Source organism: Clostridium sp. SHJSY1 (assembly GCF_031626875.1).
Classification (GTDB): Bacteria; Bacillota; Clostridia; order Clostridiales; family Clostridiaceae; genus Clostridium.
Genome location: NZ_JANDMF010000001.1, coordinates 173,015 through 230,685 on the forward strand (window position 1 = coordinate 173,015; position 57,671 = coordinate 230,685).

Consider the following 57,671-nt stretch of genomic DNA (forward strand, 5'->3'; position numbering starts at 1 on the left):
TTAAACAATAAAAATAATCAAAATGTTTATAATTATAAGTAATAATTTCATAATTATATGAAGACTTTTTAGTTATTATATATCCATCACCTTTATCAATTAGCTTACTTCCAAGTTTAGCTAGCATTTCATAAGCATAAAATCCTGGCTTATTTATTCCATTTGCACTTATAAGCCCCATGTCTCCATATAATAAATTTTTTGAATCTTTCAGCTCCCCAGAAATATCTGAGCAAAGCCAATAACCAAAGCTATCTGTTTCATCTAAATTATCTACAATATTTTTAGTAATATATGCAGCTTTGAAAGTTGTATCATTAGCTGGATGCCTATGAGATATACTAGAATTATATTCTGTAACATGGAACTCTTGAATATAAATTTCTGAATCCTTAATTATTTTACGTATTTTTTCTAACTTTACTTTTGCATAACTTCTATCCTTAGAGGGTAATAAATGTGTTAAATATTCCCCATCTTCATCTTTGTATTGTTTATTAACTAAATTACTTTTCTTATTTATATTCTCTAGTTTACTATCTTCAATTAATTCATAAGGATATATAGATATAGATATAAAATCCATCTTAATATCTGATTTTTTCATCTGGTTTAAAAACTCGTTAAACCACTTCATATTTACCTCTGGATTGAAACCTGGACCTCCTACCTTTGCATTAGGTACTATACTTTTTATTATTTTATAATAATTTTTAAAGGTATTTATATATTTGTCAAACTTGCCACTCCAAAAAACATAATCATTATCTCCCTCTTTCCAGATTTCAAAATACCATTGTTCTACTTCATTAATTCCATATCTATTAATGCAATGTACCATAAATTTTTCTAATAACTCTAAAGATTCATTAAAACTTTTTTGTCTTTCTGATGAATTTCTAAAATACATAACTTTATCAGAAACAAGATTTAACACTTTGGCTTTATCTCCTAATTCAATAAATGGTTTTAAATTTATACTATATAAAAAATCTATTAATTTATCCACTTTATTGAAATTATAGTTTGATTCTCTATCATTTTCATCTCCATAACTAAGCATTTCATCACTAAAAACACCTTGAAACCTAGCATATTTAAATTTAATTTTCTTTTGAATATCCGTTAAGTGTTGTTGTAAATCTGATCTAAGTCCATCTTGAGCATAGCCTAAATTAATTAAGTTTCTCCATGAATGTCTCATTGTTTTTGATATATCAACATTAACATTTATGGTAATATTCTTTTCATTATCATTTCCTATAAATTTATCACTTATTTCTTTTTCTTGTTCTATATACTTTGTTAGTTTTTCAAAGGCTTGATTATAATCTACCTTTGTTATTTTATACTCCACCTTTTCACTTTTCTTATTTTTAGACTGCTTTTGTCTAATCTGGTTACGATATTCTGCTGGAGTAGTATCATATACTTCTTTAAATATTTTGTTAAAAGCTACCAAGTTAGGAAATCCATTATTCATTGCAATTTTGGTTACTGAATTATTTGTACGAATAAGTTCCTTCACTGCCTGTGATAATCTAAATTCATTTAAATATTTTGAAAATGTCATACCCATATGAATTTTAAAAAACTTAGATAAATATTCTGGAGTTAAATATTGTGAATCTGCTACATCTTTAAGAGAAATCTGTTGATAATAATTTTTCTTAATATACCCTACTATATTATTTATACGTTCTGAATATTTATTATTTTTAACTTCTGTAATCTGCATTTTATGATTATCTGTAATTACAAAATTAGCATTTAATATATAAATTAAATCATATATTAAAGACATAATTTTTAAATTATACCCATCTTCTCTATTCGAATACGCATACATAATTTTAGCTAATATTTTTCTAATATCTTCATAATGTTCATTTTCGTTAATAGTAGAATTACATAAAAATAAACTCTGTTCTCTTTTTACAATATCATTAAAGAAGTCATTATCTATTTGTATTGATAAAATAAGATTTTCTTCTTCTCCATGAATTTCATAAATATCTCCATTATTAATTAGAACTACATCTGATTCTTTTAACTTGTATTTTTGGTTATTTACAGTTATTTTTAATTCACCTTTTAGAATAAATAAAAATTCTACATTCCTTTGTATACTGGTTGAAATTTTGTTTATTTTATTTAAGAAAATTTCTAATGGTATATTTCTATTTTCATTAGTACTTTTTCTTATGTTACCCATATATTGCACACTCCCTAAAAAGATAATATTTATATACCCTGTATGCTCGTATCATCTATCTTTTTTAATTGTTGAACTCACCTTGCTTTATTTATTATGGTTTATTTATGTATCATAAAATGTAAAACAACTTTTTTGTTATCGTTATCAAAACTCATCTTAAAGCCCCTCTCTTTATTTCATATTTTTTTATTACAATCAATAAATTTTAGACTTAACAATATAAAAAATGTTAGTACATGTTCTTTGTTTTAAAAATTAAATATACTCTAATGATATAATATATTTAACTTTTAAAACAACTCAATAATGAAATTTTATTTTCATTATTTCAAACATATAAAAAAACTGCATAAGTTTTAATCTAAAAACTTATGCAGCCTCTTTTAATTCTATTTGTTTTTCTTTAGCTTGGGCACTTTCCATATCTTGAACAGCTTTTCTTAATATTAATATTTCTGATGTAGTTAACCTTGGATTAGAGAACATCATGTAAATCATGCCCTTCTTAAAAGATTCAGAGTAAAAAATGTTTTTCAATAATTTTTTCATAAATTATCCTCCTTAAGTTTTTCATTTTATTTACATTATTATCATAATTTATCCAAAGAAATTTTAAAAGTATTTTTTTACCAGATAACGTTTTGTTTTATGAATAATTAGTATATGTTTTGTGACTATTTTGTTAACTTTCTTAAGAACATCTTGAAATCATTTACGAAAACGTATATATTATTATGTTTAGCTTTACATAAAAAAAAAGATTAAAACATATAAATTATACATTTTAATCTTAATTTACATTTATCAATCCAAGTTAACATCCATACCAATATCCTTAAGTAATTCATCAATAAAGCCAAGTCTTTCATTAAAAAACTTAGCTATAAGTCCTACAATTAGAGCAGCTATAATAGTCCCTTCTCTAACTCCTACAATATTATGAAATATAATTAAGGAAATAATGCATGCACCTATAGTTAATGATGCATCAAAAACTATTTTAGTTGTTCCAAACTCCTTTTTCATTGTATCTGAAATAGCCTTTACAAAAGCCTCTCCTGAAAGCATAACAACATCTGCAATTACTTCCATGCTAATTCCAAATCCAAGAATTAAACATCCAATTAGTAAATAAATTAATTTTAATGCATATATACTAGGATTAAGAAATGAAAGCCCTTCCATAGTTAAATCAATAAAAAATGCAAATAGAAATGATACTGGTATTTGTAAAAGTTGTACCTTCTCAAAATTCTTTTTTAATAAGAAAGCTTGTCCTAAAATTAAAAACATATTCAATATAAAAGTAAACTCTCCCATAGTAAGTGAAAATCCCTTACTTAAAGTAAATGGAATACTTGATATTGGAGATGTTCCAAGACTTGCTTTAGTAATAAAGCTTACTCCTAAAGCATTGATAAATAATCCTACAATAAAAAATACATACCTTTTTAATAATTCCTTTTTCGTCATTTATAATACCTCCTGCTAAATTTATTTTAATATTTTTTATCCCATTCAATTTCTTCTAACTCTTGCAACTAATAAACTAAAAAGGAAATAGTCACATAGAATAAACATTTATTCTATATGACCTTAATTACTTTCTACCAATTATCTTTTTCTTCATTATAAACCTTTGGTAAAATTGCTGCTAAATTAGTAAATTCTTTAATATTATGTTTAAACAATGACCTTGGTACAATTTCTGGTACTGCTTTACCTTCTGGAATAATCTTTATAAATTCTCCATCTTCAAACTTGTATCCAATCCAAAATCTTGATTCAAACATAATTCCACCTTGAACAGTGTAATACTTATGTGTCATAAAAGCAGGAACATTACCAACTCCAATTGCACATACCATCGATTTACATTTATCACTACCTAAAATATTCATATCATATCCAAAATCTTTTGGACATTTAAAAGCTAATATTAAATCTTCTGGTCCAAGACCTATATCTTCTTTTATTTTATGATTCACTCCCCATGTTTTTTGATTTAATGGCACATTAAGATCTAATATATATTCAGGTTTATCTATCCTTGCATAGTAATGATCTTCTGGATCCCAGATTTTATATCTTAAATCACTTCCTATCCCATGCCATGCAAACCACCAATCTACCATTTCAACAGTAACATCCTTCATAAAAGTAGAATTGGCAACATATCCAATTCCATCTTCCATAACAGAAAAACCTGCTTGAATACCTGTATCTTCACCTTTTAAAAATATATTTCTATCTTTTATATTTAGAGTTTCTTTAGGTTTTGCAACTTCTCCATTTGCTATCTTTATTTTTTCTTCTGGAATTTCTGCTAAATCTTCATAATAATATTTAACATATGATAAACTTTTTTCTTTTTCAGTTAACTCAACTTTACTCATTCTTATTCATCCTCTTTCTTATAAAACTTTGAAAGTAACTATTAAAAGCACCAACATACCATACCCCAACAAGCATTGTTATTAGGAGTTTAATAAAAACGATTCCTAAATTATTTTGCCCTGCTTGTCCAAATGTCCCTAGTGCTATAGCCCAACTTCCAAGCCAAGCTGGTAAAAACACTATTTTTTCTAAAATAGTAAAAGATAATATAACACAAAAAAATCCCATTATACATAAAACTAAAAATAGTAATATATTATGATTAATTCCGTTAATCTCTAATAATTTTGTTGCTACATATCCCCATATAACTCCCATTAAGAAACCACAAGATATAGGTAATCCATTTTTCACATTATCTCCAGCTGCTACATAAATCCCTGCACAAGCTAAAGCTATCCAACCAAATTCAATTCCACATAAAGAACTAAGTACAGCCCAAGCAGGTGGTAAAAGTGCAATTCCTATTGCCGTAGGTAATGATATTTTTATTTTTTCTTTCATATACTTCCCTCATATAAATTATTTGTTTATATATTAAAAATGCTATTCAAAAATCTAATTAGTATATACTAATTATCCATAATTACTTATTATAATAATTAATCCCAAGGTTTGCTAATATATTTTTCATAACTTATAATAAGTATATACTTATTATTGGTGGTGATTTAATGAACATAAGACAATTAAAATACTTTCTTGCTGTTGCAGAAAACTTAAATTTTACTAAAGCTGCAGAAAAGTATTATATTTCCCAAACTGCAATTACTCAACAAATACAATCTCTAGAAAAAGAACTTAATGTAAAACTCTTTAATCGTACAAATAGGCATGTAGAACTCACACCTTCTGGAGCTGTTTTTGTAAAAGAAGCTGAGTCTCTTATAAACCATACCAAAGAAGCTATTGAAAGAACACAAATAGCATCTACAGGCTTTACTGGTTCACTAAGCATTGGTTTTGTAAAAGGTTATGAACAAACTTCCTTTTCTAAATTAATTCAATCTTTCTATAACAAATTTCCTAATATATCTCTGTTTTTAGTACGTGATAACATTGAAAATTTATATTTAGATTTAGTTAATAAAAAGAGATACGATATAATTTTTAATGTTAACTATCAGTTAGAAAAATATGATAACATAAATTATAAAGTCATAGAAAATCATCCTCTTATTGTGGTTGTCTACTCTAATCATCATTTTGCTAATAGAAATACATTAAAAAAATCAGATTTGAAAAATGAATTATTTATTGCAAATGAATTATATAAAAATCCTAATAATGAAACATTAAACATTAATAGCACTTATACACACCCAGAGTTAATACCAAGCATAGCCAAACAATCAAGAGATATTGAAACTATTTTACTTATGGTCTCTTCAGGTATGGGGATTGCTGTACTCCCAGATTATACTATTAAATCATATACTAATTTTTCGAATTTAGTATATATTCCCCTTGATGAAGAGGAATATATTGAAACCATTGCTGCTTGGAATAAAGATAATTCCAATCCATCTCTAACTAAATTTCTAGAAAGCCTTTAATAACAATAATTTTTGCTTTGACTTATAAAATAATAAATCAAAGCTTTTTTATTTTATAACTCTGCTGCTACATCAAAACCAGCATGTGATGCTGTATAAACACTACCTATTTTATTGCAATCTCCAATTATATGTGTTTGCATTTGAGGTAACATCTCTCTTAATTCATTAACTTTATCTTTACGTGATCTCATTCCTAATGCTAAAACCACTGTATCAGCTTCATAAGTTTTCCATTGAAGTTTTGTATTTATTGTTTTAACACCTTCATCTGTTATCTCTTCTAATTTTGTATTAGTAACAATCTTTACATTATGCTTTTGTAGTAAAGATTGTAATGAAAATTTAACTATTAATGATGCTCCATTTAAAAGTGCTTCTGCTCCTTGCATTTCTATTAAAGTTACATCTTTTCCTTCTTTAGCTAAAGCATATGCAGATTCAGCACCAGTAAGGCCTCCTCCAACTACAACAACTTTATTTCCAACTTTAACTTTTCTTGCATCCACATCCCCTGACCAATATACATGATTCTTTTCTATTCCTTTAACATTTGGGATAAATGGAGTTGACCCAACTGCTATTATTAATTCATCTGGGTTTTCTGCTTTTATAATCTCTTCTGTTACCTCTATATTAAATACTATTTCAGCTCCAGATTTCATAGTTTGATTTACTATCCAATTTAAATAATTCTTTAAATCTTGCTTAAATTCTAATTCTGATGCAACTATTAATGTTCCTCCTAAATGATCTTCTTTCTCAAACAATTTAACTTCATGACCTCTTTCAATAGCTGTTAATGCTGCTTGCATTCCTGCTGGTCCTCCACCAACAATAACAACTTTTTTCTTTTCATCTGCCTTGTCCACTTTTCCCTTTGGATAATCACTTTCACGACCATTTATAGGGTTTACAGCACAACGAGTTTTCTTGAAAAATGCAGAACGGCCACAACACGTATTGCATCTTAAGCATGGTCTAATATCTTCATTTCTGCCTTGAGCTGCTTTTTTCATAAAGTCTGGATCTGCTACAAAAGGTCTTGCCATTGCAACAAAGTCCACAAGTCCTCTTGATAGAATTTCTTCAGCATTTTCAAGAGTCATAACTGAACCTACTGCCGTAACATATAAATCATCACCAACAGCCTTCTTTATCTCTTCTGCAAAATGAATGTTTAGCATATATGGAATGTATAATGGTTGAATCATATATGGAATTGTAAATGGATTTGGAAGCATTCCTGCTGATACATGAAGTATATCTATTTTATCTTTAATCATTTTTACAAATTCAATTACTTCTTCTACCTTCATTCCACCTTCAACTAATTCATCAGCACTAATTCTATACTCAAGAATAAAGTTTTCTCCAACTTTTCTACGAATAGCATCTAACATTTCTATACAAAAACGTGCTCTATTTTCAAGACTTCCACCATATCTATCTGTTCTTCTATTTACATATGAAGATAGGAATTGGCTAGGTAACATTCCATGTGCTCCATGAATCATTACCATTTTAAATCCACTATCTTTGCATCTTAACACAGCATTAGCATAATCATCTATTGTCTTATTTATTAATTCAATACTCATTTCCTCAACTTCTGCTGGAGCTTTTCCTTGAAGCTTTGAAAAATATTCATCTATTTCTGCTGGTTTTGGTGTTGAACTAACTGGTTTTAATCCTTTATGAGCAAGATTTACTGAATTTGAAAATCTTCCTCCATGATTTAATTCTATAGATAAAACAGCTCCATATTTATGTATTTCATCTGCTAAGTGATCAAGTCCCATTTTTACATTATCGTCACCTAAGTTTATTTGCCCTTCATGGTCCATAGCATGTCCCCAGTTTACTGCTGAATCTCCAACTGTTACTATTCCTGCACCACCTCTAGCAAATGGCTTATAAAAATCAATTAACTCCTTTGTAACCCATCCTTCTGGTGTTGCCATACAAGGAACCATTGGTGCTACCTCAATTCTATTTTTAAATTCTACACCTTTAATTACCATTGGCTTAAAAATATTTTTATATTTGTTCATAAAATTTCCTCCCTTATGTATAAAAGAATCGTTAACTTTTTAACTTAATTATAGTAATAAATAATAATAACTTCTAACATCAATTTCCAATAGAATAAGAAGGAAAACTTCTTATTCCTTTGTTTACTCATTTAGCATAAATATATATAATTAAAATATTAGAAGTTATGGAGGAAATTTTATGGATACACGTCAATTAGAATATTTTGTAGCTGTTGCTGATTGTTTAAATTTTACAAAAGCAGCTCAACAATTTTATATATCTCAAACTGCAATAAGCCAACAAATAAAATCATTAGAAGAAAACCTTAAAGTAAAATTATTCAAAAGAAATAATCGTTCTGTCGAGCTTACTTCAGCTGGGAATATCTTTTATAAAGATGCAAAATTTATTATAGCTAAAACAAATGAAGCTATAAATAAAGTTCAACTTACAACATCTGGTTATAGCGGATTTCTTAACATTGGAATTATCCCTGGACATGAGCAATCTTATCTCCCAAAGCTACTAAGAAATTTTCGAAGACAATATCCTTTAATTGATATATGTATAAAGGAAGATAACATTGAGAACTTAAATAAACAACTTCAAGAAGGTCTTTTAGATGTAACTTTTAATGTAGATTTTTCTTTAGATAAATATAAAAATATAAGATGGAAATCCTTAACGAAACATCCTCTCTATGCTGTATTATATAAGAATCATCCTCTTTCAAAAGAAAAAAAGCTCACCCGTAATTTTCTGAGAAATGAAAATTTTATCTTTATTAAAAGAAGTGCAGCTCCTTATGGATTTGATAGAATGATTAGTAATTGTATTGATTGTGGATTTTCACCTAAAATAGCACATAAAACTGACTCTATAGATACTATGTTTTTAATGATAAAAGCCGAAATGGGAATAACCATCTTCCCAAAATATTTTGAAAATGATGATTTAGTATTTATCAAAATGGACGGTGAAAATGAATATATTGAATCTGTTTTAGCTTGGAATTCTACAAATGCCAATCCAGTTTTATCAACTTTCCTTGATAATGTGTATTAATCCTTAGAAAAAAGTCTTCATAAATTTAAAAACTTATGAAGACTTTTCATCCTATATTTTAACCAATTGTAAATTTTACCCTTATAGTTGTTCCATTATCAAGTTCACTATCTACTGAAATTTTTGCATTATGAATTTTAGCTATCTGTGCACACAATGAAAGACCTAATCCTACGCCTCCATTAGCTCTTTCTCTAGACTTGTCCACCATGAAAAAAGGCTCAAATATTTTATCTATCTCTTCTTTTGGAATTCCAATTCCATTATCTTTTATTTCTAGTATTGCATCACTTTTGCTCTCTTTATATGCTTTTATATAAATTTTACTCCCTAGCTTAGATGCCTTTATTGAATTATCCACTAAATTGTTAATAAGAATTCTAATTAAACTTTCATTTATTGCAACCACTAATTCTTCACATACTATTTCTAATTCTATATTTTTTTCTTCTAATTTATATGATAAGTCATTTTTTATAGCTATCAATAGCAAATCTATTTTTTCAGCTTTTATTTGAAACTTATCCTTTCTAAGTATAATTAAATCCATTAAAGTAAAAGATAACTTCTCTAATCTCTTACCAGCATCATATATAAAAGTAAGACAATCTATAAATATTTCTTCATTGTATTGATTTGTTCTTAAATAATCAGAATACCCTATTATGGATGTTAAAGGAGTTCTAAGCTCATGTGCTAAGTTATCAATAAACCGTTGCTTATCCTCAGATGCCCTTTGAAGTTCATTTATCTTATCTTCCACAACATCTGCCATATCATTAAAATGTTTTGATAAAATTCCAACTTCATCATGGGATGACACTTGAACTCTTTCACTAAATTCTCCTGATGCTATTGTTTTTGTTGACTTAATCAGTTTATTTATTGGATTTACTATAAATTTGCTTAATATAATTGTTACAATAACCAATACTATTGATACCACTAGATTTAATTTCAAAAGAAGATTGAGTAAATATTTTCGATTATTATAAGTGTTTGAAATATCTTTTACATAAGAAACCTCATAATAATTATTATCTAAATTAATTTTTTTTGTTATAAACATATAGGTTTTATCATTAACATCTTGTATTATGTAATTCACTTTGTTTTGAGATGTATTTAATTCTTCAGGAAACTCTGGAATATCTATGTCTAAGTTACTAAAAATAACCTTTTCCTTTTCATCTACTATATTAAAACAAACATTTTGTTTTCCAAAACCATCTAAATATCTATTAATCATTGAATCTATATTTTGCTTATCTACTTGCATTTTATAAGAATCTTGCTGGTTTTTCAGTAAAAATAAATTTGATTCTATTGACGAGCACACTCTATAATGTTCGTTTACTGCAGAATCAATCTCTTCATTAAGATTTAATTTAAAGCTGCTATTAAATAGATATATACATGAAGGTATAAAGAAAATCTCGAAAGTAATTAAAATACATAGAAATATTTTTTCCCAAAACTTCATTTATTCCACCAACCTATATCCTAACTTAAATACTGTTTTTATCTTATCTTTAAGCCCCAACTTTTTTCTTAGTTTTTGTATATGATTATCTATTGTTCTAGTTTCTCCAAGATAATCATATCCCCAAATCATCTCTATTATTTTTTCTCTTGTTAGAACTACATTTTTGTTTTTTACTAAAAACGCCAAAAGCTCAAATTCTTTTGGTGTAAGTTCTATAACTTCACCACTCTTTTTTACTATCATTTCTTCTAAATGTATCTCTAAATCTTCTATATTTATCACATTAATATTTTTTTTATAATGCCTTAAAGTATTTTCTATCCTCGCCAATAATTCAAGGCCTTCAAATGGTTTAGTCATATAGTCATCAGCACCTAACTTTAATCCATGTACTTTGTCTATAACAGATGTTTTAGCAGTTAAAAAAATTACTGGAATAGCTAAAGGTTTAATCTTTTCAAATAAAGTAAATCCATCTATTTTAGGAAGCATAACATCTAAGATTATTATGTCAAACTCTGCTTTATTAAGTTTATTTAAAGCTTCTTCTCCATCAAATACCACTACACATTCATAACCTGCCATATTCAAATTTAACTTAATTAAATTTGAAATTGGCAAATCATCTTCAACTACCAAAACTTTTATCATGCTTATCCCTCCATATAGCTTTAACCCCAATAAATAATAATTAGGTATAAATTTAAGTTTCCACCTGATTATTATAACCTATTCTATTTACATGTCTATCTTTACTTCGCTACAAAGTCATCTGGTCTCATTTCACTTTCTACTGTATATCCAGCTACTGAATAATTTTTCAAATCTATCACAACTGATACGGTCTTCCCATCACTAAGTTTTAAATCTACAAACATCCTTCCAAATTCATAGTCTATGTCTTTTCTTATTGAAATAGAGTTTTCATCTATTTTTTTGCCAATTTTATTAAAAAAGTTAATAGTCGTTTCCCTTACCTTATTCTTATCTGGTCTTCCTTTAAATTCTTCTAATTGATTCATAGCATCAACCTCAAGTATTTCTTTTGTATCTGCATTTATATCAACAGTATTTGTTGTGAATTTATCATTAAGAGTCTTTGGTCTAAAAAGAATTGAAATAATGTTTGGTCTAGTTTTCGAATCGTTTTCTGCAAAACTTTTGGCCATTTCAACATCGTTCCTCTGTAGTGCTTTTTCAATAGATTCAGAATCTCTTTTGTTTACCATATACTTTTTCCCATCAATATTAACCTCTACTGTTCTTGAATTATCAAACCTGTTAATAATCGTGTCAGAAAAAAAACTTGCATCCAATCCCATGTAATTCTTCATTGTTTCAGTAGCTATATTAATGGCTTCTTCATCACTTATATTTTGAACTTTATTTTCACTTTTATTTGCTTCCACTTTTACATCTGTAGTTTCAACTACATTTTTTGTTGAATCTGCAGAATATTGACTCATATAAACAAATGCTGAACTAGCTGCTATTACAGAAACAGCTACTAAATAAACTAATATTCTTCTTTTCTCCATTATTACATACCTCCAAAATTTATCCCATATACAAAATTTCTATTGCAAACTAAATATACAGCATAAATATAGAAACTTTATCCAAAACTTGTCACCAAGTTGTAAAAAATAGCAGCTTCCATTGTATTTAAAATCTATAATGACAAGCTGCATTTCTATTTTTTACCAATTATTTTAATACATATGAAGCTAATACACTTTGTAATTCATATATATCTAAACTTTTATTAAATTGTTTTTGTATTGGAAGTGCCATCCCAGAAATCCATATCTTAAGCTCTGCTTCTAAATCAAAATGTCCAGCTGTCTCAATACAAAATTGTGTAATACTTCTATATGGAATTGAATGATAAGTTGACTTTTTACCAGTTACCCCTTGCTTATCTACTAATATAAGACGTTTATCTGTGAATATAAACATATCTCTTATTAACTTACATGCCTTTTCTACGCGCTCATTAGGGGCTAAAAGTTTTCCATATTCATTTTGAATTTCTTCAATATTAGCCTCTGAAGCATTCCCCATTAATCCACCAAGTATTCCCATTATTAACGCCTCCTAAATAATTTATTTAAATTCATTTCTTAAATTATATAATTCTACTATTAATTTATTTTTCCTTTGTTTTTAGAATCCTATTAATAAATTTAAAATAAGCACCTCAAACTGATTTTTAACTCATTTTAAGATGCTTCATTTTTATTGACAGTTAATTCTTATGTCTATTTATTTTGTACTGTTTGTACATTTGCTTTTATCTGTTTTCTGCTAGCTTTTCACCTTGTTTTATAGCTATATTTATAACATTAACCCAATCAGTAACTTTTGAAATCTCACCTCTATATAATTTACTTCTACTTTTAGTTGTAAGTATTTCAATATATGGTGATGATATATTATCTACTGTAATCCTAAAGCCAAACTTATGTACTTCTTCCTCTTCTTCACAGTCATCATGCCTAACTAGGTCATTGTAATTATCAGCAGTAAATTCATCTTTTATTACTTCACATTTTACAATATCTGAATACTCATATGTAAAATCTCTTACAGGATTTGCATCATCTGGACTAATTCTTAAATCATGAATTCTTTTATTTTTATCATCTATAAAAAATATCCTTTTTCCATCACTAATAGATAAATCTAAACGTTTTGTTATGGTTATCCCTTTTTCATTAATATACTCCTGTACTACATCTTTACCTATTTTTTCAGCATTAAAAGATCTCTTGATTTTCTTTATCAATATCCAAGCACAAAATCCTAAAATGACTAAAGCTATCAAATCTATCATCATAAACCTCCTAACAAAATATATTTTGTTATATTGTACCATAATAAATCATTAAATGTAATTCTTTTAATTTATGTATATATTAATCACAACATAAAAAATAAAGAACTATTTATAAGATTTTCACTCTTGATAATAGTTCTTTAGAGAATTTCAATTCTATATAAATAAATTACATTATTGATAAACAACCTTTGGTTTAACAACTTTTGGATTATATCCATTTTTTATAAGCTCTTTAATAATAGCTTCTTTATGTTCATGTCCAAAGGTCTCCATAGTAATTTCAAGTTCAACTGCACTATTTCTATTAATTGCAACAAATTGATTATGTTCAAGTTTAATAATATTCCCTTGACACTCTGCAATTACCTTTGAAACATTTGTTAATTCTCCAGGTTTATCTGGTAATAAGATAGATAAAGTACAGATACGTTCCCTTTCAATAAGTCCATGCTGAACTAATGAAGCAAAAGTGATTATATCCATATTGCCTCCACTTATTATAGATACAACCTTCTTATCTTTTACATCTAAATGCTTTAATGCAGCAACAGTTAATAATCCAGAGTTTTCAGCTAACATTTTGTGATTTTCAAGCATATCTAAAAAAGCTCCAATTAACTCTGAATCATCTATTGTAATAATATCATCTATATTCTTTTGCACATATGGAAAAATTTTGGCTCCTGGTGTTTTAACAGCAGTACCATCAGCTATAGTATCAACAGTACTTAAGGTGGTAACTTCCCCACTTTTCAAAGAAACTTGCATACAATTAGCACCAGTTGGTTCTACTCCTATAACTTTAATGCTAGGATTAAGAAGTTTAGCTAATGTGGAAACACCAGCTGCAAGACCACCTCCTCCTATAGGCACTAAAATAATATCTACAGTTGGAAGTTCTTTTATAATCTCCATAGCTATAGACCCTTGCCCAGTTGCTACATCAGTATCATCAAACGGATGAATAAAAGTATAACCATTCTTTTCAGCTAGCTCTAAGGCATGATTATAAGCATCATCATAAACATCTCCATGCAAAATAACCTCAGCACCATAGGCTTTAGTACGATTTACTTTTGTAAGAGGTGTAGTAGTTGGCATAACTATTACTGCTTTTGTATTATATTCTTTAACAGAATAAGCCACTCCTTGAGCATGATTACCTGCTGAAGCTGTTATAATCCCCTTTTTTCTTTCTTCTTCTGTAAGAGTGCTAATTTTATAGTATGCACCTCTTATTTTATAAGCTCCTGTCTTTTGCATATTTTCTGGTTTAAAATAAACTTTGTTACCTGTTATATCTGAATAATAATCGCTGTAAACCAATTTGGTCTTTAGTATTACTTTTTGTACTATTTCATATGCTTCTTCAAATTTATCTAATGTCATCATTTTTTTAATATCTCCTTTAGCCCCTATATTGTTTTTTATTATATTATTTGTTGTATATTGACTATTTTATCATAAATTTTTAACTTGTTAAAATCGCTTAATTAATTCTATATAAAATTAATTTATAACATACTTTTCCTTAATAAAAAATTGCTAAGTCATTCTCAAAAACCTCTACTACATAATTAATTTACTATATAACGAAACTGAAAGCCAGATAAAATCTGACTTTCAGTTTAATTTTTTTATACTTTCTATACCTTTAAAAAATAACAATTTTACTAAAAAATATCTACATAAATTTCATTTTTGTTACAATAAAATCAACCGCTATTGTCACAGCTTTATCTAAATTATAATCAAAAGTGTGATTTTCATTTTCAAGTAAATGCAACTCACTATGAGCATATGTTCCATAATATTTTTTTGATGCAGAATAACTAACAACTTTATCAGCTTTTCCATGTATAAGACATACTGGACCATTATATTGACTTGAAACCTCATAAATTGGCAAATGCTGTGCTACACGAAAATATTGATCTCTTAAACGATTATTATAAAATCTAATATCTATATATTTAGGTATATGTTTAGGATCATAGCTCACGTCCATAATTCTACCTTTTAATGCATCATCCCTTAGAGTTGCTGCTGGTGCCATCTGTACTAAACAAGTAATTTCATCAGGATAATATCCTGCTGTCATTCCTGCAACAACTCCTCCTTGAGAATGACCTAATATACTAATACTCTCAACAAAATCAAGTTGTCTAACATAACGTAAAATTTCCCCTGCATCCTCTATTTCATTTGTAACCGTCATATCTTCAAATAGTCCTTCACTATCTCCATGTCCATTAAAGTCAAACCTAACAGAAGCAATACCATTTTCTAATAATTTTTCTGTAATCCTTACAAGCAATTTGTTATTACGGTTTGAAGTAAATCCATGCATAATAATAACAATAGGACATTTTTCATTTTCTCTAAGTTTAGGAACTTCAATAGTTCCTACTAAATCTAATCCTGCTCTTTTAACTTTTACAGTTTTTTTCATATTTAATGCTCCTCTATTTCTTATATATAAATTGCAAATTATTTTCTACATTGCCATATAGTCTATATATTATCTGAAATTGATGTTTAATTTTATGATAATTCAAATGCTCCAGTATATAATTGATAGTACTTTCCTCTTTGTTCAATTAAATCATCATGATTTCCTCTTTCAATGATTCTACCTTGTTCTAGAACCATAATTACATCAGAATTCTTAATTGTTGAAAGTCTATGTGCAATTACAAACACCGTTCTTCCATGCATAAGTTTATCCATACCATCTTGAACAATTTTCTCTGTTCTTGTATCAATACTAGATGTAGCTTCATCAAGTATTAAAACAGGAGGATCTGCTATAGCTGCTCTAGCTATTGTTAATAGTTGTCTTTGTCCTTGTGATAGATTTCCTCCATCACCTGTAAGTATGGTGTCATATCCCTTTGGTAAGTGTTTTATAAATTGATGAGCATTTGCAAGTTTTGCTGCTTCAACTACTTCTTCATCTGTTGCATCTAATTTACCATACCTGATATTATCAGCAACTGTCCCTGTAAATAGATGAGCATCTTGAAGTACTATTCCTAGAGAACTTCTTAAATCATCTTTTTTAATCTTATTAATATTTATTCCATCATATCTTATCTTACCATCTTGAATATCATAGAAACGATTGATTAAGTTAGTAATGGTTGTCTTTCCTGCACCTGTAGATCCAACAAAAGCTATCTTTTGGCCTGGTTTTGCATAAAGTTTTATATTGTGAAGTATGATTTTTTCATCATTATATCCAAAATCAACATCATCAAATACTACTTCACCAAGTAATTTAGTAAAGTCAATAGTACCATCTTCATGTGGATGCTTCCATGCCCAAGTCCCTGTACGTTTTTTAGATTCTAACAATTCACCTGACTCATTTTCTTTTACATTAACTAAAGTTACATAACCTTCATCCATTTCTTTTTCTTCATCAAGAAGCTTAAATATACGTTCTGCTCCTGCTAAAGCCATAATAACAAAGTTAAATTGTTGTGACATTTGATTTATAGTTTGGCTAAAAGTTCTTGTTAATTGTAAAAATGATGCTAATGCTCCAAGAGTTAATGTTCCAACTCCACTTATGGCTATCATTGCTCCAACTATTGCAACAAGCACATAGTTTATATATCCTATATTTCCCATAATAGGCATCAATATATTAGCATACTTATTAGCATTATTTGCACTATTCATAAGCATATTATTCAGCTTATCAAAATTATCTTTTGCTTCTTCTTCATGACAAAATACTTTTACAATCTTTTGTCCTTCCATCATTTCTTCTATATAACCATTTACTGCACCTAAATCTTTTTGTTGAAGACCAAAATATTTACCACTTTTTGCCCCAATTGATTTGGTTACAAAAAACATTAAGATTAGAATTATTATTTCTATCCCTACTAATGGTAAACTTAAAAATATCATAGAAACAAATATACTAATAACAGTTACAGCAGCTGATAATAATTGTGGTATTCCTTGACTTATCATTTGTCTTAATGCATCTGTATCGTTTGTATAAAGACTCATTATATCCCCATGAGCATGTGTATCAAAATACTTTATTGGTAGTGTTTCCATATGAGAAAACATATTATCTCTTATTCTCTTAAGAGACCCTTGGGATATAATAATCATAATTCGGCTATAAGCATAAGTTGATAACACTCCAACATAATAAACACAAGCCATGGTAGCTATCATTTTTAATAAAGGTCCAAAATCAGGTGATGCTTGACCTAAAAGTGGTGTTATATAATCATCTATTAAATTTCTCAAAAACAATGTACCTATAACATTTGCAAGAGAACTTATAATTATCATTATAAACACAATAAAAAATAATGCTTTATATTCTTTAAGAACATAAACTAATAATCTTTTCAATACCTTTAAAGAATTTTTACTAGCTTTTACATGTTTACGAGGGCCACCACGTCCATTAATTTCTCTAGGTTTTGCTGTATTATTTTGACTCAACTTTATCAGCTCCTTTCACTTGTGATTCATAAACTTCTCTATATATTGAATTTGTTCTCAATAATTCCTCATGAGTTCCAAATCCATCTATCTTACCATCATCTAATACTATAATCTTATCTGCATCTTCAACTGAAGAAATACGTTGAGCTATTATAATTTTTGTTGTATCTGGTATTGATTCTTTAAATGCTTTTCTAATCAATGCATCAGTCTTTGTATCAACAGCACTAGTTGAATCATCTAATATTAATATCTTAGGTTTTTTTAGAAGTGCTCTTGCAATACATAGTCTTTGTTTTTGTCCTCCAGACACATTTGTTCCACCTTGTTCTATAAATGTATCATATTTATGAGGAAGAGTTTCTATAAATTCTTCTGCTTGGGCTTGTCTGCAAGCAGCGATTAGTTCTTCATCTGTTGCATTTTTATTTCCCCATCTTAAATTTTCTTTTATTGTTCCAGAAAATAATACATTCTTTTGTAATACCATTGAAACTTCATCTCTAAGGGTCTCTATATCATAATCTCTAACATCTATCCCAGAAACCTGAACAGAACCTTCTGTAACATCATATAATCTTGGAATAAGTTGAACAAAAGTAGATTTTGAACTACCAGTTCCTCCTATAATCCCTATAGTTTCTCCTGAATTTATTTTTATGTTTATATTTTCTAATGTTAGATTGTCCTTATCTTTTGCATAACTAAAACTAACTTGGTTAAATGAAATAGATCCATCTTTAATTTCATAAATTGGACTTTCCCCATTTGTTAAATCACTTTTTTCATCTAAAACTTCTACAATTCTTTCTGCTGATGACTTTGCCATAATTACCATTACAAATACCATGGAGATAATCATAAGGCTCATTAGAATATTTGTTGTATAAGTAAATAAACTCATAAGTTCACCAGTTGTCATAGAATTAGATACAATATTTTTAGCTCCAAGCCAAGATAAAAGTAAAATACATGTATAAACAGCAAATTGCATTGCTGGTCCATTTACAATTATTAATTTTTCTGCTCTTATGAAAAATTTATATAAAACCTCTGAAGCCTTATAAAATTTATTTGTTTCATGTTCTTCTTTTACATAAGCTTTTACAGCTCTAATAGCAGTTAAATTTTCTTGTACACTTGCATTTAAATCATCATATTTTTTAAACACTTCCATAAAATATGGATGAGCTTTAGTCATAATAAAATATAATATAACGCCTAAAAATACTATCGCTCCTAAGAATATTGAAGACATTTTTGCATTAATATAAAAACTCATTGCCATAGCTGAAATCAACATAAATGGTGCTCTAACCAATATTCTAATTATCATTTGAAAAGCATTTTGTACATTAGTTACATCTGTGGTAAGTCTTGTTATAAGTCCAGCTGTAGAATACTTATCTATATTTGAAAAAGAGAAATTTTGTATATTATAGTACATTCCTTTTCTTAAGTTTCTTGCAAAACCTGTTGACGCACTAGCTGCATGTTTTCCTGATAGTGCACCACAAGTAAGTGATATAAATGATACCATTAACATCACTAAACCAATGATACATACATACTTCATATCACCTTTTCCTATTCCATTATCAATAATCCATGCCATTAATAGTGGTATAACTGTCTCCATTATTGCTTCTAATGCAACATAAATAGGAGTTATAATGGCATCTTTTTTGAATTCTGCTACATAATTAACTAATTTTTTTATCATAATTTTCCTCCTTTTTGTTAGACTTCTAACTAATAATTTTTCAAAAAAAAATTGCATCTAATCCGCAATTTTTTTAGATAATCTATCAATTAAATTAAGTAATAATTTTTCTTCATCATCACTTAATTCATCTTTTAGCGACTTCTCAATCTCCATAATGATATTAATCACACTTTCATGAATTTCCATACCTTTTTTTGTAACCACTATCTTCTTAAGCCTTGCATCTTTTGAAACACTTATTCTCTCTATAAGCCCATTCTTTTCCATAAGTTGAAGTACACTAGTTACAGAAGAACGTCTAATATCCAACTCCTCTTCTATATCTTTTTGAAATGTTTCCATTTCCTTTGACTTTTTATAATGTATGAAACCAAGTATTCTACCTTGAACACTTGTTATCCCATATTGAGTAGTTTCTTTATCTATTCTTCTATGGATTCTTTTGGCTAATATATTTATTTTTTTCCCAATAAGCAACTCATCCATCTTTGTACCCCTATTTTTTTGTTAGACTTCTAACTAATTTTAGTTTTATTTTTTTTATTTGTCAAGAGTTATAAAATAAAAAAATAGAGACAAACTTCACATTTTGTTGTACAAATTAATTAAAAAAATAACTAAACAACAGAGTGAAGTATATGTCTCATAAAAATATTTAACAGATTTTAGATTACCTTTACATTGACTAAATTAATAAATTCTCCCCATTTGAATTGCAATCTACTTCATTTGCAACTATAGGCCATACATTTTCATATTTTATCCCTGTTAAATGCTCAACAACATCCTTTGTTTTAGCATCTACATCTCTTTTTAATCCATTATTCTTTAATCTTTGAATTTCATTGATTAATATTTTATGTGTATAAGTATTAAGTTTAAACTTAAAAGCTACTAATAATGAAATTAAAGTTAAGCCACCACCTCCAATTAGTAAAGTTAATGCAATAGCATGCTGTACTACCACTGGTTGAACAGTTGCATCTTTAACTAATCCAGCTGATTCAAGCATAGCTCCAATAATAATTGCTGCTATCCCGCTTGTTGCTTTTCTTAAAAAAGTCATAACAGCAGCAAAAAGCCCTTCACGTCTCTTTCCTGTCATTATTTCATCTACATCAGGGATAAATGGGAACACATTCCACGGAGTAAAATATACACAAGATTTTCCTGCTTGAAATACAAACGAAACAACAATAAGTGCAATAATTAATGTACTATTGGTTAGATGTAAAACATAAATCCCATAGTATCCCAAAACACCTACAATAGCTGTTATATAACAGAATTTCAATAAATTCGCTGGCCCAACTTTAACAAAAAGCATTCCCCATACTAGAGTTAATGGTACTCCAATAAGGTTTATTGACAATAAAGTTGAAGCAAAAGAAGCAGTGGAACCTAAATCGAAAACAATAAAGTAAACAAAGACAGTTACAATAATATCCTGTGCTGTTACAGCAAATAAGTACATAATTAAATGTTGCCGAAATGCTTTTACTTTTAAAGTTGAAAAATAGTTTTTAACTATGTGTATAAATCCTTTAACAGCTTCTTTAATAGAAATGCATTTAGATTGTTTATTTCTATTTTGTTCAGCAATCATCTCAGCTGTTAATTCTCTTTCCCAAGTAGTATTATAAGTAATTAATATACATATAACATAAAGTGTAGAAAAACTAAAACCAAGAACAAAGTAAGCATTAGGATTATTTTCCCCCATTATTTTAATTAATGAACCACCAACTATAGTACAGATAGAACTAGTAAATCCAGAACATAACATTCTACCTGTAGTCAATATTGTTCTTTTATTAAAATCAGAAGTCATTTCTGAAGGTAATGTTTCATATGGTATAAGAACAACACTAGCAAGAATATCGAAAATAACATAAGTCCAGAAATAAAACCAGTAGTTTAATCCATTAATCCATAAAAATCCGTAAATAAACATTAAGGGAGCTCCAAATAAAAGGAAGAAACGTCTACGCCCAAATTTTTTTCCAAGCTTTGTGCGATAAAAATAGTCAGTAATATTTCCCATACAAATACTAACTACAGAATCAATAAGCTTTGAAGATGCAAATATCGCTGCTGCTTCCATGGCACTTAACCCAACAAAGGTGGTATAGAAATACATAAGATATGCACCTATTAGCATTCCTGAGCTTCCCCCCATAACATCAGTTAGTCCATACCCTAAACCCGTTAATAAAGTAATTTTTTTCTCTTTTCTGCTTTTAAACATTAAATTTCCCTTCTTTCCTTAACATTAGCTACCATAGTATTTAATCTCACTCATAATAATATAAATGATATCTATTGACCTTCTTAATAAAACGTTTTCTTAAACATGTTTAAAATATAAATCTCATGTACTCTATACAGAAGCAACTTAATTTAGCTTGAAGTAAATGGAGATGCTGGTAACCCTTCTTTATTGTACAATGTAACACTGGTGGGATTATCTCCCCAACAGTATCTTACGGCTATTGGTTTTTTAATATTTTCATTGTAAACTTTTATAATACTTTCTTCTATTTCAGCACTTGCTGATATATAATTTTTATCCTCTCCACATATACAAAATCCTTTCAAACTATTCCCTTTAGCTATTAATCCACTACCTATATTAGAAAAGTTTATATAGGCTTTATTTCCTACAACTTTCATACTCTCATATAAAGGTCCACTATAAACAATGTCTTCTCCATAAGCTAATTTTTCAGCTGCAAGTGCAAGTCTTCTTCCTACTTCTTTTTTATTTTGTGGATGTAAGTCATTGTATTCTCCTAAATCAATTGCAACTGCCATGGCAGTATTATTTACTTTTAAAGCTCTTCTTTGCAAGTCTCTTATCTTAGCCCAATTTTCACTATATTCCTTGGAAGGCTCTAAAAAATTTGCAAGTTGAACAAATAAAAATGGAAAGTCTCCTATATTCCAATCATTTCTCCATTCCTTTATCAATTTTGTAAACAACTCTTCATAATTTTTTGTATCATCTATATTAGATTCTCCTTGATACCATATAACTCCCTTAATTGCATAATGTCTTAATGGTGAAATTAATCCATTATATAATCCTGTAGGTTTATATTGAAAGAATGTCTGCTCTTCTAAAGGTTCCATCTTGCATCCTACTTTGTATTTCCAATTTCCATCTAATTTTATCTCTTCACCTTTTGCAATTATTTTATAGGGCTTATCTTTAATAAATCCACCAATATTAATTTTGCTGAAGACACGTAGTGCAATAGTATTTTTACCTTTCTTTAATACCCCACTTGGAATGTCATACTTTCGTGGTGGATATCTATAATCTATATTTCCAATCAATTTTCCATTTATATATATATAATCAGCGTCTACAATTGCTCCAAAATATATTTTAGCTTGTACATCTATCATTGATTTTGGTATATCAATTTCCTTTCTAAACCATATTGAACCATTAATTTTTTTTAATTCTGTCCCTTCAAAACTCTGAGGTATAAAAAACTCATTCCACTCTGAATCATCTAAGTTTTCACTATACCATCTCTTACTTTCATCCTTATAACCTTCATCAATTAAATCTATAAGTTTATACCAATTACTAATTCTTTTCTCATCATCCTCTTTTACTTTTTCCACATAGTAATCATCTTTACACTCATGAAGTAACTTTTTAAGTTTTGGAAAATCTTCTAGTGACTTTTCGCTAATCCATGCTTCAACTGGTGTTCCCCCTACACCTGCTGAAATTAACCCTATTGGAACCTTATATTTTTCATACAATTCTTTTGCAAAAAAATATCCAACTGCAGTGAAGTCTAATGCAGTATCAGGAGTAACTGAGGTCCATGGTCTACTACATTCCAGCTCATCTTGAGGGCCATGAAAATTGTATGTTTGCTTAGGTAAAAATTGACGAATATAAGGATTTGAATAACTTAATATTTCATCTTCAAATAAATCCATAACTCTTCTGCAAGGCAGTTCCATATTTGATTGCCCACTACAAAGCCAAACATCTCCTATTAATATATTTTTAATAATCTCCCTTTTCTCCCTTCCTATAATATTCATTTCATATGGACCACCAGCTTCTAGATCTTCCAAAAGTATTTCCCACCTCCCTTCTTTGCTAACAATGGCTTCATATGTTCTTCCTAAAAATTCGATTATTAATTTGTCTTTTGCATTTGCTTTTCCATAAATCTTTGTTTGCTTTCCTCTTTGAAGTACCATACCTTCACTTATAATGCATGATAAGGATATCTCCTCTTCACCCTTCATATTTATCAACTTCCTTTATTTCATAATTAATATATACTTCTTTCCTTTTCATCCTCCATCCCTGACATCCTATAAAAATACGTATTGACCTGATCTCTCCACTCCCTAGCACTCTTTAATTGAATATTAAGCCGTTCAAGGACTTCTTCATATACTTTTTCATCTATAAGCCCTTCTAACTTTCTCCATTTATTAATAAATTCTTCTACTTTCTCGTAACCTTCAAAATGTGTATCATAAATATGCTGAATTACAGTTTTCCCTGATTTCAATACATGAGTATACGAAACATGGTGAAAAAATAATAGCAGCTCATCTGGACAAGTTTCTAAGTTATTATATTCACTTTTAAGTGGCTCATTATATTGTCCTGTGTAGCCTGTCCCGTTTTCTAGTGTACGATCAATTCCAATCCCTTTAAAATCTGCTCTATGGTATGTTCCCCAAGGTGAAAATTCATAACCATCTACATCTGGTCCATAGTGATGTCCTGTTGCTACCATCCATCCTATACCAAGTGGTGCTGTATACTTCTCATAAGTTTTCCAAGAATTCATTAATATTTCCATTACATTTTCTTTAACTATTGGATTACCTCCAAAGGTAAGATTAATCCATTCCTCTGCAATTTCTTCACTTGTAATTTCACTATTCCATGAAAGCCTACCATACCCATAAAGATTTGCTTGAGCTAAAAAATGTCCTGTCCAATTTTCATCATCACCTACATTAACTATTGCTGCTATTCCACTAATTCTTTTAAATACACTACTTTCTTTTCCATTTGCATAAGTTGGAGAACTTAATGCCTCTTTCCATAAAGGAATTAAAAAACATACATGTTTTTGCTGACCTGTGTATTCTTGAGTTATTTGAAACTCCATTAATTTATTAGTTTTATCCATTGCTCCAAATAGTGGTGATATTGGTTCCCTAACTTGAAAATCCATTGGTCCATTTTTTATTTGCAAGTATACATTATCTAAAAATTTCCCATCCAATGGCTGAAAACAATCATACGCGGCCTTAGCTCTATCTGTTGAATGATCTCTCCAGTCTTGTTTGCAGTTATATACAAAGCATCTCCATATTAATATCCCTCCATATGGTGCAAGTGCTTCTCCAAGCATATTGGCTCCATCTGCATGACTACGTCCATAAGTAAATGGTCCTGGTCTCCCCTCTGAATCAGCCTTTACCATAAAACCACCTAAGGTTGGAATTACGCTATATACATATTGGACTCTTTTCTTCCACCACTCTTTTACCCTCTCATCTAAAGGATCAGAAGTTTCTAAATCCTTCAAGTTAATTGGGGATGCAAAATTTATACTTAAATAAATTTTAATTCCCCATTTCTTAAATATATCGCTGATAGTTTTTACAATATCAATTTTATTATCTATTAAATAAGTTTCTGCTTCATGGACATTTGTGTTATTTATAATTACTCCATTAATTCCAATTGACGAAAGCATTCTACCATAATCGTTAATTCTACCTAAATCAGAAGCTACCTTATACTCATCATTAAATGCCTTTCTTAGTCCTGATCTAGCTGCTGTAATGCCACCTATTTCATCCATAACTGATTTCATAACATCTTTGTTACGACAACTTTCATATAGTATAGAGCAACCTGAAAACCCTCGTTCAATAGTACCATCTATATTATCCCAATGATCTATTAACCTAAGATCTTTCATTGGATTCTCTATAATTTCTCTCCCTTTCAGTTCCTTATTTTCTTCAAATAGCCTCAATAATGCAAATACTCCATAAAGAATTCCATTATCATTCTTAGCAAAAACACTTATACATCTATTAAATACATTGAATTTTATTTCATATCCATCATTTATTAAATTTTCATCTTGAGTTTTCTCTAACTTTATATATTTAATATCTTTAATATCTTCTTCATTTTCATAAAATATTTGTGGTCTTTTACTATCACTTATCTGCTCAAATGCTCTTTTTAATTCTGATAATGCAGAATCTATAATTTCACTTCTATTAGAAGCCAACACATTTTCAAGATATTCTTTATATTTACTTTTTTTAATATTATTATGGCTTAGCCAACAAGAGTACAATTTACTTTTTTTATTTACCATATCAATATCACCTCTTCTTTCCTTCTACAAATTATAAATAATTCTTCAAAGTTCTTCTTACTATGCACCAAAAAAAGATTCAGTTCATACTTTTCATGAAATGGTACTTTTGGCACTACATAATAGATTTCTCATTTCATTTTCATATTTTTTATAACAATTCAATATCAGCTTCTAGTGGGGTAATTCCTGTAAGATTAATACTCCTACTGTCTGGTTGTGATATACCAATAAACAACCTAAACCTCTTGCTATCAAGAATTCTTTCACCTTCATTATTTACAGCTTCAAAAGATTTTTTATCTATTTTAATCGATATGATTTTACTTTCCCCCTTTTTAAGTGCAATACGTTTAAATCCTGCTAAACTATAATTATCAACTGCAAACTGTGATTCCAAATCCTTTACATAGCATTGAACCACTTCCTCTATGTCATAATTTCCTACATTGGTGATTTTAAGACTTATATTAACCCCCTCAAAATCTTTATTAATATCAGATACTGATAAATCAGATAATTCAACAGATGAATAAGTTAATCCATAGCCAAATGGATATAAACTTTCATTCGTCATATAACGATAAGTTCTATCTTTCATAGAGTAATCAGTGAATTCTGGTAATTCTTCAGTAGTTTTATAGAAAGTTACAGGTAATTTACCACTTGGTGAACATTCTCCAAATAATATATCAGCTACAGCTCTACCACCATGACTACCTGGATACCATGCATCCAAAATAGCAGCACAATTTTCTTCTTTCCCTTGCAAAGTTAATGCACTTCCAGCTCCAAGTACTACTATTACAGGTTTACCTGTTGCAATTACTTTTTCAAGCAATTCTTGTTGCTTTCCTGGTAAATTCAAACTTAACTTATCCCCTGCACCATCGCTATTACCAGCATCTCCTTGTTCTCCTTCAATTGAAGAATCTAAACCTAAGCAAAGAATAACTACATCACTATGTTCTGCAACAGTAATAGCTTCAGCCATTCTATCATCTGCTTCTGCTAAACCTGAAACTCTATCCTTGTATAGGTGGCAACCTTCTGAATAAAATACCCTTATATCATCTTTATCTACAGCTTCATGAATTCCTTCTAGTATTGTGGTGTACTTTGAAGCAGTACCAAAATAATTTCCTTTAAGCATTAACTCACTATTTGAATTTGGTCCAATAACTCCAATAGATTTTAATTTTGATTTTTCTAATGGAAGTACTCCATTATTTCTTAACATTACTATGGATTTTCTTGAAGCCATTAGTGAGATTTCATTATTTTCCTTACTATCATTCATTTCATAAGGTATTTTGTTGTATTCACATTCTTCATCAAACATACCCAACCTAATTCTTGTTGCCATTAATCTTTCAGCAGCTGTAGTTATATCTTCTTCTGATACTAAACCTTCTTTATACGCTAGTAACATTTGAAGATATACATTTCCACAATTTAAATCACAACCATTTTTTATTGCAAGAGCTGCTGATTCAGTAGCTGTACTTGTAACCTTATGATACAAATGAAAATCTGCAATAGCCCAACAATCAGATACCACATGCCCTTTAAATTTCCATTTTCCTCTTAAAATATCCTTTAATAAAATTTTACTTCCACAACAAGGTTCATCATTTGTACGATTGTAAGCCCCCATTACTGCTTCAACGTCAGCTTCTTTCACACAAGCTTCAAAGGCTGGTAAATAAGTTTCAAATAAATCTTTTTCACTTACAACAGCATTAAATTCATGTCTTAACCCTTCTGGTCCACTGTGCACTGCAAAGTGTTTAGCACATGCTGCTATTTTTAAATACTTTCCATCACCTTGTAATCCTTTTACAAAAGCCACTCCTAACCTAGAAGTTAAATATGGGTCTTCACCATAAGTTTCATGCCCACGTCCCCATCTTGGATCTCGGAAAATGTTTATATTAGGAGACCAATATGTCAATCCTTTATAAATATCTCTATCACCTTTCTTAGAATTCTCATTATATTTTGCACGACCTTCAGTTGCTATAACTTGTGCAATTTTTTCTAGTAGCTCATCATCAAACATAGCAGCTAGTCCAATAGCTTGAGGAAATACTGTTGCTGTCCCTGCCCTTGCTACCCCATGAAGCCCCTCATTCCACCAATTATATCTTGGTATATTTAAATGTTTTATAGCTGGTGCCTTATAAGTTAATTGTTCTGCTCTTTCTTGAAGAGTCATTTTAGATACTAATTCTTTTGCTTTCTCTAATGCACGCTCATTAGTTATTCTTTCATTGTCTCCCATAGTATTACCTTCTCTCTATATTTTTTCTTGTTTGATAGAAAATTTATCATCATTCTAAACATCTCTTATACTTCTATTGCTACTGTTTTCCCTATTTTAGTGCTTTTATCAATTCTGCAACTTTTCTTTGAGTTATACTGCTACTTGTTAATGCTTTCTGAGTCTCATAAATAAGACTACTATTTTTCCCCTTATACTTCTTAAATGCTTGTCTTAGGGCATCACGGTCTGGTGCTGGAACAATAGAAAGTTCATCAGCATAAAGTATATTACCATCCTTGGAATACAGTGTCATAATAACCTTAGCAGTACCATTTGGCTCATCATATACAAAAGCCTCATTGCTACTTTCAGCCCAATTTGCTACTTTTACATTAACAGGTTGAAAAGAACTTATACTAAGAGGCCCACCTTCAAGAATAGAACCTACCAATGTATTACCATTAAACCAAGCCCTTTCACCAGCTTCACGTGCTGCAAGAGGTTTTGGCATATCGCGTCCACCAATTTTAGTAATACCTAACTGTTTACCACTTTGGTCATAGTATACTAATGCAGCTTTAACATCTCCTGGTTTTTCAGCTGCAACCTCATAATCTAGTGGTCCATCCTTCATTGAAAGGAATTGACCATTAAAATGATATCTCTCACCTTTTGTCATCTTACCAGTGACATCTTGCCATATACCATCATATTGTCCATCAGTACTTGTACGATTTTCCAATCTTGCAGAACCAGCAACTTTTGAAGTGTTATTATTTTTTAGATATCTTGAAAGCCCTGAATAACTCTGAATTGTGCTCGCACTTAGTGTAGGTCCAGTGACATTTTGCTCAAACTTTCCTTTGCTATATCTACCTACTGACCATCCATCAGTATTTGAATCAGTTGTAGTATCAAAATCTCCATTCTTTAGCACATTTCCGTCTGTAGTTACCACTGAATTATTTGCATCATTACTCCAATCAGAATCATTAGCTCCAAATAAAAAGCGATCAACTGTAATCTTATCCTGTAACCCACCTAATGCAGCTACAATATAAAGATCTTTATGTCCATAAGCTCCATTATCACCTGTGTCAACCTTAGCTTGATATTTGCCATAATTTGTTCCTTCTGGTACAAGTATTTCAGCTACACGTTTTCCTTTTGATGTTATATCGTTAATGCTTCCTACATGTGTACCAACAGGTAGCACATATGCAAGTAAGCTTCCACCCTTACCTGATGTTGCATGTGAAAGTGCTGTTAGATATAGCAAGTGTCTACGAACAGTACCACCATTGGTAGAACCATCAGCAAAATTTACATTTTTATAAGAGAGATACTCACTATTACCAAGTGAAACTGCTTCTTTTGTACGACCAGCATTCCCAACATTATTTCCCTTTATATCGCTATCGTTTTCTTCTGCTTCAAAAGTGGAGAAAATATCACGTTCACTATCAAGTCCATTAAAAGTAGCATACCTACCTTCAGATGGTACTATTGTAACAATACTTGCTGATGGAATATCAATGATGAACTTACCATTCTTCACAGGAATCTTTTCAAGCTTCTTCTGATTTTCACTTCCAGAAGTACGAAATACTGTTACACTCTTAGTACCCTCTGGAAAATCCCTCAAGGTGAACTCTAGATGTTTATTACTGTCATCATTATTAGAATTAGTTACAGTTATTGAGAAATCCTTATTATCTGAACTCTTGAATCCAACGACATTTAAGTTATCGCTTGGCTCACGTGTCACACTAAAACGTTTATCCCCTGGATTCATGAAACGTGAAAAATGACCAAAGCCATAAAAGCGTTTAAAGATTCGATATTCACCTGTTAGTGTACTAGTATGTCCAGCATATTGTTGGGAGTTTGTGTTTACCAAACGAATTAGGTCAGAACCATCTGCACCGTTATTATCCCATGTCATCCACCATAGATAGGCATTAATACCTGGATTACTAGTGAACATATTTGTCATAAGGTATGAATATCGTACAGCATCATTGATATTCTGATTTCCATAACGCTGAGTATATGCACCTGCTGATCCATCACTAACATCTTGATTCATAAACTCGGCTTGCCAGATTTTATATCCATTTAGGTATGATGGCCACTTTGAACCATCTACTGTATAGTCATAAGGTTTAAGTGCAATATTGCTATTTCCTTCTGCATTATGCTTTAGTATGGTTTCATCTGTACCAGTGCCAACTGAACCATATAAATGAGTGGTAGTCACATCAAGATACTTATGTTTGTTTGTACCAGAATCTAGTTCAGGAAAAACCTCAGCTCCTTTATCCAAAGTAGCTTCTAGATTAGTTCCATCTAATGCACATAACTTTGGTTGAAAATCAATGACTTTACCATCAGGATTCTTAATTTCATATAGACTACCACCTGGCTGTACTGCTTTCTTTAAAGTTGGCCCTATGTAATCATCAATAAGCTCCTTGATATATGAAGAACTTGCACCTTCAAGGTCAGGTTCATTAAATGGGTTTATATTAGTAATAGGAATCCCCCACTGCTCCCAATAGCCCTTAATATAATTCACTAAATAATCTGCATATGCTTGATAGTATATTTTTTTACCATCTGCAGCTTTATCATCACGTATTATTTTACTTGGAACATTGCTTCCAGCTGAAGCTGGCTTGCTCATCCAATAAGGTGCCTCCCACATACAGGCATAAAAGGTATGTACCCCATACTTCATTGCTTGTTTCATAGTCCACACTTGGTCTACATCAAAGATTTCTTTCCTAGTACGGGAACTGCTCTTAATTACTACAGGTTTATCTCCTGATTCTTTAATCCAATTTACAGGACCACCATTATCATTTGCTATAGGCTTATCCCAATTATTATAATCCCACGCGAAATCCTTTACAGGAACCATAGTGCCAGATTGATGTTCAGGTTCATTTGGCCAAATTGTATCAGTTTGACCATCATAGAAACGATTTGATGCTTTCATCATCTTATAGCCATACAAACCAGCTGTTCCATTCACAGGAATTGGGTTTCCTTCTATGTCATAACCAGGTTTATTTATGTCAGCCATGAAACCTGTCTTTGGATTAAATCCTGGACTACTTTGTGAAGCCCCACTAGCAGTAACACCACCATTACCAATAATAACTCGCACAATATCATGTCCAGTTCCATTCTTTTCACTAAATGCTAAGTCAAGCAAATGGCTGACTGTTTCTTGTTTACCTGCTGTAGCTAACTGTAGAAGCATACTTGAAGCAGTATATGCATAAGCAGAACCTACACCATCCATAGTCTGATATGTTGTTTTCCAATCAGCAATAACTGGAGCTGCATAATTTACTGCCTTTGCTTGAAAAGGGACCGACATTGTAATACTCATAGAAAATGCTAGTGTAGTACCAATTAAAAATGCCAACGACTTTGTTTCCTTATTTTTCCTCATATTGTAATCTCCTTCTTTAATTGTAAGTTATTGATAATATTTTATTGCTATAATATAATAAACTCAATGGTCAAAAATTAGATGACTTGTACAATTTTCGAAAGGATAGTATATTTTTATATGAATTATGCTGATATTAATCCACAAATTGAATATTTCATTAATAGACATTCCACACCTAGTTGGATTATTGAAGATGACATAACAAATTTTATTGATTTGACATATATCTTTAAAGGAAAAGCTTACTATACTATTAATAATGCAAAATATGAATTAAATGAAGGTGATCTTATATGCATTCCAGCAGGTAGCCGTAGAAGTGCCTTTACTGATGATGAAAATTTGATGTCAAGTTATGCTCTAAATTTCCAACTGTATAATCTAACAGGTAATACTGTAGCTTTGCCATTTCCTCTAGTATCACATATTGGTAAACCAGAAGAATTGCTTTCTCTATATAATAATTTAACATTTGAATGGTTGAAAAAAAACCAAGGTTACGAATTAAAAACTCGTGCTTTACTTCTTATGATACTTCATTATTATTTTAAACATTTGTATTATAAAGATAACATTATTGATGTAGACAAACGTATTCAAAAAGCTATTAACTATATTTTAAGAAACTTGCAAAATCAAATAGAAGTAAAAGAATTGGCATCTTCCGCTGGTTTAACCACTGCCTATTTTGGCACTCTTTTTAAGAGGTACATGGGATTATCTGTTAAAGAATATATTAATCGAATGAAAATTAATAATGCTGAAAATATTTTGTTGAGTGGTGAATTTTCTGTTCAAGAGGCTGCATATAGATGCGGTTTTGAAGACGTTTACTACTTTAGTAAGCTATTTAAAAAAACAAAAGGATTCTCACCATCTAAAATTCTATTAGAGAAAAATAAAAGCCACCAATATTTATAGTTATGTATATTTTATGGAATCATAAATTAAAAATGCACCAATCCCACAATGATTGGTGCATAAATTCCTAATTAACTTTAAGCTAATCCAAAATGATATTTTATATTATAATGTTTATTTTTATCAGCCTTTAGTACAATGTCCCCAAAACCTTCATGATTAATTGCATCTGGTAAAGTTTGAGGCTCTAATGCAACTGCCATATGTTTTTCTATACTCTTACCATTCATTTTGAAATTATCATAATCATAGTTTAAAGTATAAACAATTAATGCATTTCGTTCTGATTCAATATCTAATCTTATTCCTGTATCTTCACTAGTTAAAGTAGTAATATTTTTACTATTAACTTTAAATGGATGATCTATTCCATCTAATTTTAATTCCTTTTTAAAACTCTCTATTACCTTCATTAAATCCTTTGGCTTTCTAAAATCAAAAGGTGTTTCCTTAACATTTTTAAGATTTCCTGTAGGTATATTATCAGTTCTAAGTTCTCCAACATAGTCTGAATTAATTTTTAAGGTATGATTTCTTAGTAAATTATCAAAATTACCACTTAAATTGAAATAAGAATGTATAGTTGGATTAAATAACGTATCCTTATCTGAAACTGCCTCAAAATCAATATTTAAATCATTATTATCATTTAAAGAATAGGTGATTTTAACTTTCATATTACCAGGAAACCCATCATGCTCTTCTTTAATAATTTTATAAAAGGTTACACTATTATTACTTTCAGAAATCTCACTTTCCCAATTAAATGAATTAAAGCCATGAGTACCTCCATGAAGAAGATTTTCTCCTTCATTTGGTTCTACCTTATACCTTTTCCCTTTAATCTCAAATTCACCTTTTTCTATACGTCCAGCCACACGCCCTATAGCTGCTGCTGAAAATATTTTTGTATCTTTTAAATAGTAATCTAAATTATCAAATCCTAGCAATACATTAACTGGATTATTATTTTTATCTAAAGCATAAATTTCTGTTAAAGTAGCTCCATGAGAAATGCATGAAAATTTCATGCCATTTTTATTATTTATAGTGTACTTATACACAGGCTTTTCTTTAGATTGTCCACAAATTTCTTTTTCAATCACATTTCTCCCACCTTTATTTTAAATTTTCTAAAACTTTCTTAGCTTTTTCTACTACATTTTCTATAGTAAATCCAAATTCTTTAAATAAAACTTCTGCCTTTCCTGATGCTCCAAATGTCTTCATTCCTATTACTTCCCCATCAAGGCCTACATATTTATGCCACCCAAAAGGTGATGCAGCTTCTACAGCAACTCTTGCCCTAACCTTTTTAGGTAATACTGAATTCCTATACTCTTCACTTTGCTCTTCAAATAATTCAAAAGAAGGCATACTAACAACTCTTGCATCTATATTTTCTTTTTCTAATTCTTTTGCAGCATTAAAAATAAGTTCAACTTCAGAACCTGAAGCCATTAATATAATATCTGGATTTTCTTTATTTTTTGAATTTTTAAGTATATATCCACCCTTTAATGCTTTTTTACCTGATCCCTCATATAAAGGTAGTGTTTGTCTTGTAAGAACTAAGGAAGTTGGTCCTTTTTTACTATTTATCGCACAGTACCAAGCTACAGCAGTTTCATTTGAATCAGCTGGTCTAAATGTAGTCATATTAGGGATTGATCTAAGTGCTGCTAATTGTTCAATAGGTTCATGAGTTGGTCCATCTTCTCCTACTCCAATACTGTCATGAGTTAACACATAAGTAATTGGAAGTTTCATTAAAGCTGAAAGTCTCATTGCTCCCTTCATATAATCACTAAATACAAAGAATGTACCAACAAATACTTTAAGCCCTCCATGTAAATACATTCCATTAGCAATAGCAGCCATAGCATGTTCTCTTACACCAAAATGCATATTAGATCCTTTTCTATTTTCTGCTGAAAAGTCTCCTCTACCTTCCATATATGTTTTATTTGATGGTGCTAAATCTGCAGAACCGCCTATAAGGTTAGGAAGAAGTTTTGCAAGTCTATTGATTATAACCCCTGAGGATTGTCTTGTAGCCATTGGCTTATCAAATTTCCAGAACTCATCTTCTTCTAAAAGATTAACTTCTCCCACTCCACTAAACCAAAGTTCCCATTCTTTAGCTAAAGCTGGATATTCTTTTTCATATTCTTTAAATAAATTTTTCCATTTAATTTCTTCTTTTTCAGCTTTTACTTTGAATTCTTCTCTAAAAGCCCTTACCTCATTTGGAATAGTAAAAGGTTCATAATTCCAATTTAAGTTTTCTTTTGTAAGTTTTAGATTTTCTTCTCCTAAAGCTTCCCCATGTGCTGATGGTGTTCCTTGTTTACTAGGACATCCAAAACCTATTATGTTTTTGACAATTATTATTGAAGGTTTATTTTCTTCCTTTTTAGCTGCCTCAATAGCTGAATCTATCTTCTTTATATCATTTCCATCATCTACATTTATAACTTGCCATCCATATGCTTCATATCTTAAAGCAACATTTTCTCTGAAAGCAATATCTGTATTACCTTCTATAGATATATTGTTTGAATCATATAAAACTATTAATTTTCCTAGTCCTAGAGTTCCAGCTAAAGAGCTAGCTTCACCTGAAATTCCTTCCATTAAACATCCATCACCAGCTATAGCATAAGTATAATGATCTACGATCTTATAATCTTCCCTATTAAATTTTTTTGCTAAATAGGTTTCTCCTATAGCCATACCAACTGCATTACAAATTCCTTGTCCTAGTGGTCCTGTAGTTGTTTCTATTCCATGAGTATGCCTATATTCAGGATGTCCAGGAGTTTTACTTCCATATTGTCTAAAATTCTTAATGTCCTCTTCACTTACATCATATCCAAATATATTAAGTAAAGAATATAAAAGCATTGAACCATGCCCTGCAGAAAGTACAAATCTATCTCTATCTCTCCAATCTGCATTTCCTGGATTATGTTTTAGATGTCTACCCCAAAGTGTATAAGCCATTGTTGCACAACCTAAAGGCAAGCCTGGATGTCCAGACTTTGCCTTTTCAATAGCTTCTGCTGAAAGTATTCTTATTGTATTTATAGCTAATTTATCTCTTTCCATAAAGCTACCCTCCTTTATTTCTTATTTAAATGCTTCTTCCCAATCCTTCATAAATCTCTCTATTCCTGCATCAGTAAGAGGATGTTTAACTAATTGTTTTAAAACTTTATATGGAATTGTACCTATATGTGCCCCAGCTTCTGCAGCATCAACTACATGTTTTGGACTTCTTATACTTGCAGCTATTATTTCTGTTTCTATACCATGAATCTCAAAAATATTAACAATAGAATTTATTAACTCCATTGAATCTGAAGATATATCATCTAATCTTCCAAGAAAAGGACTTACAAAGGTAGCTCCTGCTTTTGCTGCAAGAAGAGCTTGACCTGCTGAAAATATAAGTGTTACATTTGTCTTTATTCCTTCTTTAGATAACACTTTTACAGCTTTTAATCCTTCTTCTGTTATTGGTATTTTTACTACCATATTTTTATGGATTTTAGCTATTTCTCTTCCTTCTTTAATCATTCCTTCTGCATCTAAAGCAATAACTTCTCCACTTATAGGCCCGTCTACTATAGATGTAATCTCTTGTATAACTTCATTAAAGTCTCTGCCTTCCTTTGCTATAAGTGAAGGATTTGTTGTTACTCCACAAATTATTCCCATATCATTAGCTTCTTTTATTTCATCAACATTAGCTGTATCTATAAATAACTTCATTTTTTCTCCTCCTAAATATAAAGATCTATTTTGTTGTTTTTTCTATAATATCTCTAAGTTTTGTATTTCTATCTATAATTACAGTTTCAAGTCCTACCATACGGCTCCAATCATATATTTGTTCAACAGATAACTCTAGAGATACAACTGTATGATGTCCACCACCTGCATATATCCAAGCTTTCACTCCATCTAAGAAATTAGGTTCTGGCTTCCATACCATTTTTGCAACTGGTAAATTAGGCATGTCTTCATCTGGTTCTACAGCAGTTAATTCATTTATAATTAATCTATAATGAGTACCTAAATCTAACATAGATACAGCTACACCATTTCCTGTTGATCCATTAAATATTAAACGAGCTGGATCTTCTTTATCACCTATTCCTAGTGGTTTAACAACAACTTTTGGTCTATCTGATGCAAATGTAGGGTCAACTTCTAACATATGAGCACCTAATACTTTTTCATTTCCACTTTGTAATTCATATGTGTAATCTTCCATGAACCCAGTTTTAGTGTTATTTGTCATAACCTTTAACATTCTATCTAAAGCTGCAGTTTTCCAATCTCCTTCACCTGCAAATCCATAACCTTCTGCATTTAAACGTTGAACTGCTAATCCAGGTAATTGTTTCATTCCATAAAGATCTTCGAAGTTTGTACAGAATGCATTATAATTTCCTCTATCTAAGAAAGTCCTTAATGCTATTTCGATTTTTATTTGCTCTTTAACTTGCTTTTCATAATATGCTGGATCATTTTCTCCAGGTTCTAAAATATATAGTTCTTCAAATTCTTTGTATGTCTTGTTGATTTCATTTTCTGAAACCTTATCCATTTCAGCTACTAAATCACCTATAGCAAAATAATCCACAGTCCATCCAAATTGAATTTGAGCTTCTACTTTATCTCCTTCAGTAACTGCAACATTACGCATATTATCACCAAAACGAGCAACTTTAATATCTTGGCTAGCTATATATCCTGATGCTACCTTCATCCAATCAGCTACTTCTTTTTGGATATTTTTATCTTTCCAATAACCTACAACAACCTTATTGTTTTTATTAAGTCTTGCATTAATAAATCCATATTCTCTATCACCATGAGCACTTTGATGTAAATTCATATAATCCATGTCTATTTGTTTCCAAGGGATATTTTTATTAAATTGAGTTGCTAGATGTAATAATGGCTTTTGTAAAATTTTAGTTCCTGCAATCCACATTTTTGCTGGTGAAAAAGTATGCATCCATGTGATTACTCCTGCCACTTCATCTCTATAGTTAACTTCTTTCATTATCTTTTTTATTTCATCAGAGGATGTTGCTAAAGATTTAAATACTATTTCATAAGGCAAATTTGCACTCTTATTTAATTCATCTACAATTTCTTGTGAGTCTTTTCTAACTTCAGCTAAAGCTTCTTCACCATATAAGTGCTGACTCCCTACAACAAACCAAAATTCCATTTTATTATTTTTTAACATAACTTATCTCTCCTTTTTACTTGTATTTTGTCCATAATATGCACTTTCTCCATGCTTACGGAAAAAGTGTTTATCTAATAACGATTTGTTCATCCTAATATTTTCTGGATTTAGCTGCAATGAATGATATGTCATCTTTGCTACCTCTTCTAATACAACTGAATTGTGAACAGCATTTTCTGGATTTGTTCCCCAAGTAAATGGTCCATGATCATTTACTAAAACGCCTGGCATATAATCAGGATTTATATTACTATTTTTAAAAGTTTCAACTATAACATTACCTGTTTCTTTTTCATATTCACCTTCAATTTCTCCAGCTGTCATTTGGCGTGTTACAGGTACATCTCCATAAAAATAGTCTCCCTGTGTAGTTCCTGCTGCTGGAATTACCATTCCTGCCTGAGCAAATGAAACTGCCCAAGGTGAATGTGTGTGTACAATTCCCTTTATATTGGGAAAAGCTTTATATAATACTAAATGTGTTGCTGTATCACTTGATGGATTTAAATTTCCTTCAACTATCTTTCCATCTAAATCTACCACAACCATATCACTAGCTTTCATTTCTGAATATTCAACACCACTTGGTTTAATGACTACAAGCCCTTTCTCTCTATCGATTCCACTTACATTTCCCCATGTGAATGTTATTAATCTATATTTAGGAAGTAATAAATTAGCTTCTAATACTTCTTCCTTTAATCTTTCTAACATAAACTTTAACCTCTCTTTGCAGCATTCTCCTTAATCTTCTTAAGATGCTTCATTACATCATTTTCTCCACGTCCAAAATAGTCATGTAATTTTACATACTCTCTATAAATAGCTTCATATCTCTTTACATTTTCAGGAACAGGCTTTATAGACTCTTCTCTAAGTCTTGTCATTTTTTTAGATGCTTCTTCAATAGAATCAAAACCACCAAGTTCTTTTCCAGCTGCAACTGCTGCAAACATAGCAGCACCTATTGCAGGAGCTTGAAGATGTTCGGCTATAAATATTTCTTTTCCTGTTATATCAGCATATATTTGATTTAACATTTGATTTTTATGAGGTAATCCTCCACAAACAATAAGCTTGTCAATCTTAATATCATTTTCTTCAAAATTATCTATAATTAATCTCTTACCAAAAGCTGTAGCTTCTATTAATGCTCTGTAGATTTCTTCTGGCTTTGTTTCAAGATTCATACCAAAGATTAGTCCTGTAAGGTCTGTATCTACAAGAATTGATCTATTTCCATTCCACCAATCAAGAGCTAATAGTCCACTTTCACCAATCTTTAATTTCTTGGCTTTCTCTTCTAGTAATTGATGAATATTCATATTTCTTTCATCTGCTTCTTTAAAATATCTTTCTGGAACTTGATTTTTAACAAACCAAGCAAATATATCTCCAACAGCATTTTGTCCTGACTCATAAGCATAATACCCTGGTACTGCCCCATCTTTTACTACTCCACATATACCTGGAACTGGAACTTCTTTATTTCCAAGTGTAATATCACAGGTTGAAGTTCCCATAATATTTAACATTGTTCCTGCTTCAATAACTCCTGTTGGTGCCACTGATACATGAGCATCTACATTACCAACAGCTACTGGAATGCCTGTATTTAACCCTGTTGCATCTGCTACCTTTGATAAAAGATTGCCTGCCTTTGTTCCTACTGGATAAAATTTCATTCCAATTTTCTCTTCTATAACGTTTTCCATCAATGGATTTAAAGCTTTAAAAAATTCCTTGCTTGGAAATCCTGTTTCTGCATTCCAAATAGCTTTGTATCCAGCAGTTGTTGCATTACGCATTTCTACTCCAGTTAATTGCCATGTAATCCAATCTGTAGCTTCTATAAATCTATCCATCTCTTTATAAACTTCTGGTGCTTCTTCAGCGATTTGCATTAGTTTTGGGAATACCCATTCAGATGAAATCTTTCCTCCATAATACTTTAGCCAAGCTTCATTGCGTTCTCTTGCAATAGCATTTAATCTATCAGCTTGTCCTTGTGCAGCGTGATGTTTCCAAAGTTTTACCCATGCATGAGGATTATCGTGCCATCTATCAAGATTCATTAATGGAGTTCCATCTGCCTTAACAGGAAGAACAGTGCAAGATGTGAAATCAACAGATACACCTATGATGTCATCTTTTGATATTGTCTTACAAGCCTCTTGAACTGCCTTTTTAACAGTTTCAACAAAACAATTATAATAATCATTTGGATTCTGAAGTGCCCAGTCATTACCTAATTTAATATTGGTATCTGGTAGATGTTCATCTATAACTGCATCAGGATAATCCATAACTTCTGATGATAAAACTTCACCATCTTCTAATCTAACTACTACTGCTCTTGCAGATAAAGACCCAAAATCAACTCCTACTGTATACTTATTTGCCATTTTACCAACCATCCTTTTTTTAAGTTAATCGCTTTCATAATAAAAGCATAGTATTTATACGTATAAATGTCAATAACTATTTCAAAAGTTATACGTATGAATTTTCTACATAATGTTGTGAAATCAGTTCATTTTTGATATAATTTATGTAAAATATTATATTTAGGAGAAGATCATGAAACACAAATATGAAGAGGTAGAAGAAAGCATTATAAATTGGGCTAAAACTAGCAAATATAAGCCTCATGAAAAGATACCAACTGAATCAGAATTAATGGAAATGTTCAAAGTAAGCAGACATACTATAAGAAAAGCTATAGGTGATCTTGTTTCTTTAGAATATGTATATAGAATACAAGGAAGCGGTATATATTTATCTGATTGGGCAGAAAATAGCGCTAACCTTACAAATACAAAAAACGTAGCTGTACTTACAACTCATATATCTAACTATATCTTCCCTGATATAATTAGAGGTGTTGAAGATACCCTTTATGCTGAATTCTACTCGCTTTTACTATCTTCAACAAACAATAACGTTATGTTTGAAAATAGTAACTTAAAGAACTTGTTGGCCCACAAAATAGATGGGCTTATTCTAGAACCGACTAAAAGTGCATATCAAAATCAAAATATTGGCTATTTAAATAATATAATAGCTAAAAATATACCCTTTGTAATGATAAATGCTTGTTATCCTGGACTAAATGCCCCAAGCCTTAGAGTTGATGACTTTAAAGGAGGAAAACTTGCAACAAAACATCTAATATCTTTAAATCACAAAAATTTAATGGGTATTTTCAAAGTTGATGATTCTCAAGGAATTAACAGAATGAATGGATTTATTTCAGAATGTCAGGAAAATAATATTCCTCCTACCCCTGGACAGATTTTAACTTATCTTTCAGAAGAAATAACTTCATCATTACCACAAAAAATAGAATATGCATTAAGATCTGAAAAAAGGCCTACTGGAATCTTTTGCTATAATGATGAAATAGCATTTATGGTGTTAACTATTGCTGAAAAACTTAATTTAAAAGTTCCTGAGAATCTTTCTCTTATAGGTTTTGATGATTCTCATCTTTCAATAATTATGAATCCAAATTTAACTACTATAATTCACCCAAAAGAACAAATGGGTAAAGATGCAGCCAACTTAATAATAAAATTAATTAACAATAATAATAAGTTCGATACTAACGATTCTATTTTATATGAACCAGAAATTGTTGTTAGAAGTTCAACCTGTGAAAAAAAATAATTTTTTTGAAACCCTTGCGCTGGAGATTGCAAGGGTTTTTTGCTTCTTTTTTATCCCAATTTATACGTATAAAAAATATTTTAATATTGACAATTATACAGATAAATATTACCATTTAAGAGTAATCGCTTTCAAGATTTTGAATATTCTATAAAAACTAATAAACTAATGTTATTTAAGGAGGACTTTTCATATGACGAAAAATGATTCACATAAGCATTCTTTATTATTTATAATTTTAATTTCATGCGCTGCAGGTCTTGGTGGTTTATTATACGGTTACGATACTGCAGTAATATCAGGTGCAATAGGTTTCTTAAAAGAATTATATAATTTATCTCCTGCTATGGAGGGTTTTGTAATATCAAGTATTATGGTTGGTGGTGTCATTGGAGTTGGTTTTTCTGGTTTCTTAGGTGATGCTATTGGTAGAAGAAAAGTTTTAATGATTGCGGCTGGATTATTTGCTATTTCTGCTGCTATTTCTGCTGTTTCTGCCACTGTATTCGTTTTAATATTTGCTCGTATAATAGGTGGACTAGGTATAGGAATGGCATCAGCTTTATCAGTAACTTATATTACTGAATGTGCACCTCCATCTATTCGTGGTAGGTTATCTTCACTTTATCAATTATTCACCATATTCGGTATTTCAATAACTTATTTTGTTAATCTTGGAATCGTAAACATGGGTGGAGATTCTTGGAGAGTTTCTACAGGTTGGAGATATATGTTAGCATGTGGTACTGTTCCAGCTGTTGTATTTTTATTAACTTTATTCTTCGTACCAGAAAGCCCACGTTTCTTAGTTAAGTCTGGTAATGTAGAAAAAGCTTCTGCTGTTTTAACTAAAATTAATGGTCCACAAATTGCAAAGGAAGAACTTGATTCTATTTCTAAATCTCTTGATTCTGAAAAAGATGCATCACTAAAACAACTTTTCCAACCGGGACTTCGTAGTGCTCTTTATATAGGTATTTTCCTAGCAATATTTAATCAAGCTATTGGAATGAATTCCATTACTTACTATGGACCTGAAATATTCCAAATGATTGGATTTAAGAGCAATTCTAGTTTCCTTGCTACAAGCATTATAGGTGTAGTTGAAATATTTGCAACTATCTTAGCTATGTTCTTAATTGATAAACTTGGACGTAAAAAATTAATGGAAATAGGTTCAGCTCTTATGGCAATTTTTATGTTGTTAATTGGAACTTCTTTCTATTTTAACATTACTAATGGATATTTAATTTTATTATTTATCATTTGCTTTGTTGTTTCTTTCTGTATTTCAATGGGGCCTATTCCTTGGATTATGATTCCTGAAATATTCCCTAATCATTTAAGAGCGCGTGCAACAGGCATAGCAACTATATTCTTATGGGGTGCCAATTGGGCTATCGGTCAATTTACACCAATGCTTCTAAATGGTATTGGAGGAGCTTATACTTTCTGGATGTTCTGTGGAATAAATGTATTATGCTTTATTATAGTTACTACTAAGGTTCCAGAAACAAAGAATAAATCTTTGGAAGAAATAGAAAAATTCTGGCTTCCTAAATCAAAAAACCATGCTACTCCTTCTTTGGATGCAAAATAGTATTTAATGCCCTTTTATTAGAAAATTTATATATAAATAAAAAAGATGTTTTCCAAGCAGGAATCATCTTTTTTATTTATCTCCTTATTCTATTATTGGATGCCTTAATTCTACAACTGTTCCTTCACCATAAGTACTTTTATATGTCAAACCATATTCTTTACCATATGCAAGCCTTATCCTCTCATTTACATTAAAAATCCCATATCCAAGTTCAGTTCCTTTTTCACTATTTATAAGCATTTTATTTATTTTATTTAATAATTCTTTATCTATTCCTTTCCCATTATCCATTACAAAAAAGCACAGTAAATTTTCTTCCTTTTTACCTATTATTTTAATCTTACCATTACCTCTTTTTTCTTTAATTCCATGATAAATTGCATTTTCTACTAATGGCTGTAAAATTAATTTTATTAATTTGTACTTTAATATATTATACTCAAAATTAATTTCATAGTCTAACTTATCTTCATATCTTATTTTCTGTATAGTTAAATAACTTTGTACATGATTCAACTCTTCTTCAACACTTATTATCTCCTTACCTTTACTTAAACTTATTCTAAGTAGCTTAGTAAAAGCCTCTATTATCTCAACTATTTCTTCTTCATTATTTTCTTCTGCCATCCATCTTATTGTATCTAATGTATTATACATAAAATGAGGCTTAATTTGAGCCTGCAAAACATTCATTTCTGCAATTCTTTTACTTTTTTCTTCTATTTGAACTAAGTTTATAAGATTATCAATTTCCTTAACCATATTATTAAATGAACTACCAAGTTCCCCAATTTCATCATTATATTTTGTATTAAATGAAACTGTTAACTCCCCTTGTTGGGCTTTTTTCATAAGTTTCTTAAGCTTATAAATTGGTTTTACAATAGATTTTGTAAAAATAACTACTAATATCTCTGCTATTATCAGTGCTGTAATACCAACAAATATAGAATAATACTTTATTCTTTTAATAGCTCTTAAACTTTCACTCTCCGGAAACACCCCAATAACATCCCAATTTGTATAATTTGATGTAACCTTAGTTAGTTGATATTTTTCTCCATTTATCTCTTTTATTATTATTTCATTGTCATTCTTCTTAAGCCAATTATTATTAATTCGGTATACTATTTTATTAACAGGAGTATACACTATATTTTCATCACTATCTTTAATATAAGCAAATCCTGCTGTTCCTGGCTTTGCATTTTCAATAATATTTTTAATGGTATCTAATTTAATATCAATAAGAATTACACCTTTTATTTCATCAGTACTAGGATTAACTATAGCCCTAGATATTGAGAAAATATCATCAGCTGAATACCGAAAAATATTATCGATATTTCTTCCTACTGGCTTAGTAAATAAGTGTATTACTTGAGGTTCATTGCATGCTTTTCTATACCATTCTTCAGTGATTAATGAATCTCGAGAAACCTTATTCATTACATCACTTATATATCCTCCACTTTTGTTTACTATCATTATTCCTGCTATCTTTGGGTTGAATTTTGTATAGTTATATATTGATTTATAAGCCTCGTCCTCCATATCATCATTCTCTAGCTTATTCTCATTAAAAAACTTTAATATTCTAGAATCTATAGACATATAGTTAATTATGTTTTCCACATTATTTATATAAGCTTCAACATTATTATTAATTTGCTTAATTATTTGATTTGTGTTTTCATTTTGTGAAATGTTAATTGATTTTTTATAAAGTAGATTTCCTAAAGTAGTTATTGTTACTGTAACAAGTAAAATCACTGCAAAGAAATAAAATATAAGCTTTTCTCCTATACCTTTATTCATAAAATATGTCTTTATCCTATTCACCATACTCCCCCCAATGCATATAGTCAGTAACTCTTCAAAGTAAAAATGCAAAATAGAATATACACTTGTTTGTGTTATTAAAAATTCCACAAATGTATATCCTAACTCTGATAGTTATTTATTAAAGTATATCTATTAAGTTGCAGTATTTTTACTTTTTTCCTCTCTTATTACAATTACTCTTTGTAGTACAATGAATACTAATAACAACATTCCTACAGCAATCTTTGTCCACCATGAATTTAATGTTCCATCAAACATTATAAGATTTTGAATAATTCCTGTTGTTAATACACCAAAAAGTGGTCCAATAATAAATCCATACCCTCCAGTCAATAATATTCCACCTATTACACATGCTGCTATAGCATCCATTTCCATTCCATTACAATGAAGTCCATAACCTGAAAGTGTATATATTGTAAATAATAATCCACCTAATGATGAGCAAAAACTAGAAAATGTGTAAACAAATATTTTTGTTCTCTCTACTGGTAATCCCATTAGCTTTGCTGAATTCTCATTTCCACCAATTGCATATATTGTTCTTCCAACCCTTGTGAACTTTAACATATATGCAGCAGCTGCTACAACCACCAAACTTACAATTACATTTATAGATATAAATGCACCTGGCAATATTGAAATTCTAGTTGATGATATACTAACAAACACAGGATTATCGATTGTGATTGTATCTATACTTATAATATAGCTTGCCCCTCTTGCAAAAAACATACCTGCAAGTGTTACTATCCAAGGATGTAATTTAAATTTCTGAATTAAAACGCCTTGAACTGCTCCAAAAACAATTCCAACTATAAGAACCACTACTATTACCAAATATGGATTCACTCCATTTTTTAATAAATCTGCTGTAATCATACTTACAAAAGCTATCATAGCACCTACCGAAAGATCTATACCTCCAGTTATTATAGCTACAGCTTCACCTATTGCAACCACTATTAAATATGCATTATCAATAAATAAATTTAAAAATACTTGAGGTGATAGAAATCCTCTATATAAAGCAGACCCTATTAAAAATAATCCAATAAACAAGCCTACTGTAGCATAAATTCCAATATAGTCCTTATTTATTTTCAGCTTTTTTTTCCTTACTATTGATTTATTCATGCATTAATCACCTCATCCTTTTTTTGTTTAATCTTAGTATTTTTCTTTAAATTAAGCATTTTTCTAAATTCTGAAGATTGAATTATACATACTGCAATAACAACAATTGCTTTAACAACTAATGTAATTTCTGGTGCTACACCCAAACTATAAATTGTTGTTGTTAATGTTTGAATGAATAACGCCCCTATCACGGTACCTCCAAGATAGAATCTTCCTCCAGCCATAGAAGTTCCTCCTATAACTGTTGCAAGTATAGCATCAAGCTCTAACCATAATCCTACATTATTAGCATCTGCACTTTTAATATTTGAACATAAAATTATCCCAGCTATTCCTGCAAGTAAACCACATAAAACATAAAGTGAAAATACAACTCTTTTAGATTGGATTCCTGCAAATCTTGATGAATTACTATTTACACCTATAGATTCTATAAACAATCCTAAAGCAGTTTTCCTTATTAATAAATACATAACTAATGAAACTATAAGTGCAATAAATATAGCTACTGGAAGCAATACATATCCAGTTCCTATAAAAATAAATTTCTCGTTAGTAAAAGTAAGTATTTGTCCTCCAGTAATAAGCTGAGCAATTCCTCTGCCTACTATATATAAAATCAAAGTTGCAACCATTGGTTGAACCCCTATATATGAAACTATGAATCCATTCCACATTCCACATATAATTCCGCTAACTATACCTACAACTATAGCTAAAGGAACTGCCCCCCCATCAACAATTACTGTTGCTGATAAAGCTGCACTTATTGCTATTATAGATCCAACTGAGATATCAATTCCTTGGGTTGCAATAACCAAAGTCATTCCTATTGAAATAAGAATAAGAGGTGCTGCACGATTTAATATATCAATAGTATTTCCAAATAAATGTCCATCTTTCATAGTTATACTTAAAAAACCAGGTGTCATAATGAAATTAAATAATATCAATAGAATTAAACTTGCCAATGGCCAAAATATTTTTGTATTATAAATCCTTAAAAAAACATTTTCTTTTTTATCATTCATATTATACGGCACCTCCTGCTATAGTTTTCATAATAATTTCTTCTTCTATATCATCTCCATATAATTCTCCAATAACATTTCTATCTCTAAGCACTATTACCCTATCACAACATTTTACAACTTCTGAAAGCTCAGATGAAATAAATAGAATTGTCATTCCTTGCTTTGCAAGTTTTAATATAAGTTCTGTTATTTCTCCTTTTGCACCAATATCTATTCCTCTTGTTGGTTCGTCTAAAATCAACAGCTTTGGATTTGTTGCAAGCCATCTAGCTAAAATTACTTTTTGTTGATTACCTCCACTTAAATTACTAATTTTTTGTTCCATACTTGGAGTTTTAATTCTAAGTAAATCAATGTATTTTTGTGAAATTTCTTGCTGTTTCTTTATTGGCAGATATTTAAATATCCCTTTATTTGCTTGTAAAGCTAGTATTATATTCTCTCTAATGGTTAAATCTCCAACTATTCCTTCTATTTTTCTATCTTCTGGACAAAATCCTAACCCCTCTTCAATAGCTTTTTGAGGATAAATATATGAGTATGTTTTCCCACTTATAGTTATATTTCCACTAGTTGATTTATCGATTCCAAATATGGTTTTTGCACATTCACTTCTTCCTGATCCAAGAAGCCCTGCAAAACCGAGAACCTCACCTTTTCTAATTTCTATATCAAATGGATTAATGGTTCCAGCCCTACCAAAACTCTTTGTTGTTATTAAACCATCTCTCTTTACATTTTCAGTACTCTTCTTAGCCCTAGTATTTTTTTCTATTTCACTATAGTCTTTACCTATCATCTTAGAAACTAATTCAATTCTAGAAAGCTTATTTGCATCATATGTTCCTACTAACTCACCATTTCTAAGTACAGTAAGTTTATCCGAAACTTCATATACTTGATCTAAAAAATGAGTAACAAATATTATTGACATTCCTTCTTCTCTAAATTTTTTCATAACTTTAAACAGTTGTTTTACTTCATTATCATCCAAGCTTGATGTTGGTTCATCAAGAATTAATATTCCTTTAGAAATATCTATGGCACGAGCAATAGCCACCATCTGTTGTACTGCAACTGAATAATTATTTAATGCTTTTTTTACATCTATCTTTAAATTTAATCTTTCTTCTAGTAACTTTTCTGCATCTCTATTCATTCTCTTCCAATCTATTCTTCCACTTTTCTTAGGTTCACGTCCAATATATATATTTTCAGCAACTGTTAAATTAGAACATAGGTTAACTTCCTGATAAACAGTACTAATACCATAATTTTGAGCTTCCTGAGTAGATGAAATCTTTATTTTTTGCCCTCTTAGTATAATTGTCCCCTCATCTATTTCATAAACGCCTGTAAGTACCTTTATCAGTGTTGATTTTCCTGCTCCATTTTCTCCCATAAGCGTATGAATTTCACCCTTTCTAAGAGTAAAATCAACATTTGAAAGAGCTTTAACACCAGGAAAAATTTTACTAATATTTTTCATTTCTAAAACTATATTAGAATCATCCATTTATATCTCTCCCTTGCTTTTCTTAAATTTAATACATATAAAAGAAAAACAGGACAATTATATAATAGATTAGTTTCTGCCCTGCCGTTTCTTCAATATGTCTAAGAACATATACTAAAACTTAAATTTTACCTCTAAATTTGTTTAGTACTTTCTATTAGGTAATTCTTTTTCTGCATCCTTTTGTAAAAATTGACTTTCCTTAGATTTTATATTTTTTTCAACATCTTTCCCATCTAATATATCCTTAGAAACTTCTAATAATTGTGGCCCAAGTAATGGATTACATTCAACATCTGCATTAGCCTTACCATCCACCATTAATTGAAAATAATCTTTAACTCCATCAACTGAAACTATAAATATATCTTTACCTGGCTTTTTACCATATTCCTCTATAGCCTGAATAGCTCCAATTGCCATATCATCATTGTGCGACCATAATACATTTATGTTATTTCCATCTGATTTTAGAAATGCTTCCATAACTTCCTTACCTTTTGCACGAGTAAAATCACCTGTTTGAGATTTTATTATTTTATAATTAGGACAATCTTTTATAGTATCATTAAATCCTTTTTGCCTTCCAACCATTGCTGTTGAACCAACAGTTCCTTGAAGTTCTGCTATATTAAGCTTTGCATCCTTACCAAATTGATCTATTAATATTTGGGCAGCTTTCTTCCCTTCTTCTTCCATATCTGAACCTAAGAAACATTTATAAAGTGAATCATCAGATACTGTTGCCTTTCTATCAACAATTACTACGGGAATTTTTGCATCCTTAGCTTCCTTAAGAACCGTATCCCATCCAGTTTCAACTACTGGGTCCAATGCAATCAGATCAACTTTTTGTGCAATAAATGACCTTATAGCTTTTATCTGATTCTCCTGTTTTTGTTGGCCATCTGAAAACTGTAAATCAAAATTAGAATCTAATGTAGGAATTGATTTTATAGAATCAGTTTCAGCTGTTCTCCATCCACTTTCTGCTCCAACTTGGGCAAATCCAATTACCTTTTTGCCTGATGCACTACCTTTGTCTCCTCCTATAGTTTTATTTCCACATCCTGTAAACATACCTATACAAAAAATTGTCCCTACTAATAAAGCACTAACTTTTTTTAATTTCATAATAAATTCCTCTCCCTTTTATGTTTTCGTTTTCATAAATTCATTATATATCCATAACTTTAAGTTGTATTTGCAATATTCAGTACTTTTGTATACTTTTCAGAATTATGTTAATTTTCTAAAGTTTCTCTTGTAATTTTCTTACTATCAAACAATACTTTCTTAGGAAGGTCCTTTTCTTTATTCAATATTCTAATAGCATACTCCACTGCTTCTTTACCTCCTGTTTTACAAGTGAAAGTTCCATCTAGTATACCTTTTTCAACTAATTCTATTCCTCCTTCACTTCCTTCAAGTCCATCAACTCCAATTATCTTAACATCTTTCGATTTAGTATTTAACTTAGCATAATAAGCCCCAATTGACATATAATCACTATGAGCAAAAATCATATTAATGTCTTTATCATCCTTTAATATTGATTCCAACTTATCTTGAGTCTCATTCTTTTGCCAATTTCCCACAATAGTTCTATCTATATTAATATTCTTATATTTACTTATAGAATCTTTAAATCCTTTCGTTATCTCATTATCTACACTTGAATTTAATACTCCTTGTACTTCTACTACATTACATTTTTTATCACCTGTTAAATCTTTTGCTAACAATCCAGCTTGAACCCCAATTGATTTAACATCAGTTCCTATATATAATGTATAATCACTTTGGCTAACTGATCTGTCTAACATTATAACAGGTATAGATTGGTATGCTTTTTTTACTGTTTCTTCTAACTCTTTTGAATCATTTGTAGATACTATCAATAAATCTGCGCCGAAATCAATTAAATCATCTATATCTTTTTTTTGTCTTTGCACATCTCCATCAGCATCTCTAAATATTACTTTAATATTTTTATGCTTTTTAACTTCTTCTTCTATTTCTTTATTCATGCATACTCGCCAAGGTTCATAAAGATTAGCTTGAGACATTCCAATTATAAATAAATCCTTCTTTTGTAAGCTTGTCCTATATATAAATTCTCCTAAAAATATTATTAAAGTTAAAATGATAATAATTAAAATTAAAAAAGTTATTTTCCTTTTACTTCTCATTCAATTTTCCCCTTTTATATTCAGTTGGTGAAATCCCTAAAACTTTTTTAAACGCCTTACAAAAATAATGTTGATTGCTATATCCAATTAATTCAGCAACATCATAAATTTTAATTGTAGGATCTTCCATAATATACATAGCTTTCTTTATTCTTATTTTTGTTAAGTAATCAATAAATGATAATCCTGTTTCTTTCTTTAACAATTTACTTAAATATGAAGATGTGACTTCTAATTTATCTGAAATTTCATTTATATTTAGATGGTTTAAATAATAATTTTCTTCCATATATTTAATAGCAAACAAAACAATTGGATTATATTTCTTTTTCTCATTTACATTATTAACTATATTCGAATAAATATCTTTTACTTTTAAAACACCACCTGATACATTTCCTTGCTCAATTATCACATTACACTTTAAATACTCAGATATCTCTGTCTCTAATTTTTTTTCTATAGTAATCCATTTTTCTATACTATCTATTTTCCCAACCAAAACAACATTTTTCTTTTCATCCTCAAAAATAAATTTCATATTTAAGTCTCTAAACTTTTCCCCTAATAAATTAGAAATTGCAAATTCCAATAGTTCTGAATCCCATTTTTTCTCTATAATGTTGATATTTAATTTCTTCACAATTTTTACTACTATAATTCCTATATTTTCTCCAAAATTAATATTAAAATACTTCAACTCCCTTAACAGTTCTTCATCATTTATTCTATTATTTAACCATTCCCTTAACATATTCTTTTTCAACAAATGATTATTTTCATCCAACTGTTTCTTCATCCAATTTATATAATTGTTTTCTTTTTTTAATTCATTAAGTTTATTAACTGCTTTTACTATTATCTCTTCTAAATTCTTTCTATTTACTGGCTTTAAAACATAATCAAAAACATTAAACTGTAAGGCCTTCTGTGCGTAGGAAAAATCATCATATCCACTTATTATAATTACAATTCCCTTAAAATTAATACTGCTTAACTTCTCTAGAAGGTTTAATCCATTTAAAAATGGCATATTTATATCTAGTAAAACAATATCAGGTGCCTTTTCTTTAACTACCTTTAATGCAATTTCGCCATCTTCAGCCTCCCCAACTATATCAATATTAAATTCATGCCATTCTAAAAGTTTCTTAATCCCCTTCCTAATTTTATTTTCGTCATCAGCAATAACTAATCTCCACATAATCCCTCCAATTTAACATATGTTCTATTATTTAAACATATTTTATATACTTGTCTTTCTAAATAATTGTATGTATAAATTTAAACTATAATATACTTATGCACACATTTTTTAAAATACTCCTAAAAAATATGCCTTCCCTAATTAAATTTTCTCCTATTTTTATAAAAAATAAAGAACTTACACTATTTCCAGCATAAGTTCTTCTTAAATATTATAATTTTATTACTTCAATAGACTTGTAGGCTTATTGTTATACCAAGAATAGCCTGTTCTTCTTTCCTTTTCAATATCAGCAAGCTTGTACTTCTTTATTCCATCACGACCTACAAATATAGGTTTGTTTGTTTCAAGTTCATAAAAACGAGCCCAAATAGGTGCAGTTACACTTGGATCATTTACAACAGTAACATCTCCATTTGCTTTAACTATTTTTATTCCAGTAATTTTATATGTTTTAAACCAATCTTCAGCAGCTTTTATAGAAGCAGCTATTTGAGAAGTAGAAGTTCTAGTTTTCAAGAAATTCACAATACCAACACTTTCAGTAGTACAAAGAGAAGGAAGTTCATATGCTCTTGCCCCTGATGGTTGTAAAGTTACTTCATCATGTTGTTGTCCCCAAATTGTTAATTTCCCATTCTTATCTTTATATTGAGTCTTTAATATACAATCAACCCCTTTTGTAACTGCACTTTTACATTTACTAACTAAAGTGCTATCTACAAATGAAAAATCACCTTTTTTATTTGAAACTTCATCCAAAAGAATCATTACATTAATCATTGCATCATCATTGTATGTAATATGTGAATGATAACCTGAACTTTTATAAACTTGAGGCCATCCACCATTGCTATATTGCATATTTAACAAGAAATTAATTCCTTTAGTAGCTGCAACAGAGTATGTACTATTTTTTGTTTTTGTATATTCAGATGCTAACCTTCTTATTTCTGTGTAAGTAGCTTTGTTATCAATAGTTGATTTTCCCCATTCTCCACTTTTTTCATCATAATATTTTATCCATCCACCATCTTGTTGCTGATTCTTTAAAATATCAGATATACTTGCTGTAGCTCCAGTAGCATCACCTTTTGCAAATGCCTTCTCAGAAGGTTGTAGTATTACTCCTGACACAGCTAAAGCAACTGTACATGCAACTACAAAAGATATACGTTTTAATTTTGATTTAAACATTTTTTATCCCCCTTTTTTTATACTTTTAACTTATAGATTTTTTCACTTCTTTTAAGTTAAACTTTTTTTTTGCACATCGTCTCATGTAAACGTTGTACTTTCTTATTATAAATATATATTCATACTATGTCAATAATTTCCTTGTACTTTTTTGATTGTTATTTGGTTTTTTTGTTGAAATCATAATTAAAAACAAGAAAGCTTAAGAAATTATTATACTATAAATTTCTTAAGCTTTCTTATTTTTATGAATATGATTTAATGCATTATGCCTATATATAGCCACCCATCATGCTCCAGCCTATAATTCAATCAATTCATATTCTCTGCTTCCAAGTCCAATACTTGAAGCATACTCTAGAGTATTTCTTCCTCTTTTAAAAACAGTTTTTCCTTCATTTTTATCAAGGACATCAAGACTGGCTTGATCTATAGCTACTGGATCTATAGATGCAAAAATGCCTATATCTTTAGCTATAGGTTTCATTGGGTGTCCCTCACAATCACAATTTTTAGTTATATTAAATGCAAAAGTAATATATATGTTCTGTTTGCCTTTAGCTGCTGCATATGCATATTCTGCTAATCTTTCATTAAAAGATTTTGTAAGTGAAGCAAGCCAACTATTTGATATAGCTCCAAATTGGCATGTTGCCATACACGAAGCACAACCAACACATTTATTTTTATCAATTTTAGCTTTCTTATCCATAGAGATAGCCATTTCTGGACATTTATTAACACAAGCTTTACATCCCTTGCATTTCAAGCTACTTATTTTAGGTATTGAATTTGCATGTTGTGCTAGCTTTCCACCTTTTGATGCACATCCCATAGCAAGTTGCTTTATTGCTCCACCAAAACCTGCTAAAGCATGCCCCTTAAAATGGCTCAAAACAATTATTTGATCTACTTTAGCTACTGCTTTTGCAATTTTACAATAATCAAAGTGTTTTTTATTTATTTCAATCTCTTCATAATCCTCTCCCATTTCACCATCAGCTATGATTACAGGAATTCTTGTAAAATCATGTTCTTTAGCTACTCTTAGATGATTTTCTATTGTATTTCTTTGTCCTTTATAAAGCACATTAGTTTCAATAAAAGCTGTATCAATTTCTTTTTCTTTTAAATAGTCTATTATTCCATCAAAATTTTTGGGTTGAATAAATGTATTATTGCCTTTTTCACCTAAATGAACCTTTAGTGGTATAAACTCATTAAGAGTAACACCTTCCTTTTCTTCAATAATTTCAAGTAATTCTTTAGCTGCATCATTTATCTCTTTAGTTTTTGAATAAGAATCAATTGATTTAAAATAAACATTTGCCATATTAATTCCTCCCACATACTTATATTCACTATTAATTTTCTCTTGTCACTCTCTATTTATTTTTAAGTGATTCAATATATTGATCTCCCCAAATTCTAAACTGCTCTAATACTGGATTAAATGCTTTTCCCAAATCAGTTAGTGAATATTCCACTTTTGGTGGAATTTCAGAATAAACATATCTACTAACCAGCCCAAACTCTTCTAACATCCTCAATTGTTTTGTTAATGTTGCCTGTGTAATGTCTCCCATTTTTCTTTGTAACTCTCCATATCGTAAAGTTCCTTCATTTAAATGATACATAATTAAAATTGACCATTTCCCTGAAAAAACTTTTTGTGCTGTAAAATATGGGCATTTTCCAAAAAGACTATTACTATTCTCCACAATATCCTCCTCATTAGTATCTTAAAGATACTTACCTAACTCTAAAAACGTACTTGTTATTTAATTTGTACATGATATTATTATTACGTAATAAATTTTAACATAGATATGGGAGAGGAGCAATAATTATGAAAAAGGCATTACAATTCTTAAAAGAAAGTGGTACTTTTTACTTAGCCACTACTGAAGGTGATCAACCAAGAGTAAGACCATTTGGTGCTACTTTTGAATATGAAGACAAACTATACATTGTTACAAATAATACAAAGGAATGTTTTAAGCAAATGTTAGCTAATCCTAAAGTTGAAATTAGTAGTATGAATAAAGGACAATGGATTCGTGTTACTGGGGAAGTTAAACATGATGATAGACGTGAAGTAAAAGAACTTGCGCTTAAATCTCATCCTTCTCTAAAATCCATGTATAATATTGATGATGGAATTTTTGCAGTATTATACTTTACAAAAGGAACAGCTACAATTTATTCATTTAATGACGAACCTGAAACATTCTCACTATAATCTAAAAAACAATATAAATAGTTATACTTTAAAAAAGCTATTACAACTTTAATATTATTGTAATAGCTTTTTCATTATCCTTTAATAAATTGTACTTGTAATTTTTATAGTTATTTATCTTAGATTTTTATTTTTTTCTAAGGTATTTTCTTATATCCACTGCAACAGCTGCAACTATAATAACACCTTTAATTATTTGTTGCCAATATGGTCCAACACCAATAAAAGTAAGTCCATAATTAATTACTGTAAATATAAGAACACCTACTACAACCCCAGGTACAGTACCAACACCACCAGATACTGACCATCCTCCAACAACACATGCTGCAATAGCATCAAGTTCATAACCATTACCATAATTGTTTGTTGCTCCACCTGTTCTTGCGGCTTCAAGAACTCCAGCTATAGCATATAAAGTACCCGCTATAATGTATAATTTCAATGTACTAAGTTTTACGTTTATCCCAGAAACTATTGCAGCTTCTTTATTTCCACCTATAGCATATATATCTTTACCAAGTTTTGTCTTATTTAAAATTATATATATTATGCCAGTTATTATGGCTGCTATTATTACTACATATGGAACTCCTAAAAATGATCCTGTTCCTAAATTTGAAAAATCTGTTCTTAATCCGCCTATTGGTTGTGAATTGTTAGGAGGAAGATCGAAGTATAAGGAATTTGCTCCATAAATTATAACCATTGTACCAAGGGTTGTTATAAATGCAGGAACTTCAAATCTTGATACTATAAACCCATTTAGAGCACCTACTGCTGCACCAATTGCAATTGCTATCAGAATTGGTATAGCAATATTTAGTTGTCCTAGATCTGGAAAGAATCTGTTTGGATAATCAGCAGACTGAAGCATTGATGCTGATATAACCGCTGAGAAACCTACCATACGTCCTGCTGAAAGATCTGCTCCCCCAGTAAGGATTATAAATGCAGCTCCTAGAGCTATAATTACTCTTGTTGAACTTTGAATAAGAATATTCTTAAAAACATCTATAGAAATAAAGTTTGAATCTGTTACTGCAATAGCCAATATTAGAACCAATAAAACTATATATATAGCATTTTGTTTTAAAAATCCATAGATTTTTTTCTTATTATCTTTAACTTTATTATTAGCTTTTTCCATATATATCCTCCTAAAATTATTGCATATACTTTGTAGCAAGTGACATTATAACTTCTTCTGTGGCAGTTTTACCTTCTACAATGCCTGCAAGCTTTCCTTCACACATTACCATTACTCTATCTGACATACCTAAAAGTTCTGGTAATTCAGAAGATATCATTATGATACTCTTACCCTGTTTTGTAAGTTCAACCATAAGTGAATAAATTTCAAACTTAGCACCTACATCTATACCTCTAGTAGGTTCATCAAGAATAAGTATATCTGGTTCTGTAAGAAGCCACCTCCCAATAAGTACCTTCTGTTGATTTCCTCCTGACAAATTCATTATAAATTCCTTTTCTGAAGGTGTTTTTACTCTAAGCTTCTCAATATTTTTTAAAGTATCTTCTTTACGTTTCTTATCATTTAAAACCTTTAAGGCATTTAAGTAATTTTTCTGGTTAGCAATAGTAGTATTTTCTGTTATAGATAATACTGGGAAGATTCCAGTAACCCTTCTTTCTTCAGTCAAAAGAGCTATCTTATTCTTCTTTGCATCTATTGGATTTTTGATTTTCACTTCCTTACCTTTTAATCTAATCTTTCCTGCTTCAACACTTCTAAGACCAAATATAGCTTCCATTAGTTCTGTCCTCTGAGCTCCAACAAGACCACCTACTCCAAGTATTTCTCCTTTCTTTAAATCAAAAGAAACGCCTTTAAAAGATTTTGGGAAAGGAGATGTGAAATTTTCCACTTCTAAGA

At 29.8% G+C, this 57,671-nt stretch carries 45 protein-coding genes (2 of these 45 running past the window's edge); 6 read left to right on the plus strand and 39 right to left on the minus strand.

What is annotated here, in order from left to right; genetic code table 11:
* The 5 genes from NNC19_RS00805 to NNC19_RS00825 form a co-directional block, all read right to left on the minus strand.
* Positions 1–2,215, minus strand: partial view of a GH39 family glycosyl hydrolase gene (locus NNC19_RS00805; RefSeq protein ID WP_310936680.1) — the 5' portion only. It extends 332 nt beyond the left edge of the window; only the first 2,215 of its 2,547 coding nucleotides appear in the window; it begins with the start codon at positions 2,213–2,215; its stop codon lies beyond the left edge, outside the window.
* 372 nt (positions 2,216–2,587) lie between these two features.
* A complete protein-coding gene (locus NNC19_RS00810; protein ID WP_310936681.1) occupies positions 2,588–2,767 on the minus strand; it encodes a hypothetical protein in 180 nt (59 codons plus the stop codon).
* Between the two features lie 255 nt (positions 2,768–3,022).
* Positions 3,023–3,691 carry a DUF6198 family protein gene (locus NNC19_RS00815; RefSeq protein ID WP_310936682.1) on the minus strand — a complete coding sequence of 223 codons (669 nt, stop codon included), beginning with the start codon at positions 3,689–3,691 and terminating at the stop codon, positions 3,023–3,025.
* A gap of 134 nt (positions 3,692–3,825) precedes the next feature.
* The gene (locus NNC19_RS00820) at positions 3,826–4,614 is read right to left on the minus strand and encodes a DAPG hydrolase family protein (RefSeq protein ID WP_310936683.1); all 789 of its coding nucleotides are present in this window, start codon (positions 4,612–4,614) and stop codon (positions 3,826–3,828) included.
* On the minus strand, positions 4,607–5,119 hold the full coding sequence (locus NNC19_RS00825) for a DUF1097 domain-containing protein (RefSeq protein ID WP_310936684.1): 513 nt from the start codon (positions 5,117–5,119) through the stop codon (positions 4,607–4,609). The genes NNC19_RS00820 and NNC19_RS00825 overlap by 8 nt, the downstream gene beginning before the upstream one ends.
* Before the next feature lie 170 nt (positions 5,120–5,289).
* Between NNC19_RS00825 and NNC19_RS00830 the strand changes: the two genes are divergently transcribed.
* A complete protein-coding gene (locus NNC19_RS00830; protein WP_310936685.1) occupies positions 5,290–6,171 on the plus strand; it encodes a LysR family transcriptional regulator in 882 nt (293 codons plus the stop codon).
* 53 nt (positions 6,172–6,224) lie between these two features.
* Here the strand turns inward: NNC19_RS00830 and NNC19_RS00835 are convergent, their stop codons facing one another.
* Entirely contained in the window at positions 6,225–8,225 is a 2,001-nt protein-coding gene (locus NNC19_RS00835; RefSeq protein WP_310936686.1) for an FAD-dependent oxidoreductase, read from the minus strand.
* Between the two features lie 181 nt (positions 8,226–8,406).
* Between NNC19_RS00835 and NNC19_RS00840 the strand changes: the two genes are divergently transcribed.
* On the plus strand, positions 8,407–9,273 hold the full coding sequence (locus tag NNC19_RS00840; protein WP_310936687.1) for a LysR substrate-binding domain-containing protein: 867 nt from the start codon (positions 8,407–8,409) through the stop codon (positions 9,271–9,273).
* A gap of 58 nt (positions 9,274–9,331) precedes the next feature.
* Here the strand turns inward: NNC19_RS00840 and NNC19_RS00845 are convergent, their stop codons facing one another.
* The 15 genes from NNC19_RS00845 to NNC19_RS00915 form a co-directional block, all read right to left on the minus strand.
* Entirely contained in the window at positions 9,332–10,756 is a 1,425-nt protein-coding gene (locus NNC19_RS00845) for a HAMP domain-containing sensor histidine kinase (RefSeq protein WP_310936688.1), read from the minus strand.
* Positions 10,757–11,410: a response regulator transcription factor gene (locus NNC19_RS00850; protein ID WP_310936689.1), complete on the minus strand. Its 654-nt coding sequence runs from the start codon at positions 11,408–11,410 to the stop codon at positions 10,757–10,759. It abuts the gene before it with no gap.
* Between the two features lie 101 nt (positions 11,411–11,511).
* Positions 11,512–12,297, minus strand: coding sequence for a hypothetical protein (locus tag NNC19_RS00855; RefSeq protein ID WP_310936690.1), 786 nt, complete (start codon positions 12,295–12,297; stop codon positions 11,512–11,514).
* 169 nt (positions 12,298–12,466) lie between these two features.
* Positions 12,467–12,844 carry a PH domain-containing protein gene (locus tag NNC19_RS00860; protein ID WP_310936691.1) on the minus strand — a complete coding sequence of 126 codons (378 nt, stop codon included), beginning with the start codon at positions 12,842–12,844 and terminating at the stop codon, positions 12,467–12,469.
* A gap of 208 nt (positions 12,845–13,052) precedes the next feature.
* Positions 13,053–13,595 (minus strand): hypothetical protein, encoded by a 543-nt coding sequence (locus NNC19_RS00865; RefSeq protein WP_310936692.1) that lies wholly within the window; start codon positions 13,593–13,595, stop codon positions 13,053–13,055.
* A gap of 177 nt (positions 13,596–13,772) precedes the next feature.
* Complete coding sequence (gene ilvA, locus NNC19_RS00870; protein ID WP_310936693.1) at positions 13,773–14,993, minus strand: threonine ammonia-lyase; 1,221 nt, start codon at positions 14,991–14,993, stop codon at positions 13,773–13,775.
* A 292-nt stretch (positions 14,994–15,285) separates the two neighbouring features.
* Positions 15,286–16,053 (minus strand): alpha/beta fold hydrolase, encoded by a 768-nt coding sequence (locus tag NNC19_RS00875; protein ID WP_310936694.1) that lies wholly within the window; start codon positions 16,051–16,053, stop codon positions 15,286–15,288.
* A gap of 92 nt (positions 16,054–16,145) precedes the next feature.
* Positions 16,146–18,077, minus strand: a complete 1,932-nt coding sequence (locus NNC19_RS00880) for an ABC transporter ATP-binding protein (protein ID WP_310936695.1) — start codon at positions 18,075–18,077, stop codon at positions 16,146–16,148.
* Positions 18,064–19,803, minus strand: coding sequence for an ABC transporter ATP-binding protein (locus tag NNC19_RS00885; RefSeq protein WP_310936696.1), 1,740 nt, complete (start codon positions 19,801–19,803; stop codon positions 18,064–18,066). Before NNC19_RS00885 ends, NNC19_RS00880 begins: the two co-directional genes overlap by 14 nt.
* A gap of 57 nt (positions 19,804–19,860) precedes the next feature.
* Positions 19,861–20,292 carry a MarR family transcriptional regulator gene (locus NNC19_RS00890; protein WP_310936697.1) on the minus strand — a complete coding sequence of 144 codons (432 nt, stop codon included), beginning with the start codon at positions 20,290–20,292 and terminating at the stop codon, positions 19,861–19,863.
* A 199-nt stretch (positions 20,293–20,491) separates the two neighbouring features.
* Positions 20,492–22,054, minus strand: coding sequence for an MFS transporter (locus tag NNC19_RS00895; protein WP_310936698.1), 1,563 nt, complete (start codon positions 22,052–22,054; stop codon positions 20,492–20,494).
* A 152-nt stretch (positions 22,055–22,206) separates the two neighbouring features.
* Complete coding sequence (locus NNC19_RS00900; protein WP_310936699.1) at positions 22,207–24,087, minus strand: sialate O-acetylesterase; 1,881 nt, start codon at positions 24,085–24,087, stop codon at positions 22,207–22,209.
* 26 nt (positions 24,088–24,113) lie between these two features.
* Positions 24,114–26,204 (minus strand): alpha-glucuronidase family glycosyl hydrolase, encoded by a 2,091-nt coding sequence (locus NNC19_RS00905; protein WP_310936700.1) that lies wholly within the window; start codon positions 26,202–26,204, stop codon positions 24,114–24,116.
* Positions 26,205–26,355: 151 nt separating this feature from the next.
* Positions 26,356–28,488, minus strand: coding sequence for a glycoside hydrolase family 3 C-terminal domain-containing protein (locus tag NNC19_RS00910; RefSeq protein WP_310936701.1), 2,133 nt, complete (start codon positions 28,486–28,488; stop codon positions 26,356–26,358).
* Between the two features lie 91 nt (positions 28,489–28,579).
* The gene (locus NNC19_RS00915) at positions 28,580–31,933 is read right to left on the minus strand and encodes a hypothetical protein (RefSeq protein ID WP_310936702.1); all 3,354 of its coding nucleotides are present in this window, start codon (positions 31,931–31,933) and stop codon (positions 28,580–28,582) included.
* 120 nt (positions 31,934–32,053) lie between these two features.
* Here NNC19_RS00915 and NNC19_RS00920 point away from each other — a divergent pair, with 120 nt between their 5' ends.
* A complete protein-coding gene (locus NNC19_RS00920; RefSeq protein WP_310936703.1) occupies positions 32,054–32,857 on the plus strand; it encodes an AraC family transcriptional regulator in 804 nt (267 codons plus the stop codon).
* A 77-nt stretch (positions 32,858–32,934) separates the two neighbouring features.
* On the opposite strand, the gene NNC19_RS00925 is transcribed toward NNC19_RS00920, so the two are convergent.
* Genes NNC19_RS00925 through NNC19_RS00950 form a run of 6 tightly spaced genes read right to left on the minus strand, consistent with a single transcriptional unit; the run spans position 32,935 to position 40,534 of the window.
* The gene (locus NNC19_RS00925; protein ID WP_310936704.1) at positions 32,935–33,963 is read right to left on the minus strand and encodes an aldose epimerase family protein; all 1,029 of its coding nucleotides are present in this window, start codon (positions 33,961–33,963) and stop codon (positions 32,935–32,937) included.
* Between the two features lie 13 nt (positions 33,964–33,976).
* Entirely contained in the window at positions 33,977–35,968 is a 1,992-nt protein-coding gene (tkt, locus tag NNC19_RS00930) for a transketolase (protein WP_310936705.1), read from the minus strand.
* Positions 35,969–35,989: 21 nt separating this feature from the next.
* Positions 35,990–36,634, minus strand: coding sequence for a fructose-6-phosphate aldolase (fsa, locus tag NNC19_RS00935; protein ID WP_310936706.1), 645 nt, complete (start codon positions 36,632–36,634; stop codon positions 35,990–35,992).
* Positions 36,635–36,659: 25 nt separating this feature from the next.
* Positions 36,660–38,126: an L-arabinose isomerase gene (gene araA / locus NNC19_RS00940; protein ID WP_310936707.1), complete on the minus strand. Its 1,467-nt coding sequence runs from the start codon at positions 38,124–38,126 to the stop codon at positions 36,660–36,662.
* A 3-nt stretch (positions 38,127–38,129) separates the two neighbouring features.
* Entirely contained in the window at positions 38,130–38,843 is a 714-nt protein-coding gene (locus NNC19_RS00945) for an L-ribulose-5-phosphate 4-epimerase (protein WP_310936708.1), read from the minus strand.
* Between the two features lie 5 nt (positions 38,844–38,848).
* Positions 38,849–40,534, minus strand: coding sequence for a ribulokinase (locus tag NNC19_RS00950; protein ID WP_310936709.1), 1,686 nt, complete (start codon positions 40,532–40,534; stop codon positions 38,849–38,851).
* Between the two features lie 175 nt (positions 40,535–40,709).
* Here NNC19_RS00950 and NNC19_RS00955 point away from each other — a divergent pair, with 175 nt between their 5' ends.
* Together NNC19_RS00955 and NNC19_RS00960 are read left to right on the plus strand one after the other, a co-directional pair.
* A complete protein-coding gene (locus NNC19_RS00955) occupies positions 40,710–41,798 on the plus strand; it encodes a GntR family transcriptional regulator (RefSeq protein WP_310936710.1) in 1,089 nt (362 codons plus the stop codon).
* 193 nt (positions 41,799–41,991) lie between these two features.
* Positions 41,992–43,398: a sugar porter family MFS transporter gene (locus NNC19_RS00960; RefSeq protein ID WP_310936711.1), complete on the plus strand. Its 1,407-nt coding sequence runs from the start codon at positions 41,992–41,994 to the stop codon at positions 43,396–43,398.
* Positions 43,399–43,482: 84 nt separating this feature from the next.
* On the opposite strand, the gene NNC19_RS00965 is transcribed toward NNC19_RS00960, so the two are convergent.
* From NNC19_RS00965 to NNC19_RS01010, 10 genes are all read right to left on the minus strand, one after another.
* Positions 43,483–45,243, minus strand: a complete 1,761-nt coding sequence (locus NNC19_RS00965; protein WP_310936758.1) for a sensor histidine kinase — start codon at positions 45,241–45,243, stop codon at positions 43,483–43,485.
* 135 nt (positions 45,244–45,378) lie between these two features.
* Entirely contained in the window at positions 45,379–46,383 is a 1,005-nt protein-coding gene (gene yjfF, locus NNC19_RS00970; RefSeq protein WP_310936712.1) for a galactofuranose ABC transporter, permease protein YjfF, read from the minus strand.
* Positions 46,380–47,417, minus strand: a complete 1,038-nt coding sequence (locus tag NNC19_RS00975; RefSeq protein WP_310936713.1) for an ABC transporter permease — start codon at positions 47,415–47,417, stop codon at positions 46,380–46,382. The genes yjfF and NNC19_RS00975 overlap by 4 nt, the downstream gene beginning before the upstream one ends.
* Position 47,418: 1 nt before the next feature.
* A complete protein-coding gene (locus NNC19_RS00980; RefSeq protein ID WP_310936714.1) occupies positions 47,419–48,936 on the minus strand; it encodes a sugar ABC transporter ATP-binding protein in 1,518 nt (505 codons plus the stop codon).
* A 144-nt stretch (positions 48,937–49,080) separates the two neighbouring features.
* A complete protein-coding gene (locus NNC19_RS00985) occupies positions 49,081–50,070 on the minus strand; it encodes an ABC transporter substrate-binding protein (protein WP_310936715.1) in 990 nt (329 codons plus the stop codon).
* 110 nt (positions 50,071–50,180) lie between these two features.
* The gene (locus tag NNC19_RS00990; protein ID WP_310936716.1) at positions 50,181–51,128 is read right to left on the minus strand and encodes a substrate-binding domain-containing protein; all 948 of its coding nucleotides are present in this window, start codon (positions 51,126–51,128) and stop codon (positions 50,181–50,183) included.
* Entirely contained in the window at positions 51,118–52,332 is a 1,215-nt protein-coding gene (locus tag NNC19_RS00995; protein WP_310936717.1) for a response regulator, read from the minus strand. Before NNC19_RS00995 ends, NNC19_RS00990 begins: the two co-directional genes overlap by 11 nt.
* Positions 52,333–52,557: 225 nt before the next feature.
* Positions 52,558–53,532: a pectate lyase gene (gene pelA, locus NNC19_RS01000; protein ID WP_310936718.1), complete on the minus strand. Its 975-nt coding sequence runs from the start codon at positions 53,530–53,532 to the stop codon at positions 52,558–52,560.
* A 301-nt stretch (positions 53,533–53,833) separates the two neighbouring features.
* On the minus strand, positions 53,834–54,865 hold the full coding sequence (locus NNC19_RS01005) for a DUF362 domain-containing protein (RefSeq protein WP_310936719.1): 1,032 nt from the start codon (positions 54,863–54,865) through the stop codon (positions 53,834–53,836).
* Between the two features lie 52 nt (positions 54,866–54,917).
* Positions 54,918–55,253 (minus strand): helix-turn-helix domain-containing protein, encoded by a 336-nt coding sequence (locus NNC19_RS01010; protein ID WP_310936720.1) that lies wholly within the window; start codon positions 55,251–55,253, stop codon positions 54,918–54,920.
* Between the two features lie 128 nt (positions 55,254–55,381).
* Here NNC19_RS01010 and NNC19_RS01015 point away from each other — a divergent pair, with 128 nt between their 5' ends.
* Complete coding sequence (locus NNC19_RS01015; protein ID WP_310936721.1) at positions 55,382–55,774, plus strand: pyridoxamine 5'-phosphate oxidase family protein; 393 nt, start codon at positions 55,382–55,384, stop codon at positions 55,772–55,774.
* 127 nt (positions 55,775–55,901) lie between these two features.
* Here the strand turns inward: NNC19_RS01015 and mglC are convergent, their stop codons facing one another.
* Both mglC and NNC19_RS01025 read right to left on the minus strand, forming a co-directional pair.
* Positions 55,902–56,924: a galactose/methyl galactoside ABC transporter permease MglC gene (gene mglC / locus NNC19_RS01020; RefSeq protein ID WP_310936722.1), complete on the minus strand. Its 1,023-nt coding sequence runs from the start codon at positions 56,922–56,924 to the stop codon at positions 55,902–55,904.
* Between the two features lie 16 nt (positions 56,925–56,940).
* A protein-coding gene (locus tag NNC19_RS01025) for a sugar ABC transporter ATP-binding protein (protein ID WP_310936723.1) crosses the window boundary here: on the minus strand, positions 56,941–57,671 show its final stretch. It continues 784 nt past the right edge of the window; the window shows 731 of its 1,515 coding nt (coding positions 785–1,515); its start codon lies beyond the right edge, outside the window — the gene reads right to left on this strand; it ends in the stop codon at positions 56,941–56,943.

What these genes read in the sequence shown, in the direction of transcription:
- NNC19_RS00885 (WP_310936696.1), bottom strand. Translation starts at nt 19,803, where the DNA reads ATGATAAAAAAATTAGTTAATTATGTAGCAGAATTCAAAAAAGATGCC.
- NNC19_RS00905 (WP_310936700.1), bottom strand. Translation starts at nt 26,204, where the DNA reads ATGGTAAATAAAAAAAGTAAATTGTACTCTTGTTGGCTAAGCCATAAT.
- NNC19_RS00855 (WP_310936690.1), bottom strand. Translation starts at nt 12,297, where the DNA reads ATGGAGAAAAGAAGAATATTAGTTTATTTAGTAGCTGTTTCTGTAATA.
- NNC19_RS00985 (WP_310936715.1), bottom strand. Translation starts at nt 50,070, where the DNA reads ATGAAATTAAAAAAAGTTAGTGCTTTATTAGTAGGGACAATTTTTTGT.
- ilvA (WP_310936693.1), bottom strand. Translation starts at nt 14,993, where the DNA reads ATGATGACATTAGATAAATTTGAAGAAGCATATGAAATAGTACAAAAA.
- NNC19_RS00815 (WP_310936682.1), bottom strand. Translation starts at nt 3,691, where the DNA reads ATGACGAAAAAGGAATTATTAAAAAGGTATGTATTTTTTATTGTAGGA.
- NNC19_RS00830 (WP_310936685.1), top strand. Translation starts at nt 5,290, where the DNA reads ATGAACATAAGACAATTAAAATACTTTCTTGCTGTTGCAGAAAACTTA.
- fsa (WP_310936706.1), bottom strand. Translation starts at nt 36,634, where the DNA reads ATGAAGTTATTTATAGATACAGCTAATGTTGATGAAATAAAAGAAGCT.
- NNC19_RS00945 (WP_310936708.1), bottom strand. Translation starts at nt 38,843, where the DNA reads ATGTTAGAAAGATTAAAGGAAGAAGTATTAGAAGCTAATTTATTACTT.
- NNC19_RS00960 (WP_310936711.1), top strand. Translation starts at nt 41,992, where the DNA reads ATGACGAAAAATGATTCACATAAGCATTCTTTATTATTTATAATTTTA.
- yjfF (WP_310936712.1), bottom strand. Translation starts at nt 46,383, where the DNA reads ATGAATAAATCAATAGTAAGGAAAAAAAAGCTGAAAATAAATAAGGAC.
- NNC19_RS00910 (WP_310936701.1), bottom strand. Translation starts at nt 28,488, where the DNA reads ATGGGAGACAATGAAAGAATAACTAATGAGCGTGCATTAGAGAAAGCA.
- NNC19_RS00900 (WP_310936699.1), bottom strand. Translation starts at nt 24,087, where the DNA reads ATGAAGGGTGAAGAGGAGATATCCTTATCATGCATTATAAGTGAAGGT.
- NNC19_RS00850 (WP_310936689.1), bottom strand. Translation starts at nt 11,410, where the DNA reads ATGATAAAAGTTTTGGTAGTTGAAGATGATTTGCCAATTTCAAATTTA.
- NNC19_RS00860 (WP_310936691.1), bottom strand. Translation starts at nt 12,844, where the DNA reads ATGGGAATACTTGGTGGATTAATGGGGAATGCTTCAGAGGCTAATATT.
- NNC19_RS00835 (WP_310936686.1), bottom strand. Translation starts at nt 8,225, where the DNA reads ATGAACAAATATAAAAATATTTTTAAGCCAATGGTAATTAAAGGTGTA.
- pelA (WP_310936718.1), bottom strand. Translation starts at nt 53,532, where the DNA reads ATGTTTAAATCAAAATTAAAACGTATATCTTTTGTAGTTGCATGTACA.
- NNC19_RS00920 (WP_310936703.1), top strand. Translation starts at nt 32,054, where the DNA reads ATGAATTATGCTGATATTAATCCACAAATTGAATATTTCATTAATAGA.
- araA (WP_310936707.1), bottom strand. Translation starts at nt 38,126, where the DNA reads ATGTTAAAAAATAATAAAATGGAATTTTGGTTTGTTGTAGGGAGTCAG.
- NNC19_RS00955 (WP_310936710.1), top strand. Translation starts at nt 40,710, where the DNA reads ATGAAACACAAATATGAAGAGGTAGAAGAAAGCATTATAAATTGGGCT.
- NNC19_RS00845 (WP_310936688.1), bottom strand. Translation starts at nt 10,756, where the DNA reads ATGAAGTTTTGGGAAAAAATATTTCTATGTATTTTAATTACTTTCGAG.
- NNC19_RS00990 (WP_310936716.1), bottom strand. Translation starts at nt 51,128, where the DNA reads ATGAGAAGTAAAAGGAAAATAACTTTTTTAATTTTAATTATTATCATT.
- NNC19_RS00810 (WP_310936681.1), bottom strand. Translation starts at nt 2,767, where the DNA reads ATGAAAAAATTATTGAAAAACATTTTTTACTCTGAATCTTTTAAGAAG.
- NNC19_RS00980 (WP_310936714.1), bottom strand. Translation starts at nt 48,936, where the DNA reads ATGGATGATTCTAATATAGTTTTAGAAATGAAAAATATTAGTAAAATT.
- NNC19_RS00890 (WP_310936697.1), bottom strand. Translation starts at nt 20,292, where the DNA reads ATGGATGAGTTGCTTATTGGGAAAAAAATAAATATATTAGCCAAAAGA.
- NNC19_RS00915 (WP_310936702.1), bottom strand. Translation starts at nt 31,933, where the DNA reads ATGAGGAAAAATAAGGAAACAAAGTCGTTGGCATTTTTAATTGGTACT.
- NNC19_RS00825 (WP_310936684.1), bottom strand. Translation starts at nt 5,119, where the DNA reads ATGAAAGAAAAAATAAAAATATCATTACCTACGGCAATAGGAATTGCA.
- tkt (WP_310936705.1), bottom strand. Translation starts at nt 35,968, where the DNA reads ATGGAAAGAGATAAATTAGCTATAAATACAATAAGAATACTTTCAGCA.
- NNC19_RS00975 (WP_310936713.1), bottom strand. Translation starts at nt 47,417, where the DNA reads ATGAATGATAAAAAAGAAAATGTTTTTTTAAGGATTTATAATACAAAA.
- NNC19_RS00995 (WP_310936717.1), bottom strand. Translation starts at nt 52,332, where the DNA reads ATGTGGAGATTAGTTATTGCTGATGACGAAAATAAAATTAGGAAGGGG.
- NNC19_RS01015 (WP_310936721.1), top strand. Translation starts at nt 55,382, where the DNA reads ATGAAAAAGGCATTACAATTCTTAAAAGAAAGTGGTACTTTTTACTTA.
- NNC19_RS00840 (WP_310936687.1), top strand. Translation starts at nt 8,407, where the DNA reads ATGGATACACGTCAATTAGAATATTTTGTAGCTGTTGCTGATTGTTTA.
- NNC19_RS00875 (WP_310936694.1), bottom strand. Translation starts at nt 16,053, where the DNA reads ATGAAAAAAACTGTAAAAGTTAAAAGAGCAGGATTAGATTTAGTAGGA.
- NNC19_RS00895 (WP_310936698.1), bottom strand. Translation starts at nt 22,054, where the DNA reads ATGTTTAAAAGCAGAAAAGAGAAAAAAATTACTTTATTAACGGGTTTA.
- NNC19_RS00820 (WP_310936683.1), bottom strand. Translation starts at nt 4,614, where the DNA reads ATGAGTAAAGTTGAGTTAACTGAAAAAGAAAAAAGTTTATCATATGTT.
- NNC19_RS00865 (WP_310936692.1), bottom strand. Translation starts at nt 13,595, where the DNA reads ATGATAGATTTGATAGCTTTAGTCATTTTAGGATTTTGTGCTTGGATA.
- NNC19_RS00950 (WP_310936709.1), bottom strand. Translation starts at nt 40,534, where the DNA reads ATGGCAAATAAGTATACAGTAGGAGTTGATTTTGGGTCTTTATCTGCA.
- mglC (WP_310936722.1), bottom strand. Translation starts at nt 56,924, where the DNA reads ATGGAAAAAGCTAATAATAAAGTTAAAGATAATAAGAAAAAAATCTAT.
- NNC19_RS01005 (WP_310936719.1), bottom strand. Translation starts at nt 54,865, where the DNA reads ATGGCAAATGTTTATTTTAAATCAATTGATTCTTATTCAAAAACTAAA.